This is a genomic window from Microbacterium enclense, from assembly GCF_004022425.1.
Lineage (GTDB): Bacteria > Actinomycetota > Actinomycetes > Actinomycetales > Microbacteriaceae > Microbacterium > Microbacterium enclense_A.
This window is the reverse complement of the sequence record NZ_RBZY01000011.1, coordinates 1-56114: the sequence shown is the minus strand read 5'-3', so window position 1 is coordinate 56114 and position 56114 is coordinate 1. Positions and strand designations below refer to the sequence as shown.

Annotated in this window: 53 protein-coding genes; 25 read left to right on the top strand and 28 right to left on the bottom strand. The window is 70.6% G+C overall.

Annotated elements, in window-relative coordinates; translation table 11 throughout:
• The first annotated feature begins 42 nt into the window (after positions 1–42).
• On the top strand, positions 43–1239 hold the full coding sequence (locus D8Y23_RS04545) for an MFS transporter (RefSeq protein ID WP_128216980.1): 1197 nt from the start codon (positions 43–45) through the stop codon (positions 1237–1239).
• A 104-nt stretch (positions 1240–1343) separates the two neighbouring features.
• On the opposite strand, the gene D8Y23_RS04540 is transcribed toward D8Y23_RS04545, so the two are convergent.
• Positions 1344–2210 (bottom strand): helix-turn-helix transcriptional regulator, encoded by an 867-nt coding sequence (locus tag D8Y23_RS04540; protein WP_128216979.1) that lies wholly within the window; start codon positions 2208–2210, stop codon positions 1344–1346.
• A gap of 239 nt (positions 2211–2449) precedes the next feature.
• Positions 2450–2824, bottom strand: coding sequence for a hypothetical protein (locus D8Y23_RS04535; protein WP_128216978.1), 375 nt, complete (start codon positions 2822–2824; stop codon positions 2450–2452).
• Positions 2825–2890: 66 nt separating this feature from the next.
• Here D8Y23_RS04535 and D8Y23_RS04530 point away from each other — a divergent pair, with 66 nt between their 5' ends.
• Positions 2891–3637, top strand: coding sequence for a DUF429 domain-containing protein (locus D8Y23_RS04530; protein WP_128216977.1), 747 nt, complete (start codon positions 2891–2893; stop codon positions 3635–3637).
• A gap of 35 nt (positions 3638–3672) precedes the next feature.
• On the opposite strand, the gene D8Y23_RS04525 is transcribed toward D8Y23_RS04530, so the two are convergent.
• Together D8Y23_RS04525 and D8Y23_RS04520 are read right to left on the bottom strand one after the other, a co-directional pair.
• Positions 3673–4425, bottom strand: coding sequence for an SDR family NAD(P)-dependent oxidoreductase (locus D8Y23_RS04525; protein WP_128216976.1), 753 nt, complete (start codon positions 4423–4425; stop codon positions 3673–3675).
• Positions 4426–4927: 502 nt separating this feature from the next.
• On the bottom strand, positions 4928–5560 hold the full coding sequence (locus tag D8Y23_RS04520; RefSeq protein ID WP_128216975.1) for a TetR/AcrR family transcriptional regulator: 633 nt from the start codon (positions 5558–5560) through the stop codon (positions 4928–4930).
• Positions 5561–5600: 40 nt separating this feature from the next.
• Here D8Y23_RS04520 and D8Y23_RS04515 point away from each other — a divergent pair, with 40 nt between their 5' ends.
• A complete protein-coding gene (locus D8Y23_RS04515; RefSeq protein ID WP_128216974.1) occupies positions 5601–6761 on the top strand; it encodes an epoxide hydrolase family protein in 1161 nt (386 codons plus the stop codon).
• A gap of 225 nt (positions 6762–6986) precedes the next feature.
• Here D8Y23_RS04515 and D8Y23_RS04510 read toward each other — a convergent pair whose 3' ends face one another.
• The gene (locus tag D8Y23_RS04510) at positions 6987–7367 is read right to left on the bottom strand and encodes an ATP-binding cassette domain-containing protein (RefSeq protein WP_275087500.1); all 381 of its coding nucleotides are present in this window, start codon (positions 7365–7367) and stop codon (positions 6987–6989) included.
• Between the two features lie 74 nt (positions 7368–7441).
• Here D8Y23_RS04510 and D8Y23_RS04505 point away from each other — a divergent pair, with 74 nt between their 5' ends.
• Positions 7442–7837: an ArsR/SmtB family transcription factor gene (locus D8Y23_RS04505; RefSeq protein ID WP_128216973.1), complete on the top strand. Its 396-nt coding sequence runs from the start codon at positions 7442–7444 to the stop codon at positions 7835–7837.
• A gap of 18 nt (positions 7838–7855) precedes the next feature.
• Positions 7856–8833, top strand: a complete 978-nt coding sequence (locus D8Y23_RS04500) for an SRPBCC family protein (RefSeq protein WP_128216972.1) — start codon at positions 7856–7858, stop codon at positions 8831–8833.
• Positions 8834–8887: 54 nt separating this feature from the next.
• Here the strand turns inward: D8Y23_RS04500 and fdhA are convergent, their stop codons facing one another.
• The 11 genes from fdhA to D8Y23_RS16720 form a co-directional block, all read right to left on the bottom strand.
• A complete protein-coding gene (gene fdhA, locus D8Y23_RS04495) occupies positions 8888–10105 on the bottom strand; it encodes a formaldehyde dehydrogenase, glutathione-independent (RefSeq protein WP_128216971.1) in 1218 nt (405 codons plus the stop codon).
• Positions 10106–10318: 213 nt separating this feature from the next.
• Positions 10319–10762, bottom strand: coding sequence for an iron chaperone (locus tag D8Y23_RS04490; RefSeq protein WP_396654336.1), 444 nt, complete (start codon positions 10760–10762; stop codon positions 10319–10321).
• A 146-nt stretch (positions 10763–10908) separates the two neighbouring features.
• The gene (gene sufU / locus D8Y23_RS04485; RefSeq protein WP_128216969.1) at positions 10909–11364 is read right to left on the bottom strand and encodes a Fe-S cluster assembly sulfur transfer protein SufU; all 456 of its coding nucleotides are present in this window, start codon (positions 11362–11364) and stop codon (positions 10909–10911) included.
• The gene (locus D8Y23_RS04480) at positions 11361–12602 is read right to left on the bottom strand and encodes an aminotransferase class V-fold PLP-dependent enzyme (protein WP_128216968.1); all 1242 of its coding nucleotides are present in this window, start codon (positions 12600–12602) and stop codon (positions 11361–11363) included. The genes sufU and D8Y23_RS04480 overlap by 4 nt, the downstream gene beginning before the upstream one ends.
• A 106-nt stretch (positions 12603–12708) precedes the next feature.
• Positions 12709–13380: a response regulator gene (locus tag D8Y23_RS04475; protein ID WP_128216967.1), complete on the bottom strand. Its 672-nt coding sequence runs from the start codon at positions 13378–13380 to the stop codon at positions 12709–12711.
• A complete protein-coding gene (locus tag D8Y23_RS04470; protein WP_128216995.1) occupies positions 13377–15899 on the bottom strand; it encodes a DUF4118 domain-containing protein in 2523 nt (840 codons plus the stop codon). Before D8Y23_RS04470 ends, D8Y23_RS04475 begins: the two co-directional genes overlap by 4 nt.
• Positions 15900–16087: 188 nt before the next feature.
• Positions 16088–16672 (bottom strand): potassium-transporting ATPase subunit KdpC, encoded by a 585-nt coding sequence (gene kdpC, locus D8Y23_RS04465; protein WP_128216966.1) that lies wholly within the window; start codon positions 16670–16672, stop codon positions 16088–16090.
• An 11-nt stretch (positions 16673–16683) separates the two neighbouring features.
• Positions 16684–18822, bottom strand: coding sequence for a potassium-transporting ATPase subunit KdpB (gene kdpB, locus D8Y23_RS04460; RefSeq protein ID WP_128216965.1), 2139 nt, complete (start codon positions 18820–18822; stop codon positions 16684–16686).
• Positions 18822–20507 (bottom strand): potassium-transporting ATPase subunit KdpA, encoded by a 1686-nt coding sequence (kdpA, locus tag D8Y23_RS04455; protein ID WP_128216964.1) that lies wholly within the window; start codon positions 20505–20507, stop codon positions 18822–18824. Before kdpA ends, kdpB begins: the two co-directional genes overlap by 1 nt.
• Positions 20507–20587 carry a potassium-transporting ATPase subunit F gene (locus D8Y23_RS04450; RefSeq protein WP_128216994.1) on the bottom strand — a complete coding sequence of 27 codons (81 nt, stop codon included), beginning with the start codon at positions 20585–20587 and terminating at the stop codon, positions 20507–20509. The genes kdpA and D8Y23_RS04450 overlap by 1 nt, the downstream gene beginning before the upstream one ends.
• A complete protein-coding gene (locus tag D8Y23_RS16720; RefSeq protein WP_164878139.1) occupies positions 20584–20805 on the bottom strand; it encodes a hypothetical protein in 222 nt (73 codons plus the stop codon). The genes D8Y23_RS04450 and D8Y23_RS16720 overlap by 4 nt, the downstream gene beginning before the upstream one ends.
• Positions 20806–21136: 331 nt before the next feature.
• Between D8Y23_RS16720 and D8Y23_RS04445 the strand changes: the two genes are divergently transcribed.
• The 5 genes from D8Y23_RS04445 to arfB all read left to right on the top strand — a co-directional run bounded on the left by D8Y23_RS04445 (position 21137) and on the right by arfB (position 24065).
• Positions 21137–21466: a PadR family transcriptional regulator gene (locus D8Y23_RS04445; protein ID WP_022878709.1), complete on the top strand. Its 330-nt coding sequence runs from the start codon at positions 21137–21139 to the stop codon at positions 21464–21466.
• A 1-nt stretch (position 21467) separates the two neighbouring features.
• A complete protein-coding gene (locus D8Y23_RS04440; protein ID WP_128216963.1) occupies positions 21468–21827 on the top strand; it encodes a DUF1048 domain-containing protein in 360 nt (119 codons plus the stop codon).
• Between the two features lie 91 nt (positions 21828–21918).
• Positions 21919–22707, top strand: coding sequence for an ABC transporter ATP-binding protein (locus D8Y23_RS04435; RefSeq protein WP_128216962.1), 789 nt, complete (start codon positions 21919–21921; stop codon positions 22705–22707).
• Positions 22704–23465 carry an ABC transporter permease gene (locus D8Y23_RS04430; protein ID WP_128216961.1) on the top strand — a complete coding sequence of 254 codons (762 nt, stop codon included), beginning with the start codon at positions 22704–22706 and terminating at the stop codon, positions 23463–23465. Before D8Y23_RS04435 ends, D8Y23_RS04430 begins: the two co-directional genes overlap by 4 nt.
• A 162-nt stretch (positions 23466–23627) precedes the next feature.
• On the top strand, positions 23628–24065 hold the full coding sequence (gene arfB, locus D8Y23_RS04425; RefSeq protein WP_128216960.1) for an alternative ribosome rescue aminoacyl-tRNA hydrolase ArfB: 438 nt from the start codon (positions 23628–23630) through the stop codon (positions 24063–24065).
• A gap of 26 nt (positions 24066–24091) precedes the next feature.
• Here arfB and D8Y23_RS04420 read toward each other — a convergent pair whose 3' ends face one another.
• Positions 24092–24457: a PLD nuclease N-terminal domain-containing protein gene (locus D8Y23_RS04420; protein ID WP_128216959.1), complete on the bottom strand. Its 366-nt coding sequence runs from the start codon at positions 24455–24457 to the stop codon at positions 24092–24094.
• Between the two features lie 159 nt (positions 24458–24616).
• Positions 24617–26704 (bottom strand): APC family permease, encoded by a 2088-nt coding sequence (locus D8Y23_RS04415; protein ID WP_128216958.1) that lies wholly within the window; start codon positions 26702–26704, stop codon positions 24617–24619.
• Positions 26705–26836: 132 nt separating this feature from the next.
• Between D8Y23_RS04415 and D8Y23_RS04410 the strand changes: the two genes are divergently transcribed.
• From D8Y23_RS04410 to D8Y23_RS04380, 7 genes are all read left to right on the top strand, one after another.
• Positions 26837–27886, top strand: a complete 1050-nt coding sequence (locus D8Y23_RS04410) for a VanZ family protein (protein ID WP_128216957.1) — start codon at positions 26837–26839, stop codon at positions 27884–27886.
• A gap of 321 nt (positions 27887–28207) precedes the next feature.
• Entirely contained in the window at positions 28208–29530 is a 1323-nt protein-coding gene (locus tag D8Y23_RS04405; protein WP_128216993.1) for an extracellular solute-binding protein, read from the top strand.
• Positions 29531–29675: 145 nt separating this feature from the next.
• Positions 29676–30530, top strand: coding sequence for a carbohydrate ABC transporter permease (locus D8Y23_RS04400; RefSeq protein WP_128216992.1), 855 nt, complete (start codon positions 29676–29678; stop codon positions 30528–30530).
• On the top strand, positions 30527–31363 hold the full coding sequence (locus D8Y23_RS04395) for a carbohydrate ABC transporter permease (RefSeq protein ID WP_128216956.1): 837 nt from the start codon (positions 30527–30529) through the stop codon (positions 31361–31363). Before D8Y23_RS04400 ends, D8Y23_RS04395 begins: the two co-directional genes overlap by 4 nt.
• A gap of 31 nt (positions 31364–31394) precedes the next feature.
• Complete coding sequence (locus D8Y23_RS04390; protein ID WP_128216955.1) at positions 31395–32777, top strand: NosD domain-containing protein; 1383 nt, start codon at positions 31395–31397, stop codon at positions 32775–32777.
• An 11-nt stretch (positions 32778–32788) separates the two neighbouring features.
• Positions 32789–33835 (top strand): LacI family DNA-binding transcriptional regulator, encoded by a 1047-nt coding sequence (locus D8Y23_RS04385; protein ID WP_128216954.1) that lies wholly within the window; start codon positions 32789–32791, stop codon positions 33833–33835.
• A gap of 45 nt (positions 33836–33880) precedes the next feature.
• Entirely contained in the window at positions 33881–35110 is a 1230-nt protein-coding gene (locus D8Y23_RS04380; protein ID WP_128216953.1) for a glycoside hydrolase family 32 protein, read from the top strand.
• A 160-nt stretch (positions 35111–35270) separates the two neighbouring features.
• Here the strand turns inward: D8Y23_RS04380 and ypfJ are convergent, their stop codons facing one another.
• From ypfJ to D8Y23_RS04360, 4 genes are read right to left on the bottom strand one after another with little or no spacing between them, the layout of a single operon-like run.
• Positions 35271–36146 (bottom strand): KPN_02809 family neutral zinc metallopeptidase, encoded by an 876-nt coding sequence (gene ypfJ / locus D8Y23_RS04375; protein WP_128216952.1) that lies wholly within the window; start codon positions 36144–36146, stop codon positions 35271–35273.
• A 55-nt stretch (positions 36147–36201) separates the two neighbouring features.
• The gene (locus tag D8Y23_RS04370; protein WP_128216951.1) at positions 36202–36705 is read right to left on the bottom strand and encodes a hypothetical protein; all 504 of its coding nucleotides are present in this window, start codon (positions 36703–36705) and stop codon (positions 36202–36204) included.
• Between the two features lie 45 nt (positions 36706–36750).
• A complete protein-coding gene (locus D8Y23_RS04365; protein WP_128216950.1) occupies positions 36751–37965 on the bottom strand; it encodes an amidohydrolase in 1215 nt (404 codons plus the stop codon).
• Between the two features lie 34 nt (positions 37966–37999).
• Positions 38000–39178 (bottom strand): AAA family ATPase, encoded by a 1179-nt coding sequence (locus tag D8Y23_RS04360; RefSeq protein WP_128216949.1) that lies wholly within the window; start codon positions 39176–39178, stop codon positions 38000–38002.
• A 280-nt stretch (positions 39179–39458) separates the two neighbouring features.
• Here D8Y23_RS04360 and D8Y23_RS04355 point away from each other — a divergent pair, with 280 nt between their 5' ends.
• Positions 39459–40652: an NAD(P)/FAD-dependent oxidoreductase gene (locus D8Y23_RS04355; protein WP_128216948.1), complete on the top strand. Its 1194-nt coding sequence runs from the start codon at positions 39459–39461 to the stop codon at positions 40650–40652.
• A gap of 274 nt (positions 40653–40926) precedes the next feature.
• Here the strand turns inward: D8Y23_RS04355 and D8Y23_RS04350 are convergent, their stop codons facing one another.
• Both D8Y23_RS04350 and D8Y23_RS04345 read right to left on the bottom strand, forming a co-directional pair.
• Positions 40927–41925: a LacI family DNA-binding transcriptional regulator gene (locus D8Y23_RS04350; RefSeq protein ID WP_128216947.1), complete on the bottom strand. Its 999-nt coding sequence runs from the start codon at positions 41923–41925 to the stop codon at positions 40927–40929.
• Between the two features lie 28 nt (positions 41926–41953).
• Complete coding sequence (locus D8Y23_RS04345; protein WP_128216946.1) at positions 41954–43633, bottom strand: glycoside hydrolase family 13 protein; 1680 nt, start codon at positions 43631–43633, stop codon at positions 41954–41956.
• Positions 43634–43860: 227 nt separating this feature from the next.
• On the opposite strand from D8Y23_RS04345, the gene D8Y23_RS04340 reads away from it, so the two are divergent.
• Positions 43861–44385: an adenine phosphoribosyltransferase gene (locus D8Y23_RS04340; protein WP_128216945.1), complete on the top strand. Its 525-nt coding sequence runs from the start codon at positions 43861–43863 to the stop codon at positions 44383–44385.
• A 194-nt stretch (positions 44386–44579) separates the two neighbouring features.
• Here D8Y23_RS04340 and hpxO read toward each other — a convergent pair whose 3' ends face one another.
• Genes hpxO through uraD form a run of 3 tightly spaced genes read right to left on the bottom strand, consistent with a single transcriptional unit; the run spans position 44580 to position 46672 of the window.
• The gene (gene hpxO, locus D8Y23_RS04335; protein ID WP_128216944.1) at positions 44580–45764 is read right to left on the bottom strand and encodes an FAD-dependent urate hydroxylase HpxO; all 1185 of its coding nucleotides are present in this window, start codon (positions 45762–45764) and stop codon (positions 44580–44582) included.
• A gap of 9 nt (positions 45765–45773) precedes the next feature.
• A complete protein-coding gene (uraH, locus tag D8Y23_RS04330; RefSeq protein WP_128216943.1) occupies positions 45774–46094 on the bottom strand; it encodes a hydroxyisourate hydrolase in 321 nt (106 codons plus the stop codon).
• The gene (gene uraD / locus D8Y23_RS04325; RefSeq protein WP_128216991.1) at positions 46091–46672 is read right to left on the bottom strand and encodes a 2-oxo-4-hydroxy-4-carboxy-5-ureidoimidazoline decarboxylase; all 582 of its coding nucleotides are present in this window, start codon (positions 46670–46672) and stop codon (positions 46091–46093) included. The genes uraH and uraD overlap by 4 nt, the downstream gene beginning before the upstream one ends.
• Positions 46673–46769: 97 nt before the next feature.
• Here uraD and allB point away from each other — a divergent pair, with 97 nt between their 5' ends.
• From allB to D8Y23_RS04300, 5 genes are all read left to right on the top strand, one after another.
• Positions 46770–48098, top strand: coding sequence for an allantoinase AllB (gene allB / locus D8Y23_RS04320; RefSeq protein WP_205796841.1), 1329 nt, complete (start codon positions 46770–46772; stop codon positions 48096–48098).
• On the top strand, positions 48095–49225 hold the full coding sequence (locus tag D8Y23_RS04315) for an acetamidase/formamidase family protein (RefSeq protein ID WP_128216942.1): 1131 nt from the start codon (positions 48095–48097) through the stop codon (positions 49223–49225). The genes allB and D8Y23_RS04315 overlap by 4 nt, the downstream gene beginning before the upstream one ends.
• A 306-nt stretch (positions 49226–49531) precedes the next feature.
• Positions 49532–51154, top strand: a complete 1623-nt coding sequence (locus D8Y23_RS04310; RefSeq protein WP_128216941.1) for an AtzH-like domain-containing protein — start codon at positions 49532–49534, stop codon at positions 51152–51154.
• A 337-nt stretch (positions 51155–51491) separates the two neighbouring features.
• Positions 51492–52721 carry a pyridoxal-phosphate-dependent aminotransferase family protein gene (locus D8Y23_RS04305; RefSeq protein WP_128216940.1) on the top strand — a complete coding sequence of 410 codons (1230 nt, stop codon included), beginning with the start codon at positions 51492–51494 and terminating at the stop codon, positions 52719–52721.
• On the top strand, positions 52718–53995 hold the full coding sequence (locus D8Y23_RS04300) for an allantoate amidohydrolase (protein WP_128216939.1): 1278 nt from the start codon (positions 52718–52720) through the stop codon (positions 53993–53995). The genes D8Y23_RS04305 and D8Y23_RS04300 overlap by 4 nt, the downstream gene beginning before the upstream one ends.
• A 15-nt stretch (positions 53996–54010) precedes the next feature.
• On the opposite strand, the gene D8Y23_RS04295 is transcribed toward D8Y23_RS04300, so the two are convergent.
• Entirely contained in the window at positions 54011–55495 is a 1485-nt protein-coding gene (locus tag D8Y23_RS04295; RefSeq protein WP_164878141.1) for a hypothetical protein, read from the bottom strand.
• A gap of 220 nt (positions 55496–55715) precedes the next feature.
• Here D8Y23_RS04295 and D8Y23_RS04290 point away from each other — a divergent pair.
• Positions 55716–56114 (top strand): hypothetical protein (locus tag D8Y23_RS04290; protein WP_164878140.1); only part of this gene is annotated, 399 nt, incomplete at its 3' end.

Here is a 56114-nt window from a genome sequence, read left to right as displayed (position 1 = left end):
ATCGGTCGGGCGCAGCCGGCCGCCGACCGCGAGCATCGGAGCATGACCACTACCGCCCCGGTTCCCGTGACCGCGCCGTCGACCATGAGGTACGGCGGCCTCATCGTCCTGATGCTGATGAGCTTCCTGCTCGTCACCGCCGAGTTCCTGCCGAACGGCGTGCTGACCGAGATGGCGACGAGCCTCGGCATCAGCCCCGGCCAGGCGGGCCAGACGGTCACCGTCACCGCGATCGCCGGGCTCCTCGTGGCCCCGACGATCGGCATCCTGGTGCCTCGCCTCGACCGTCGTCTGCTGCTGAGCGCGGCGGCGGTGGCGGCCGCGGTCTCGAGCATCGTCGTCGCGATCGCGCCGAGCCTCGGCGCGATCCTCGTGGCCCGGTTCCTTCTCGGCGCGGCGATCAGCACGTTCTGGTCGATGTCGATCCTCGCGGCGGGGGCGCTCGCGGCCCCCGGACGCATCGGTCGCGCGGTCATGTTCACCTCGGCGGGAGTATCGCTCGCGACGGTTGCGGGGGTGCCGATCGGCGTCGCCCTGAGCGAGGTGCTCGACTGGCGGGTCACGTTCCTCATCGTGGGTCTCACGACCGCGGTCGTCGGTCTCGCGGTGCGCATCACGCTGCCTCCCGTGCCGGCGGTCACGGTGTTGAGCCTGCGGATCCTCGGTGACACGCTGATGCGGCCCGGCACTCTCGTGGGGATGGTCGGCCACGTGCTCGTGGTGCTCGGCCACTTCCTCGCCTACACCTACGTGCGCCTGTCGCTCGAACGCCTGCCGGACATCGAGCCCGGAACCGTCGTGCTGCTCCTCGCCGCATTCGGCGTGGGCGGGGTCGTCGGCAACATCGTCATCGGCATCGTCGTCGACCGGGCCTTCGGGCGGCTCGCGGTCGCGGGCCCGGTGGTGATCGCCGCGGCGATCGCGGTGGTCCTGTTGCTCCCCGGGGCGTTCGCGGCCGTCGCCGTCGCCATCGTGATCTGGGGCTTCTTCTTCTCGTCGTGGTTGATCATCGTGAACACGTGGGTCGGCAAGCGCATGCCCGATCGCCTCGAGGCCGGCGGAAGCCTCGTGGTCACGGGCTTCCAGCTCGCGATCGCGATCGCCGCGGCCGTCGGTGGACTCCTCGTCGACACGGCCGGAGTCGAGGCGGCGGATGCCATCGGCATCCTGCTCCTCGTCATCGGCGCCGCGCTCTTCGGCGTATCGCTGCGGCGGCGGAGCGTTGCTCAGACACGGTGACACGTCCGGCCCCGGGGCCTCCCCGGGGCTGAGTGTCCACGACACGCGGATCCGGCTGCTCCCGGTCCGCGTGTCCTGAACACCGAACAGGGGGCGGGCGGCGCTTACGCCGTCACGGCCCGGGCGCGCCACGACGACGGCGCGACCCCGGTATGCCGGCGGAACGCGCGGCGGAAGCCCTCGTCGCTGGCGTAGCCGAGGGACCGCGAGATCTCGGACACCGGCATCTCGGCATCCAGGAGTCTTTTCGCCTCGCGGATGCGCACCTCGGTGACGTATCCGGCGGGGGAGCGTCCCAACGCGTCGCGGAAGCGTTCGGCGAACACGCTGCGCGACATCGCGGCGAGGGATGCCAGGTGGTCGATCGACCAGTCGCGGCCCGGCTCCGCCTCGACCGCTGCGGCGACGCGCGCGAGGAACGGATCGGCGATGGGCGCGGGCCACGCCCCCGTCGACGCCCACGCCCGCACCGCCGACAGCAGCACCGAGCGGATCATCAACCGGCACACGACCGTGTCGCCGGGGCGATCGCACGACAGCCCATCGGGGTGCGGACCGAGGTTGTCGGCCAGTGCGGCGGCGGCGGGTTCGAGGCGCGCGAATCCGGTGACGAGGACGATACCCGGCAGGGTCGCCACGACGTCGGAGGGCGTGATCTCGGCGCTGACGACGATGACTTCGGCGCCGGACTGCGACGACAGCACGAGCGGACGGCATCCGAGGGACACCGCCGCATCGCCCGCGAGGAGCGTGCGGCGGCCGCGGACGTGGCGTCCGTCGCCCGTCGGCGCGTCGACCTCGCAGCCCGCGCGGAGGCCGATGTCGCCCGTGATCTCGCCCGACAGCAGGTAGAGGAGGGTGGCCGAGTCCGTCGGCAGGACGATGTCGCCCCCGGCGGCGAGAGTGACGCGCCGCGTCGAGCCGGTGCGTACGTCGAGGGAGGCGAGGGCGCGCTCCAGGGCGTCGGTCATGCGGAGGCCAACCGCCGCGAGCGGCCGCGCATTCCGCCGCGCTTGGCCGCGCCGCGTTCCGGCCGCGCCGCGTTCCGCCCGCGCCGCGTTCCGCCCCGCCGCGTTCCGCCCGCGCCGCGTTGGGCCCGCGCCGCGTTCCGCCCCGCCCCGGGGTTCAGTGTCCAAGACACGCGGATGCCGAGCGACACCGTCCGCGTGTCTTGGACACTCGAGTCCGGGGAGGGCGGCGGAGACGGCCCTCAGTCCAGGAAGTTCGCGCCGCTGAAGAGGCCGATCGAGATCGAGAGCAGGAACGCCGCGACCCCCGCGATGAACCCGGCGGCGGCCAGTTCGCGTGCCATGCGCGCGTTGAGGCTCAGGAGGCCGGTGACGAACGACACCAGCGCGAGCACCCAGATGCCGATCTGGAACCACAGGAGCTGATCGAGTTCGGCGATCGCGCTGACCGACACCAGGAAGATGTGCCAGGCCACCACGATCGTGCCGGTGACGATCGCGATGATGGATGCCACCCGGAGGTCGCCGCGCGGGGTCGGCGGTGCGGGGGGTTCGTCCCGCGGCGGCACGTGCAGCCCCGGCTCGAGGGAGTCGGGGAGTTCGTCGTCGGCGGGCATGGGTCGATCCTCGCAGGTTCGCGGTGCGGGAGCCATGACGTCGGTGGCCCCGCGTAGCCTGCGGGGATGAGAACGATCGGCGTCGACCTCGCCGCGGGCGTGCCCGGAACCGCGCTCGCCGAGGTCGTCTGGTCGAACGGTGGCGCGCGGCTCGCGCGACTCGACCTCGGTGTGGACGACGCCGCGATCGTGGCCTCCACCGATGGCGACGCGTGGCTGGGACTCGACTGTCCGTTGGGGTGGCCCGACGCGTTCGTCGACTTCGTCCAGGCGCATCACGGCGGGGTCGAGCCGCGGCTCGGCGCCGTCGACGGCGGGGCTGACTGGCGTCGCGGGCTCGCCTACCGCCGCACCGACGTCGCGGTCCGCGCCCGCATCGGCCGCTGGCCGCTGAGCGTCTCGACCGACCGGCTCGGTGTGACCGCCCTCCGCGGCGCGGGGCTCCTTCGACGGCTGTCGGCCGCGGGCTTCCCGGTCGATCGGGCGGGGGAGGGGCGACTCTTCGAGGTGTACCCCGGCGGCGCGCTGCGGATCTGGGGCTTCGACACCACCAAGTACCGAGTGGATGCCACCCGCCGCGCGACTCTGCTCACCGCGCTGCAGCAGCGGGCGCCGTGGTTCGACGTCGGTCCGTTCGCGGCGCTCGCCGTGGCATCCGCCGACGCGTTCGACGCGGTGATCGCTGCGCTCGCGACGCGGGCTGCGGCGACGGGGCGGTTCGTCCGGCCCGGGGCCGAAGACCTCGAGGTGGCGCGACGGGAGGGGTGGGTCGTGTTGCCCGAGGGGGAGTTCGAGGAGCTCGCGCGGCCCTGAACCCTCGAGAGGGCCGGGCCGCGCGGCATCCGGAATCAGAGGGCGGTGTAGCCGCCGTCGACCAGGTGGTAGCTGCCGGTGACGAAGCTCGCGGCGTCGCTGGCGAGGAACGCGATGAGGTGCGCGACCTCGTCGGGCTTGCCGAGGCGGCCGATCGGGTGCTTGCCCACCAGGAACTCCTTGACGTCGTCGCCGACGGCGTCCAGCAGCGGCGTATCGATGAAGCCGGGGCCGACGGAGTTCACGCGGACGCCGTGCGCCGAGTACTCCAGCGCGGCGGTCTTGGTCATGCCGACGACCGCGTGCTTCGCGGCGACGTACGCGGGCGACGTCGCGAAGCCGACGCTGCCGAGGATCGACGCGATGTTGACGACCGAGCCGCCGCCGTTGGCGAGGATCGAGGGGATCTGGGCCTTCATGTTGCGGAACACCGCGTTGAGGTTGATCGCGATGACCTTGTCCCAGGCCTCGTCGGCGTACTCCGCGGTGGGGGCCGCGTCGCCGCCGATACCGGCGTTGTTCACGCCGATGCGCAGCGGCGCGAGCGAGTTGGCGAGTTCGACCGACGACGCGATCCAGGCGCTGTCGGTGGCGTCGCCGACCGACGCCTCCGCCGTGCCGCCGGCCGCGCGGATCTCCTCGACGACCTTGTGCGCATTGTCGGCGTTGAGGTCGTTCACGACAACGGCGGCGCCGTTCTGGGCCAGGAGCAGAGCGGTCGAGCGTCCGATTCCGCTGCCCGCTCCCGTCACGATCGCCGAGCGGTTCGCTACGTCGTACTGAGCCATGGGTGGCCTCTTCCCGGCCGGGCGCGGCGCCGGGAGATCTTCTCGGGCGGTCCGACCTGTCCTTCGAGCCTACGCCCGCCGGAGGGGATAGATGCGCGTGAATGGATATTGGGCGGGGTGCAACAACGCGGGTCGGGCGCGCGCGCATAACTTCAGCGATTCGCGCAACCTCAGCGGCATCCGGGGCCTGTGGGCTGAAGTTGTGCAGATCGCTGACGTTGCGCGCGGCCCGAGCCAGCGCGGGATCGCCCGATGCCGTTTCCCAGAGGCACACGGATCCCCGTTTGTCGGGAACTCGGTGGGATGACACCAAGTGTCACGCTCAGAGGCCTGGTCCGGCTGATTCGAGGCGACTTTGTCGTGACACTTTCCTAGCCAGTCAGGACCGCCACAATCGCTCACTCCTTCACGGGCAGTGGCGCATCCGCCAGCTGGCAAACCCAAGAGTCGTCGCGCTCGGTCGATCTGAAAACGCAGGCGTCGGGAACGCGGTCCGAGGAGGTCAGTGGGGGGCGAAGTCGCGGGGACCCGGCGCATCTCCGACGAGTGGAGCGAAGTCGGCGCGTAGCCCATCGATTGCAATGTTCAGCACCCGTGTCTTCACTGTTCGGGTGCGTCGGGGGCCGTCACCGCGGACCGATCCGGCGGCCTCGAGGATCTTGCCGATGTCGCCCGAGGTCACGCCCTCGCGCAGTACACCGCGCGCGTGCAACCGTCCCACGAGCTCGTCGCCCCGCCGGTTGAGCTCGGCCATGCGCTGCTGGCCGTCTTCTGGCGTCGAGTCCAGCGAGCCGAGGGCGAGGACGTCGGCGGCGCTTGCTGTCCGGACGAACGTTTCAAGCACGGACCAGGCGTCGTCGCCGTCGTCGAGCGATTCGTGAGCGCGGTCGAGTGCCGTCTCCCACATTGATGCACCCTCGTCGGACAAGCGTCGGAGCAGCTGGTCGCGGCTGCCGAAGCGACTGTAGATCGCCGACATGCCGACGCCGGCCGCATCCGCCAGCTGAGCCATCGAGCTGTGCCGGTCGGTGATGAGCCGCTCGCGGATTGCGGCGAGGATGCGGGCGTCGGCCTGCACCGCGTGTGGCCGGCGCTCGCGGGAACTCGGTCTTGCGTCGCTTACCTGACTGCCCATAGCTTGATGCTAATGGAACGGAGCATTCCGAAAGGATCGCATGGCCAATCTCAGCATTGAGGACTATCGGATCGACATCTCTGCGGAAGATGTTCGCGACCTGCAGGACCGGATCGACCGCACTCGCTGGCCCGTGCAGCTGCCTGGCGGTGAAGACTGGTCCAAAGGGCCCACCGTGGCCGCGGCTCAGGCGTGGGCGGCTGCCCTCCGCGACTTCGACTGGAGCGCATTCCAGGAGGAGTTCAACGCGGCGCCGCAGTTCGTGTCGACCATCGACGGCGCCCGCATCCATTTCATCCACGCCCGCTCCGACCGGTCCGACGCCATCCCGCTCCTCGCTCTTCACGGCTGGCCGGGGACGCCGGTCGAATACCTCGATCTGCTCCCCGGCCTGACGGCACCCGAGTCAGGCGACGAGCCGGCATTCCACGTGATCGCGCCCTCGCATCCCGGCGTTGGACTCTCGGGACCGACGGATGAACCGGGCTGGGGCGTCGATCGCACGGCGCGCGCGTACGCCACTCTCATGGCCGAGCTCGGCTACGACCGCTACCTCGTGCAGGGCGGCGATCACGGCGCCATCATCGGTCCTCACGTCGGCCGCGTCGACGCCGAATCCGTGATCGGCGTGCACGTGAACGCAGCGACGATCGGTTTCATGCCGATGGGCGAGGTGAGCGACGAAGACGCAGCGGCGCTCACGGATCTGGAGAGGGCACGACTGGCCTCGATCGGCCGCTTCATGTCAGAGGGGAACGGCTACAACGTCATTCAGGCGACCCGACCTCAGACGGTCGGGTACGGCCTCGATGATTCCCCGGCGGCGCTTCTGACCTGGATGCTCGACAAGATCCACGAGTGGACGCATTCGCCGGACGTTTTCGACGACCCGCGCTACCGCGAACGACACCTCGCCGATGTGCTCCTGTACTGGTTCACGCGGACGGGCACGTCGGCGGCGAACAATGTATACGCCGAGTACGGCTCGCTTTTCGCCGATCCCAAGTCGTTCGCGAACTCCGGAGTGCCGACTGCCGTGATCGCCTTCGCCGAAGACATCTCAATCCGCCGGTTCAGCGAGCCCGCGAACACGATCGTGCGGTGGACCGATTCCGACGAGGGCGGCCATTTCGCCGCGCTCGAGCAGCCCGAGGCCCTCCTCGCCGATCTCCGCGCTTTCGCACGCGAGGTCGCTCGCTGATCGCACCCGCGGCGTATCGCGCGCGATGATGATGAGGCAGTTTCGCCAGCCTCTTGAGCACTTATGGGCCAGGCGTCCCGCGATGGGCTGACCCGATCGCGTTCCCGACGGATAGGAGAGGCCGCCAGCGATAGCGGCATCACGAGAGCTGTCGGGAACGCGGCGAGACTGCACCAGGTGTCATGTTCTGGGACATGATCTGAGCGATCCTGGTCGTCATTGGCGTTACACTTTCCGGGCTCCCGCCGGGCGCAGGTCTGCGTCGCGGAGCCGCGTGTCGAGATTGCTGAGCGGTTCATCGAAAAGCATCACGCTCGGGCGGGGAGCCAGCGCACGGGCGAGCGCGACGCGCTGCTGCTGCCCACCGCTCAGTTGTGAGATTCGCTTGTCCCTGTGCTCCCACAGCCTCACACGCCGAAGCGCCGACTCGACCCCCGCCGCGATCTCCGCGCGCGATTGACCTATCCCCTGCAAGCCGAAGGCGACGTTTCGGAATACGTCCATGTGAAGCCAGAGTGCATAGTCCTGGAACACCATTCCGATGTCCCGACGCTCCGGACCGATGTCGACACCGCGCCGACCTTCCGCCGAGTCATCGAACAGCACCACTTGCAACGAGAACGCGTTCCCGACACCGTTCTCCTTGCGCCCGGGGCGCCCTGGCGCTAACGTAAAACCAAATGGTTAAACATTCCGCCCCCACCGACGTCGACATCGACCGCGTGTTCCACGCGCTCGCCGATGCGACGCGGCGTGACATCGTGCGGCGCACGCTCGTCGCCGAGCAGTCGGTGTCGGCGCTCGCGGCGGGATACGCGATGTCGTTCGCGGCGGTCTCGAAGCACATCGGCGTGCTCGTCGAGGCCGGACTCGTCCGCAAGCGCGCCGAGGGGAGGGAGCGTCTCGTGCACGCCGAGCCCGAGGCCATCGCGCGGGTGCAGCGCCTCCTCCGCTCGTACGAAGACCTCTGGCGCGGACGCATCGACCGCCTCGACGCGCTCCTCGCCGAAGACGAAGTCGTGGATGCCATGGCATCCGGCATCCATTCCTCGACCACACCCACGACCGAGACCTGAAAGACGAAGGAGTCCCTCATGCCCGTCATCTCCATCGACAGCGATGTCGAATCGCTCACCATGACGCTCGTCGCCGACTTCCCGGTGCCGCCCGAGCGGCTGTGGGCGGTGTTCACCGATCCGCGCCAGCTCGAGCGGTTCTGGGGCCCTCCCGGGTACCCCGCCACCTTCGACGTGTTCGACTTCACGCCCGGCGGGTGGGCCAAGTACCACATGACCTCGCCGCAGGGTGAGCGCTACGGAGGGGCCTGGCAGTTCGTCTCGATCGACCCGCCGCGCGGGTTCGAGGTCATCGACGCGTTCGCCGACGAGAACAGCGAACCGATCGACGGCATGCCGTCCATGCGCATGGAGTTCTCCTTCGACTCGACGCCCGAGGGCTCGCGCCTGACGAACACGACCTTCTTCGATTCGGCCGAGGCGCTCGACCAGGTCGTCGCGATGGGTGCCATCGAGGGGTCGCGCCTCGCGATGAACCAGCTCGATGCCGTGCTGCAGGACCTGCGTTCGTACGCCCAGGGCAAGGGCACGCAGCTGGAGCTGCTCGACGACCAGCACGTGCGCATCACGCGCCTCATCGACGGCCCGCTCGACCTCGTGTGGCGCGCGCACACCGACCCCGACCTGATGCGGAAGTGGCTGCTCGGGCCCGACGGCTGGCAGATGACCGAGTGCGAGATCGGTGACACCGTCGGCGCGACCTACCGCACCGCATGGGCGCCCGAACCTGGAACCGAGGGCGAGGCGTTCGGCTTCGACGGCGAGGTGCTCCTCATCGACGCGCCGCGCCGCATCGTGCAGACCGAGCGCATGACCGGGACCGATCTGCCGTCCACCACGAACGACCTGTCGCTCTACGAGGAGGACGGCGTCACGCTGTTGACGCTTCTCATCGAGTATCCGGACGCCGAGACCCGCGACATGGTTCTCGCCACGGGCATGATCGACGGCATGGAGGCCAGCTACGCCCGCATGGAGGGCACGCTCGTCCGCTGATGCCACGCGCCGGTGAGGCGCGGACCGGGAAACACCGGCCCGCGCCTCCGAGGCTCATGCCGCGATGTAGCCGTTCGGGTTGAGAACGTACTTGCGAGGCGCGCCCCTGTCGAAGTCGGCGTAGCCCTGCGGAGCCTCGTCGAGGCCGATGGGCGTGGCATTGACGGCCTTGGCGATCTGTACCTTGTCGTGCAGGATCGCCATCATCAGCTGCCGGTTGTACTTCATCACGGGGCACTGTCCCGTCGTGAACGACAGCGACTTGGCCCAGCCGAGTCCCAGGCGCAGCGACAGCGAGCCGACCTTGGCGGCCTCGTCGACACCGCCCGGGTCGCCGGTCACGTACAGACCCGGGATGCCGACGGCGCCACCCGCCGCGGTCACGTCGAACAGCGAGTTCAGCACCGTCGCGGGTGCCTCGCGCTCGGAGTCCGACCCGTGGCCGCGTGCCTCGAAGCCGACCGCGTCGACGGCGGCATCCACTTCGGGCGTCCCCAGGATCTGCTCGATCTGGTCGCGCGGATCGCCCTGGGACACATCGACGCTCTCGAACCCGAGCGAGCGCACCTGCGCGAGACGCTCGGGGTTGAGATCGCCCACCAGGACCGCCGCGGCGCCCAGCAGTTGCGCGCCCACGGCTGCGGCGATGCCGACGGGCCCGGCTCCCGCGATGTAGACCGTCGATCCCGGCCGGACGCCCGCGGTGTACGCGCCGTGGAAGCCGGTGGGGAAGATGTCGGACAGCATCGTCAGGTCGAGGATCTTCTCCAGGGCCTGTTCGCGGTCGGGGAAGACCAACAGGTTCCAGTCCGCGTACGGCACGAGCACGTACTCGGCCTGTCCGCCGACCCAGCCGCCCATGTCGACGTACCCGTAGGCGCTACCCGGTCGATCGGGATTGACGTTCAGGCAGATGCCGGTCTTCCCCTCCTTGCAGTTGCGACAACGTCCGCAGGCGATGTTGAACGGCACCGAGACGATGTCGCCGACCTTGACGAACTCGACATCGGGGCCGACTTCGACGACCTCTCCGGTGATCTCGTGTCCGAGGACCAGGCCGGCCGGAGCGGTGGTGCGGCCGCGGACCATGTGCTGGTCGGATCCGCAGATGTTGGTCGCGACGGTCCTCAGAATGGCCCCGTGCGGGACCTTGCGGCCGACGTTGGCGGGGTTGACCCCGGGTCCGTCTTTGAGTTCGAACTCCGGATAGTCGGTCTCGATGACCTCGACGACCCCCGGTTCTTTGTAGGCAACAGCTCTGTTCCCAGACATCTTCGTCCTCTCCGGCCGGTCGCCCGACCTGGTGTGTCGTGCTGGCAGGATCCGCAGACCCGTCCCGCCGGGCGGACGTGATCGGTGCCACGGCGCCGTGGGGGATACCCCCACCCAAACCCGGCGCTCTGGTCGAGTCAATGCGTGTCGAGAGTTGAGAAGCGTTCTCCCCGCGGCGGGCGGGTCAGGGCAGCGGGCGTCGCATCCGTCGTCTCAGGCGGCCGGGGCCGCCCGCCGCACGAGCTCGCGGATCTTCTGCTCGACCTCGGGAGTGACCTCGAGGACCGCGAACGACACCGGCCACATGGGCCCGTCGTCGAGCTGCGCCGTCTCATCGAAGCTCACGGTCCCGTAGCGGGTCTTGAACTTGGATGCCGGCTGGTAGAACACCACGACCTTGCCGTCCTTCGCGTACGCGGGGAAGCCGTAGAACGTCTTCGGTGTGAGGTGCGGAGCCTCCTCCATGACGATGACGTGAACGCGCTCGCCGATCGCCCGGTCGGTGCCCTCGAGCTTCTCGATCGCCTCGAGGCAGGCCTCGTTCTCCTTCGCCAGCTTCGCCGCGCCCTTCAGACCCTTCATGGCCTTCAGTTCTTCGGCGCGCTGCGTCATCGCCGCGCGTTCTTCGTCGCTGAATCCTGCTCCGCCCGCCGACATGGCATCCATCCCTTCGCTCGCCTGCCCGCAGGATAGCGCCGCGCGCGTGCGCTCGCTCAGCGATGCGCGCAGGATCAGGCGGATGGGCAGTGGATGCCACTGAGATTGCGGGCATCGCCGAGGTTGCGCACCGCGCGTCGGCGGGGTCAGGCCTGGCGCAGGCCCTCCTCGAGCGCGACCCAGGCGAGCATCGCGCACTTCACCCGCGCGGTGTACTTCGAGACGCCGGAGAGCGCGGCGGCGTCGCCGAACGTCTCCTCGTCGAGGGGGATCTGGCCGCGCGAGCGCAGAGCCTCGCGGAACTTGGCGATGAGAGTCTCGGCGTCGGCGGTCGGCATCCCGTCGTCTCCGCCGTCCTCGTCGAGGAGGGCGACGAGCATCGACGCGGACGCCTGCGAGATGGAGCAGCCCGCGCCCTCCCAGCTGACGGATGCCACGCGGCCGCCGTCCACGTCGACCCGCAGCGTGATCTCGTCGCCGCAGACGGGGTTCCGCTGATGCACGGTGGCGCTGTGCGCGCCGGGGTCGGCCAGGCCGAAGCCGCGGCGGTTCTTCGCGTGGTCGAGGATCAGCTCCTGGTACAGGGATTCCAGCCCGCTCATGCGGTCACCCCGAAGAAGCCGCGGACGCCGGAGACTGCGTCGAGGAACGTGTCGACCTCGTCCTCGGTCGTGTGGATCGCGGCGCTGGCGCGCACGGAAGCGGTCAGGCCGAAGCGGCGATGGAGCGGCTGTGCACAGTGGTGCCCGACGCGCACGGCGACGCCGCGGCTGTCGAGGAACTGCCCCACGTCGTGAGCGTGGACCCCCTCGACATCGAACGCCTGCAGGGCGACGCGGTCGGCGGCATCCGTGTCTCCGAGCAGACGGATGCCGTCGATCGAGCGCAGTCCCTCGCGCAGGCGTCGCTCGAGCGCGGCCTCGTGCGCGTGCGCGGCGTCGCGGTCGAGTGCGCCGAACCAGCGGACCGCCGCCGCGAGGGCGATCGCCTGCGACACCGGTTGCGTGCCGGCCTCGAAACGCTGCGGTGGGGGGAGGAACTCGGCCTTCTCCAGTGTGACGGTCGTGATCATCGAGCCGCCGGTGGTGAAGGGCGGGAGTGCGTCGAGCACCTCGTCGCGGCCCCACAGTCCGCCGATCGCGTACGGGCCGAAGATCTTGTGACCCGAGAACACGGCCAGATCGACCCCGGATGCCGGGAGGTCCAGGCGCAGGTGGGGCGCCGACTGGCACGCGTCGAGCACGGTCAGCGCGCCGACGCTGCGCGCGAGGGCGACGAGCTCGGCGACGGGGTTCACGATGCCGAGGACGTTCGAGACGTGCGGGAACGCGACGACCTTGGTGCGCTCGCCGATCAGGCCTTCCGCCGCGGCCATGTCGAGCGTGCCGTCGTCGTGCACCGGGATGTGGCGGAGGCGCGCGCCCGTGCGGGCGGCGAGTTCCTGCCACGGGATCAGGTTCGCGTGATGCTCGGCTTCGGTGACCACGATCTCGTCGCCCTCGCGCAAGCGCCCCGCGTAGCCGAGCGAACCGGCGACGAGGTTGAGGCCGGCGGTGGCTCCGGAGGTCCAGACGAGCTGCTCGGGCGTCCCGCCGACGAAGTCCGCCACGGCGGCGCGGGCGTCCTCGAACAACTCGGTCGCCTCGGCGGCGAGGAAGTGCGCGCCCCGGTGCACCGCGGCATTGGCGGTCTCGAGGAAGTCGCGCTCGGCATCCAGAACCTGGCGGGGTTTCTGGCTCGTCGCGGCGGAGTCGAGGTAGACGAGGGGCCGGCCGTCGATCTCGGTGCCGAGGATCGGGAACTCGGCCCGCACCGCGGCCACGTCGAAGGGGAGTGTCACGTTTCTAGGCTACGCGGCGGCGGGTGGGGGCGGGCTGGGTCCTGGGGGCGCCACCGCCGGGGCGCGGGGCCGCTCCCCCCTCGTGCCGACGCCGGGGGAGTGCGACCTACAGCACCAGGCGGTAGCCCATGCCCTGCTCGGTCAGCAGGTGCGCGGGCGCGGACGGCTCGGCCTCGAGCTTCTTCCGCAGCTGCGACATGTACAGGCGCAGGTACCCGCTGTCGGCGACCTGCTCGCTGGCCCAGATCTCCTTCAGCAGCGTCTGCCGCGTCACGAGCGAGCCGGGGTTGCGGGCGAGGAACTCCAGCATCCGCCACTCCGTCGGGGTCAGGTGCACGCGGGCGCCGGCGCGGGTGACGGCCTTCGCGGCGAGGTCGACCTCGACATCGCCGAACCGCACGATCGACTCACCGGATGCCGGAACCGACCGCCGCGCGTGCACGCGGAGACGCGCGAGCAGTTCGTCGATCTGGAACGGCTTGGTGACGTAGTCGTCGGCGCCGACGTCCAGCGCCTCGACCTTGTCGGCGGAGCCGGTGCGCCCCGACACGACGATGATCGGCGCCGTCGTCCACCCGCGCAGGGCCTGGATCACCTGCACGCCGTCGAGGTGCGGCATCCCGAGGTCGAGAAGCACGATGTCGGGGTGGGCTTGCGCGGCGAGCGTGATCGCCGCGGCGCCGTCGGCCGCGGCGACGACGTCGTATCCGTGCGCGGCGAGCGTGATCCGCAGCGCCCGCACGAGCTGCGGATCGTCGTCGGCGATGAGGACCTTCATCGGGTCTCCGTTCGGGGGAGGGATGCCACGGCGTGCACGTTCTCCACCGGGAGCGCGATCACCATCGTGAGCCCGCCGCCCGGGGTGTCCTCGGGGGTGAGGGTGCCGCCCATTCCTTCGGCGAATCCGCGCGAGAGCGCCAGGCCCAGGCCGAGGCCGACCGTGTTGTCGGTGTCGCCGAGGCGCTGGAACGGAGCGAACATGTCGGTGCGGCGCTCGGGGGCGACCCCCGGCCCGTGGTCGATCACGCGGATCTCGGCGACCCCGCCGAGCCTGCTCGTCGCCACCCGCGCCCGGCCCCCGTGGGGGGTGAAGCGCACCGCGTTGCTCAGCACGTTCACGAGCACGCGCTGCAGCAGCACCGGGTCGGCGCGGAGCGTGGGCAAGTCGGGGTCGAGCGCGAGCTCGACGTCGTCCGGGCCGAGGCCGAGCTCGTCGAGTGCCGCGAGCACGACACCCGCCGCATCCACCGGAGCCAGCGACACCGCGAGCACTCCGGCCTGCACGCGGCTGACGTCCAGCAGGTCGGTGACGAGCACCGACAGCGTCGCGAGGCTCTCGTCCGCGGTCTCCAGGAGCTCGCGGCGATCGTCGGCGGAGAGGTGGTCGCCGGCGGCGCGCAAACCGCCGAGCGCGGCGACCGCGGCGGCGAGCGGCCGGCGCAGATCGTGGCTCACCGCCGACAGCAGGGCGCTGCGCACCTGATCCGTCGCGGCGAGGACTCCGGCCTCGGCGGCGGTCTCGGCCAGGTCGGTGCGTTCGAGCGCGGCCGCGAGCTGCGCGACGACGACGTCGAGGAGGCGCCGTTCGGTGGCATCCAGGTCTCTGCCGTGGAGCTCGAGGCGGGCGCGCCCGTCGCCGACGGGGATCTCGGTGGCGCGGCCGTCGCGCACGGGCTCCCCGTCGGTCGCGAGGACGGACCCGGTGGATGCCACGAGCCGGACTCCCGCGAGCCCGAACGCCTCGCGGGCGCGGGTGACGAGCGCCGGTACCGCGCTCTCGCCGCGCAGGACGCTGCCGGCGACGGTGGCGAGCAGCTCGGATTCCGCGGCGGCGCGGCGCGCGGCGCGGGCGCGACGGGCGGCCTGGTCGACGACGACGCTCACGAGCATCGCGATGATGACGTACAGCACGAGGGACAGCGCGTGGTCCGGGTCGGCGATGGTGACGGTGTACAGCGGGTCGATGAAGAGGAAGTCGAGGGTGAGTCCGGACAGGACCGCCGCGAAGACCGCGGGCCAGATGCCTCCGATGAGGGAGACGACCACGACCAGCAGCTGGTAGGCGAGGACATCGGTCGTGATGGAGTCCTCGGTGCCGGTGGCGATGAGCAGCCACGAGAGCAGGGGTCCGCCCGCGAGGGCGGTGAGGAATCCGAGGACGCGCCGTTTCGCGCTGAGCGCCGGGCCGGCGAGGCGGGGGAGCGCGAACCTTCCGCCGGCGCGGGCGTGGTTGACGATGTGGACGTCGATGTCGCCGGAGAGGCGGATGACGGTCGCGCCGATGCCCGGGCCGGTCAGGGCCGCACCCAGTCGACCGCGCCGGCTGACGCCGATGACAAGCTGCGACGCGTTCACCGAGCGGGCGAAGTCGACGAGAGCGGCCGCGACGTCGTCGCCCACGACCTGGTGATACGTGCCGCCGAGCGACTCGACGAGCGCGCGCTGCACCGCCAGGGCGCCGGGCTCCTCGGCGCGCAGACCGTCCTGCGTCGACACGTGCACGGCGAGCAGCTCGCCGCCGGCCGAACGCGCGGCGATGCGGGCACCGCGCCGGAGCAGCGTCTCGCCCTCCGCGCCGCCGGTGAGCGCGACGACGACCCGCTCTCGGGCCTGCCACGAGCCCTCGATGCCCTGCTCCACGCGGTAGCGCTGCAGCGCCGAGTCGACCTCGTCGGCGAGCCACAGCAGCGCGAGTTCGCGGAGCGCGGTGAGGTTGCCGAGCCGGAAGTAGTTCGACAGGGCCGCGTCGATCCGCTCGGCGGGGTACACGAAACCGGATGCCAGTCGGTCGCGCAGCGACTGCGGTGCAAGGTCGACGACCTCGATCTGGTCGGCCGCGCGGACGACGGCATCCGGAACCGTCTCGCGCTGCCCCACGCCGGTGATCTTCTCGACGACGTCGCCGAGCGAGGCGACGTGCTGCACGTTGACCGTCGTGATGACGTCGATGCCCGCGTCGAGCAGGACCTCGACGTCCTGCCAGCGCTTCTCGTTCAAGGAGCCCGGCGCGTTGGTGTGCGCGAGCTCGTCGACCAGCGCGATCTGGGGATGACGTGAGAGCACGGCATCCAGGTCCATCTCGTCGAGGTCGACGCCCCGGTGCGCAAGGGCGCGGCGCGGCACGACCTCGAGCCCCTCGGCCTGTGCGGCGGTGGCGGCGCGCCCGTGCGTCTCGACGATCGCGATGACGACGTCGCGGCCCTCGTCGCGGAGACGGCGCCCCTCCTCGAGCATCTCGTACGTCTTGCCGACGCCCGGCGCGGCCCCCAGCAGCACGCGCAGGTACCCGCGCTTCACGCGGCGCTCCGGTGCTGCGGGGGTTTGAGTGTCCAAGACACGCCGTTGCTGCGGGCGGCCAACGGCGTGTCTTGGACACTCGACGTGGGTGCGGCGCCAAGCGCCGCCGCGAACGCGCCGCACCGCCGCCGCCCGGGGAGGGCGACGGCGGGGGCGGGAAGCGTGCGCATGTCAGCGATTCTCGCGCGTCATCGGGCGTCCAGCGCGCGGTTGAGCTCGAGGACGTTCACGCGCGGGTCGCCGAGGAACCCGAGGTCGCGCGGCAGCGTGTGCTCGGCGACGAGAGCCTCGACGTCGGAGACTGGGATGCCACGGGCCTCGGCGACCCGCGCGACCTGGCGTTCCGCGTTCGCGACGGAGATGTCGGGGTCCAGGCCCGAACCCGACGCGGTGACCGCGTCGGCCGGGATCGCCCCCGCGCCGTTCAGCTCCTCGAACGCCGCGCGGCCCTCCTCGATCGAGGCGATGAGATCCGCGTTCTCCGGGCCGAGGTTCGACCCGGTCGAGGCGGCGGCGTCCCAGCCGGCGGCGGACGGACGCGACTGGAAGTACTGCGGCAGCGCCTGGCCGTCGGCATCCTGGAACGACTGCGCGATCAGCGAGGAGCCGACCACGGTGCCGTCCGCGGAACGCACGAGCGAACCGTTCGCCTGGGACGGGAGGGCGAGCTGACCGATCCCGGTGATCAGCAGCATGTAGCCGACGCCGAGGAGCACGGTGAAGACGAGCATCGCGCGGACGGCGACGCCGGCGGTACGCAGGGTGGTACGCATGGCAGGGCCTTTCAGAATCCCGGGAGCAGGCTCACGACGAGGTCGATGAGCTTGATGCCGATGAAGGGGACGAGGATGCCGCCGAGCCCGTACACGAGCAGGTTGCGGCTGAGGATGCTCGAGGCGCTGGCCGCGCGGTATTTCACACCGCGGAGCGCGAGGGGGATGAGCACGATGATGACGATCGCGTTGAAGATGATCGCGCTGAGCACCGCGGATGCCGGCGACGACAACTGCATGACGTTCAGCACAGCGAGTCCTGGGAAGACGCCCATGAACATCGCCGGGATGATCGCGAAGTACTTCGCGATGTCGTTCGCGAGCGAGAACGTCGTCAGCGCGCCGCGCGTGATGAGCAGCTGCTTCCCGATGCGCACGATGTCGATGAGCTTCGTCGGATCGCTGTCGAGGTCGACCATGTTGCCGGCCTCCTTCGCGGCCGACGTGCCCGTGTTCATCGCGACGCCGACGTCGGCCTGCGCGAGCGCGGGGGCGTCGTTCGTGCCGTCGCCGGTCATGGCGACGAGGTTGCCGCCCTCCTGCTCGCGGCGGATGAGGGCGAGCTTGTCCTCGGGTGTCGCCTCGGCGAGGTAGTCGTCGACGCCGGCCTCGGCGGCGATCGCCTTGGCCGTGAGCGGGTTGTCGCCCGTGATCATCACGGTGCGGATGCCCATGGCCCGCAGCTCGCCGAACCTCTCGCGGAGACCGTCCTTCACGACGTCCTTGAGGTGGATGACGCCGAGCACGCGCCCCTCGCCCGCGGGCGTGAGGGTCGCGACGACCAGCGGGGTGCCGCCGGACTGGGCGATGGCATCCGTCTCCTCCTGCAGCTGCGCGCGCAGCGTCTCGGGAACGGGCGATCCGGATGCCGCGAGCCAGGCCACCACGGCCGACGCGGCGCCCTTGCGGACCTGCGTGCCGCCTTCGAGGTCGAGGCCGCTCATGCGGGTCTGCGCCGTGAACGGGACGGGTTCCGCGCCCCGGGGCATCTCGGCGACGACGCCCTGGGCGGCGGCGAGCTCGACGACCGAGACCCCCTCGGGGGTGGGGTCGGCCTGCGACGACATCGAGGCGTACTCCGCTAGGAGGGGGCCACCGACGCCGTCCAGGGGGACGAACGCCGACGCGCGACGGTTGCCGTAGGTGATCGTTCCGGTCTTGTCGAGCAGGAGCGTCGTGACGTCGCCCGCGGCCTCGACCGCGCGGCCCGACATCGCCAGGACGTTCCGCTGCACGAGCCGGTCCATGCCCGCGATGCCGATGGCGCTGAGGAGCGCACCGATCGTCGTGGGGATGAGGCAGACGAGCAGCGCGACGAGCACCGGGATCGACACGGGGGTCGCGGCGTACGACGCGATCGGGTTGAGGACCAGCACCACGATCACGAACACGATCGACAGGCTCGCCAGCAGGATGTTCAGCGCGATCTCGTTCGGCGTGCGCTGGCGCGACGCGCCCTCGACGAGCGCGATCATGCGGTCGACGAACGTCTCGCCCGGCTTCGACGTGATCGTGACGACGATGCGGTCGCTGAGCACGCGCGTGCCGCCCGTCACCGCGCTGCGGTCACCGCCGGACTCGCGCACGACCGGCGCGGACTCGCCCGTGATCGCCGACTCGTCGACGGTCGCGATGCCCGCGACGATGTCGCCGTCGCCCGGGATCAGCTGACCCGCCTCCACGAGCACGACGTCGCCCACCTTCAGGTCGCCCGACGGCACGTCCTCGGTGGCGGCCCCGGTTGCCAGGGGGTCCGCGGCGGAGTACGAGACGACGCGACGCGCGGTCGTGGTCGTCCGCGTCTTGCGTAGTGTCGCGGCCTGCGCCTTGCCGCGACCCTCGGCGACCGACTCGGCGATGTTGGCGAAGAACACCGTGAGCCACAGCCAGATCGCGATGCCCCACGTGAACCCGAACGGCAGAGACGCGTCGCCGCCGCCGAGGAACGGTTCGGTGATCGCGATGAGGGTGGTGAGGGCCGCCCCCACCCACACGAGGAACATCACGGGGTTGCGCCACTGCGACGCGGGGTTGAGCTTCTTCGCAGCTCCCGGGAGGGCGGCGACGATCTGCGCGGCGCTGAACGCGCGGCGCGGAGCGGCCGGGGCCGGGGCCTCGGCGGGTGCCGGGGCGTGGGTGAGCGTGGACATCAGCGGGTAAGTCCTTCGGCCAGGGGTCCCAGGGTGAGGACCGGGAAGTAGGTGAGGGCGGTGACGATGACCGCCACGCCCGCGAGGAGGCCCGCGAACTGCGGGCGGTGTGTCGGCAGGGTGCCGGCGGTGGCGGGCACGGCATCCTGGGCCGCGAGCGAACCCGCCAGGGCCAGCACGAACACGATCGGCAGGAAGCGCCCGAGAAGCATCGCGACCGCGAGGGCCGTGTTGAGCCACGGGGTGTTCGCGGTGAGTCCCGCGAACGCCGAGCCGTTGTTGTTCGCCGCCGATGTGAAGGCGTAGAGCACCTCGCTGAGGCCGTGCACACCGGGATTGAGGATCGAGGTCGACTCGACATCGGAACGGATGCCGGGGATTGCGAAGCTCAGCGCGGTGCCGGCCAGCACGAGCGTGGGCGTGACGAGGATGTACAGGCTCGCGAGCTTGATCTCGCGCGGCCCGATCTTCTTGCCGAGATACTCCGGCGTCCGGCCGATCAGCAGGCCGCCGACGAACACCGCGATCACCGCGAGGATCAGCATGCCGTACAGGCCCGAGCCGACGCCGCCGGGCGCGACCTCGCCGAGCATCATGTTGATCATCGGCACCATGCCGCCGAGCGCCGTGTAGCTGTCGTGCATCGAGTTGACCGAGCCGGTCGAGGTGAGCGTGGTCGCGCCGGCGTACAGCGTCGAACCGAAGATGCCGAAGCGCACCTCCTTGCCTTCGAGGGCTCCCCCCGCGAGCGCGGGTGCCGTGCCGCCGCCGGCCAGCTCCGCCCAGGTCAGCAGCGCGGTGGAGGCGAGGAAGATGGATGCCATCACCCCGAGGATCGCGTAACCCTGACGGTCGTCCCCGACGATGCGGCCGAACGCGCGGGGCATCGAGAACGGGATCACCAGGAGCAGGAAGATCTCCAGCAGGTTCGTCCACGGCGCGGGGTTCTCGAACGGGTGGGCCGCGTTCACGTTGAAGATGCCGCCGCCGTTGGTACCCAGGAGCTTGATCGCCTCCTGGGATGCCACCGGCCCGCCGGGGATCGACTGGGTCGCGCCCGCGAGGGTCGTGGCATCCGTGAATCCGTTGAGGTTCTGGATGACGCCGCCGGCCAGCAGCACGAGAGCTGCGAGCACCGAGATCGGCAGCAGCAGGCGGTAGGTGCCGCGGACGAGGTCGACCCAGAAGTTGCCGATCACACCGCTGCGGCGGTAGGCGAAGCCCCGCACGAGCGCGACCGCCACGGCGATGCCGACGGCCGCGGAGACGAAGTTCTGGACCGTCAGGGCGGCGAACTGCGCGGTGTAGCCGAGCGTCGTCTCACCGCCGTACGACTGCCAGTTGGTGTTCGTGACGAACGACACGGCCGTGTTGAACGAAAGTGCTTCACCGGGCGCGTCGAGCCCCAGCGAGTACGGCAGCAGCGGCTGCAGGCGCAGGAGCGCGTAGACCACGACGACGCCGACAGCCGAGAAGAGCAGCACCGACCGCAGGTACGCCTGCCAGGTCTGGGCGCCGCGCGGGTCGACGCCGATGAGGCGGTACGTGCCACGTTCGACGGCGAGATCGCGCTCGCCGGTGTAGACGCGGGCGATGTAGTCGCCGAGCGGGCGGTAGGCCAGGCCCAGGGCGACGAGGAGCGTGAGGCTGGTCAGGACGATGGACCAGGTGGTTCCGGCATCCATCAGAACTTCTCCGGACGGACGAGCGCGATCACGAGGTAGACCACGGCGGCGATGGCGAGGACGGCGGCGAGGATGCTCATGCGGAGTCGCCCCCTCGCTCGGGTGCGGGCGCCTGCGCGCTGCGCGAGGACCGCTCGGGCGCCGGGGCGGGGGATGCGGTGGGCGGCTGGGCGCCGCGGCCGGGGGTGCGCGCGGAGGGAGCGCCGGGCTGCGGGCCCAGCTTCTCGACCCCCTGCGCGATGAGGGCGACCAGCGCGAAGAGCGCCAGGATCGCGACGAGGTAGACGACATCGAGCACGATGACTCCAGATTCGGGAGCTTCCGCGCGACTGCTGTGGCGCGGGCGCCGCAGGGCGGCACGTGTGTCGATGCAACTCCTGTGCGCCGCGGCATCTCGCGATCCTCACGGTTTCCCTACGGCCCACCCGCGGACGCATACGGGGTGCTTACGCGGCGTCGCGGCGCGTTCGCCGTCCCGCGCCCCGAAGGTTCAGTGTCCAAGACACGCGGTTCGTGCCGCCCGGCATCCGCGTGTCTTGGACACTCGACTACCGCGCAGCTACTCACCCTTGCTAGGTACCGGTACTCAGTGTTACTTTGTAGCAGTAGTCAACGTTGAGGAGTACCGCATGGGGAGACACGACACCGAGATGCTCAAGGGGGTGCTCGAGGGCGTCGTCCTGGCTGTCCTCGCGCGGCGCCCGGCGTACGGGTACGAGATCACCGCCGACCTCCGCGAGCGGGGGTTCACCGACCTCGCCGAGGGCACGGTCTACGCGATCCTCGTCCGCATCGAGCAGCGGGATCTCGTCGACGTCGAGAAGGTGGCATCCGAGAAGGGGCCGCCGCGCAAGGTCTTCACCCTCAACGACACGGGGCGAGAGCAGCTCGCCGAATTCTGGACCACCTGGGGTCTGCTCGCCGATCGGCTCGAGCAGCTCCGCGACGAAGGGAACTGACATGGCCTGGTGCGAGAAGATCATCGGCGACCTGGGCGCCAAGAAGCAGTGGCGGGAGTACCGGCGCCGCCTCGACGCCCTCCCCGCCCCCTATCGGCAAGCGGGCCGCGCGCTCGAACGCTACGTGCTCAACCTCGGGCCGACGGAGGACAGCGACGCGCTGATCCGCATGGTGACCGACCTCGCCGACCTGCTCGAGCAGGCCGCCGCGGCCCAGACGCCCATCCGTGACCTGACCGGCGCCGAACCGTCCGTGTTCGCCGAGGAGTTCATGGCGAACTACGGCGACGGCAGCTGGATCGGGCGGGAGCGTGCACGCCTCTCCCGCGCGATCGACGAGGCGGCGCAGTCGCAGGGCTGATCGCCCTCTCCCGCACGCGTCCTCCGGAACCGGCTGGCCGGAGGCGATGGCCTCGTGCGCCCTCCGGCCGGAACACGACGAGAGGAACACCATGCCCATCACCGATACCGGTCCCGCCATCCGCGTGCGGGGCCTCACCAAGTCCTACGGCGACGTCCGCGTCCTCGACGGCGTCGACCTCGACGTCGAACGCGGCACGATCGTCGCGCTCCTCGGCTCCAACGGCGCCGGGAAGACGACGGCCGTCCGCATCCTGTCGACCCTGCTCCGCGCCGACGGCGGGACGGCGGTCGTCCACGGAGCCGACGTCGCGACCCAGGCCGCCCGCGTGCGCGGCTCCATCAGCCTCACGGGGCAGTTCGCCGCCGTTGACGAGGTCCTCACCGGACGCGAGAACCTCACGCTCGTCGCCCGTCTGCGTCATCTTCCGGACCCCGGCCGGGTGGCCGACGCGCTGCTCGAGCGCTTTTCGCTGACGGATGCCGCGCGCCGAGCGGCATCCACGTATTCCGGCGGCATGCGCCGGCGTCTTGACATCGCGATGAGCCTCGTGGGCGACCCGGCGGTGGTCTTCCTCGACGAGCCGACGACCGGGCTCGATCCGCAGGCCCGCCTGGAGGTGTGGGGTGCCGTGCGCTCGCTGGCCGCGTCGGGCACGACGGTGCTGCTCACGACGCAGTACCTCGATGAGGCGGAGCACCTCGCGGACCGCATCGCGATCCTGCACGGCGGCCGCATCATCGCCGAGGGGACGCTCGCGGAACTCCGCGCGCAGTTCCCGCCGACGACAGTGGAGTACGTCGAGAAGCAGCCCACCCTCGAGGAGATCTTCCTCGCCATCGTCGGCTCCGCCGGCCCGCTCGCCACGGAGGAATCATGACCGCGTACGCCCTGTCCGACACCGTCGTCCTCACCGGACGTTCGCTCCGGCACATCCTCCGAAGCCCCGACACGATCGTGACGACCGCGATCATGCCGGTCGCGATCATGCTGCTGTTCGTCTTCGTCCTGGGCGGCGCGGTCGACACCGGCGGCACCGCGTACGTGGACTTCCTGCTGCCCGGCATCCTGCTGATCACCGTGGCATCCGGAATCGCGTACGCCGCGTACCGCGTCTTCCTCGATGTGCGCGGCGGGATCGTCGACCGGCTGCGGTCGATGCCGATCGCGCCGGCCGGCGTCCTGTGGGGACACGTCCTGACGTCGCTGCTGGCGAACGCGGTGTCGCTCGCAGTGGTGATCGGCGTGGCGCTGCTCGTCGGCTTCCGGTCGGGCGCCTCGGTCGGTGCGTGGCTGGGGGTGGTCGGCATCCTGATGGCGTACACGCTCGCCCTCACGTGGGTGGCGGTGATCGCCGGACTCGCGGCGAAGACCATCGACGGCGCCAGCGCGTTCAGCTACCCGCTGATCTTCCTGCCGTTCGTGAGCTCGGCGTTCGCGCCCACCGACACCATGCCGGGGCCCGTGCGCTGGTTCGCCGAGAACCAGCCCGTGACCTCGCTCGTGGATGCCATCCGCGCTCTGCTCACGCAGCAGCCCGTCGGCGCGAGCGTGTGGATCGCTCTGGCGTGGTGCGCCGGCATCCTCGCGGTCGCGTGGGTGGTCGCGGTGGCTCTGTTCCGGCGCTCCGCGCGCTGAGCCCGGTCTCGGTCCGCCCGCCGTTGCGCTGGGGCGAGCGGTGCCCTGACCCCGGTTCGGTGTCCAAGACACGCGGTTCACCCCGCCCGGCGTCGGCGTGTCTTGGACACTCAACGGGTACGGACGGGGCGACCGGATGCCGCGACCGCGCATGATGGAGCCATGCCCTCTGCCGACGGACCCGACGTGCGCGTCAGCGCGGGACTCGTGATTCCGGCGTCGGAGCTGTCGTGGCGATTCTCGCGTTCGTCGGGACCGGGCGGACAGGGCGTGAACACCACTGACTCCCGTGTGGAGCTGATGTGGGATGCCGCAGGCTCCGCGGTGCTGTCACGCGTGCAGCGCGAGCGTCTTCTCGAGCGACTGGGTGATCGCCTGGTCGGCGGGGTGCTGGCGATCGCGGCGTCGGAGCATCGTGCGCAGCTGCGTAACCGCGACGCCGCGCGCGCTCGACTCGCCGCGCTCGTGGCCGAGGCCGTGCGCGCACCCGCGCCCCCGCGTCGGGCGACTCGGCCGACCCGGGGTTCTCAGGAGCGTCGCCTGCAGGCCAAGCAGCGCCGCACCGACGTGAAGAGGATGCGTCGGCGCCCCACCGATTGAGGTCGAGCGATTGAGATGCCGCGGCCTCAGGCGGGCGCGTCGCCCTCGGCGCGGCGGCGGCGCACCTGCTCCTCGAGGTCGGCGAGATACACCTCGCGCTCGAGGTCGGCGATCTGCTGCTCGGTCGTCCGTGCGTCGAAGGCGCGCGGCACCGGGGCGGGCTCGGCATCCCTTTGCCAGCGCCGCGGGTCGCCGAACGACATCGGCTCTCCGCGCCGCTCCCACTCGCGGCCGATCGCGAACCACAGGATCGATCCGACCAGCGGCAGCAGCACGATGAAGAACACCCACGCGAACTTCGGCAGGTGTTTGACCTGGTCTTCGCGGCGGGTGATGGCGTCGATCAACGCGACCACCATGACGGCGAGGGTGAGCACGGCGAGGATCGGCATGGCATCCACCCTGTCGCATGGCTTCGCGCCCGGCAAGGTTCCATCGGCACGGCGGGCACGAGGGGTGCCGAGACTGCACGCGCGTGACGAACCCACCGCAGCATGCCGCGGTCTTGTCGGTCCGATGCGGTCTCGCGCTCGACGCGCCCCGACCCGGACTCAGGATGCCGCGTCGTGCGGCCCCTTGCCCCGGTGGGCGGGCACCTCGGCCACCGGTTGGCCACCGCGTTGCTGACCCGGGAGCGGGCGCGAGCGGCGTCCGTAGATGAGCTCGGACGAGTCGAGCAGCCACGGCACCAGGGTGATCGAGACGCCGTGCACCAGCATGAGCTGCTGGGCGAGGCGGCGCGAGCGGCGGTTGTGCAGGATCGATTCCCACCAGTGCCCCACGATGAACTGCGGCAGGTACACCGTCACCACCGCCGAGCCGTGCTTCTCGCGGTACGTCTTGATGAACGTCGTGACCGGCGAGGTGTACGTGCGGTACGGCGACTCGATGATGACGAGCGGGATGGGCATGTCGTGCGCGGCCCACTCCTTCTGCAGGCGCGTCGCATCCTCTTCCGAGATCGCGACGTGCACCGCGAGCGTCTTGTCGTGCTTGGCCGCGAGGGCGTAGTCGATGGCCTTCATCACCGGCTTCTGCAGCCGGTTCACCAGGATGATCGCGACATCGCCGGACGAGCCGAAGTGCACCGTGTCGTCCATGCGGATCTCGTGCTCGACGTCGCGGTAGTAGCGGTTCACGCCGAGCATGAGCGTCGCCATGATCGGGATCGCGATGAACACCAGCCACGCGCCGTGGGTGAACTTCGTGATGGTGACGATGACCAGCACCAGCACCGTGAGCGAGGCGCCGAGGGAGTTGATCCAGAGGCCCGTGACCGCCGAGCGGTGTTCGTACCGGGCGCTCTGCTGGTGCGCAGCCTCAGGAGGCAGCGAGCGCAGCCCCGCCAGGGCGCGCCGCCAGTGCTTGACCATTCCGATCTGACCGAGCGAGAACGACACGAACACGCCGATGATGTACAGCTGGATCAGCGTCGTGAGGTTCGCCTGGTAGACGATCAGCACGCCGATGGCGATGATGCCGAGGATGACCATGCCGTTCGAGTACACCAGGCGGTCGCCGCGCGTGTTCAGCGCCTTGGGGGCGTAGCCGTCGCGGGCGAGCACTGCGCCGAGGAGAGGGAAGCCGTTGAAGGCGGTGTTGGCCGCGAGCAGCAGCACGCACGCGGTCGCGGCCTGGATGACGAAGAACGGGATGCTGCCCATGCCGAAGGTCGCGGCCGCCACCTGCGCCATGAGGCTCGGCTGCGGGGTCGAGCAGTCGAAGCCGATGAGGTGACAGGGATTCTCGGCGTAGTGCACCTGGTACAGGAGGGCGAGCGCGGTGAGCCCGACGAACAGCACGATGGCGATGCCGCCCATGAGGGTGAGCGTGGTCTGAGCGTTGCGGATCTTCGGCTTCCGGAACGCCGGCACACCGTTGGAGACGGCCTCGACGCCGGTGAGGGCAGAGCACCCGCTCGAGAACGCGCGGAGGACGAGCAGGATCATGGCGGCTTGCGTGAGCGACTCGGCCTGGACGTCGTACTCCGCACTGGATGCCAGGGGCACATCTCCGAACAGCGCACGGCCGAGGCCCACGGCGATCATGAGGCCGACCGACCCGATGAACAGGTACGTGGGGATCGCGAAGACCGACGACGCCTCGCGCACACCGCGGAGGTTGACAATGACGATCAGGATGACGAATCCGACGGCGATCTCGACGCGGAACGGGTTCAGGTCGGGGAGCGCCGAGATGATGTTGTCCACACCGGATGCCACGGACACGGCGACGGTGAGGACGTAATCGACCAGGAGCGCCGCGGCGACCACGACACCGGGCACTTCGCCGAGGTTCTTGCTCGCGACCTCGTAGTCGCCACCGCCCGACGGGTACGCCTTGATGAGCTGCCGGTAGCTCAGCACCACCACGATCAGCAGAACCACGACCGCCACGGCGACCCAGGGGCTGAGCGTCAGCAGAGCCGTTCCACCGATGAGCAGGATCATCAGCAACTCCTGCGGGGCGTAGGCCACGGAGGAGAGGGCGTCGGAGGCGAAGATGGGGAGCGCCATCTTCTTGGGGAGGAGCTGCTCGTCGAGCTTTTCCGACGTGAGGGGCTCGCCGATCAGGATGCGCTTGGCCATCGGCGTCTGTTCGCCGGGCTCGCGACTTTCGTCAGTCACGGCGCGCGACATTACGCCCCCTGTCGTCCATGCGCAATCTGACGCACGGGCCGTTCACCGGGTGGTCGCTCGTCGGCGAGATCCCGGGGTGGGCGCACCGACGAGAACACCGTGACCCCGCCTACTGTTCCCTAGGCTCTCGGGGTGCACAACATCTTCGGTTCCGGCCTGCTCGCCGTGCTCCTCGGCGGCGTCGTCGCCGTCCTGGCGTTCGTGCCGTTCGTCGCGCTCAGCTATCGCCGACGCGGAGGTCTGTCCTTCGGTCGTTCCATCCTGTGGGCGGGGGCGGCGGTGTACTTCTGGGCCATCTGGACGTACACGCTCGTCCCCCTCCCCGACACCGACGATTACCGGTGCGCGGGCCGGAACCTCCGCCCGTTCGAGTTCGTCGACGAGATCCGCGCGGCCGTCGCGGTGTCCGGCCGCTACCTCACCGATCCCGCCGTCCTCCAGGTGGCGCTGAACGTCTTGCTCTTCGTGCCGCTCGGCTTCTTCCTGCGGGTGCTCGGAGGTCGTGGCATCCTGGTCGCCGGTCTCGTCGGACTCGCGATCAGCGGGATCATCGAGACGACGCAGCTGACGGGCGTATGGGGCGTCTTCCCGTGCGCGTACCGCGTGTTCGATGTCGACGACCTCATCACCAACACCGCGGGTGCGCTCCTCGGCTCGCTCGTCGCCTTCGTCGTGCCGAGGAAGCACCGGGGAGCGGCGAAGTCTCCGGATGCCGAGATCCCCCGTCCCGTCACGCGCGGGCGACGGGTGCTCGGCATCCTGTGCGACGTGCTCGGCATCGGCCTGCTGAGCTCCGGCGTCGCGGTGGCACTGCAGGCGGTGTTGATCCTCCTCTTCGACGACCCCGGTCGGACGGGCGCCCTCGCCTCGGCGGTAGGGACGGGCGTCGGGGCCGGGGTGTGGCTCGCGGTGATCCTCGGCACCGGCCGCTCGATCGGCGACCTCGCGACCCGGGTGCGGTACACGAACGGCGCGCTGCCGACCTGGCTCGCACGGACGCTGCGATTCCTCACGGGCGCGGGCGCGTACTCGGTGCTCTCGAACGTTGCGCCGCCCTGGTCGCTGCTGTCGGTGGTGCTGGTTGTCGCGACGATCGTGCTGCTCTTCACGTGGAAGGACGGCCGCGGCCTCACCGGCTGGATCGGCCGCCGCCGCCTGGTCGACGACCGCGAGGGCTGGTGAGCCCGACCGTCGACGCCGCTTCTCCGCGCTGACGCGGGTGTGAGCGCGAGCCGGTCCGGCGAGCGGCGCGACGTGAGGGCGTCGGCCGAAAGTCGAACGTCGCCGCGCTTACCCTTTGCGCCAAATGGATTTGGCATCCACTCTCACGTCGACAGTAGGACGGGCTCGCGAGGCGGACAAGCGCCAAACTCTTTGGCCCCTTCGCGCACTTGACGCGTGCGCTCGCGGGTCGCTACCGTCATGCCAAGACGATTTGCCAAAACGTATTGGCGAAGACTCCCACCCGCACTTTCCCGAATCACTCACGAAGGAGTCGAAGTGATGAAGCTTCGCACGCAACAGCAGACCGGACTCGTCCGGCGCGCGATCGGACCGCTCGCCGTCGTGGCGGCCGCGGCTGTCGTCCTCACCGGATGCGGTGCCGGCGGCGGCACCGGTGCGGCCGAGGAGGATTCCACCCTCACCGTCGTCGTGGAGGGCGGCGGCAAGGCCGAGCTCCAGCCGATCGCCGACCTCTACAAGAACGAGAAGGGCACCGACGTCACGCTCGTCGAGCTGCCCTACGACGGCCTGTACGACCGCATCCAGTCCGAACTCCAGGCCGGTACGCCGTCGTTCGACGTCGCCGCGCTGGATGCCATCTGGCTCCCGGCCTTCGCTCCGGGTCTCGCCTCCCTCGACGACCTGTTCACGGACGACGTCAAGAGCGACCTCTTCGACGGTCTCGTGGGGGAGTCGCAGGTCGACGGGAAGCACATCGGGATGCCGGTGTGGACGAACTCGGAGATCCTCTTCTATCGCACGGATCTGTTCGAAGACGCGACGAACAAGGCCGACTTCCAGGCGAAGTACGGCTACCCCCTCGCCGCGCCCACCACCTGGGAGCAGTACCGCGACGTCGCCGAGTTCTTCACGCGCGACACCGACGGCGACGGAGCCGTCGACCTATACGGCACCGATGTGAAGGGCGCGGTCGAGACCGAGTGGCTCGCGACCGTGTCCCAGGCAGGGGAGGCGCAGATGGTCCTTGATCCCGCGAACGGCGAAGTCACCATCGACGACGCGGAGCATCAAGCGGCCCTCGACTTCTACGTCAGCCTGCTGCCGTACGCTCCGTCCGGTGCAGCTCAGCTCGACTGGGCGGGAGCGCAGAACCTCTTCTACCAAGGCAAGCTCGCGATGATGCGCTTCTGGGGTCACGCGTACCGCCAGACCCCGGCGGACTCGCCGATCGCGGACGCCATCGGCGTCGCCCCGATGATCGGCGGACCGGGGGGAGTGGCCGGGGTGCCCGGCGCCTGGTACCTGTCGGTGCCCGCGAGCGGAACGAAGCAGGATGCCGCGAAGGATTTCATCGCGTTCGCGTACGAGCACAACGACCTCGCCGCCGACACGTCGCTCGGACTCGTCGCCCGCAAGAGCGCGTTCGAGTCGAAGGCCGACGTCGCTGGATTCGAGAACTACGCCGCCCTGGTGACGACCCTCGAAGCCCCCGGCTCCGCCCCTCGCCCCGCGACGCCGGAGTGGCAGGAGATCGTCGACTCGGTGCTCGTGCCGATGCTGCAGAAGGCCGTCGAGCCGGGAGCGGACACCGCCCAGCTCCTCTCCGACGCCAAGACCCAGATCCAGTCGATCGTCAACTGACGATCCCGTCCGAAAGCATTCCGTGGAGACCATCGCTCCTCCCGCCCGCGACGGGGTGGCTCCGGCCGCCCCGTCGCGGGACGTGCCGCCCCTGAGTCGGCGCCGCAGCAAGGACGCCGGCGACCGGCGCTTCGCCCTGGCCCTCATGGCCCCGGCAGCGTTGTTCCTCGCCGTGTTCGTGCTGTGGCCCCTCGTGCGCTTCGTCTACGACAGCTTCTTCGAGATCTCGCCGTTCGCGGGAGCCGGGCGCACGTTCGTCGGATTCGCCAACTACGCCGCGGCTTTCGGCTCCGAGACGTTCCAGTCGGCGTCGGTGCGCACGGTGGTCTACACGGTCGTGGTGGTGGCCGCGGAGTTCATCCTGGGCCTCGCCGTCGCGCTGCTGTTCACGGCGCTGGGGCGTCGGTCGGCGGTCTTCCGCACGATCTTCATGTACCCGCTGATGATCGCCCCCGTCGTCGCCGGGCTCCTCTGGCGCTTCCTCCTCATTGACAACTTCGGCATCGTCAACGAGCTGCTCGCGCGCGGCGGCATCCTTTCGGACCCGAGCCAGATCGCGTGGTTGAGCGATCCGCGGATCGCATTGTTCTCGGTCGCGGTCCCCGACATCTGGCTGACGACGTCGTTCATCACGCTCGTCCTCTTCGCGGGGCTGCAGAACATCCCGGGCGACGTGATCGAGGCGGCGCGTATCGACGGGGCGCGGTACCCCCGCATCCTGTTCAGCATCATCCTCCCGCTGCTGCGGCCGGTGATCGCCGTGGCCCTGATCGTGCGTGGTATCGACGCGGCACGGGCGTTCGACATCATCCTCATCCAGACCGACGGTGGGCCGCAGAACAGCACCACCACCCTCAGCCTGCTGATCTACCGCACGATGACGCGCTTCGGCGACCCGGGCCTGGCGAGCGCGATGGGCACGGTCTACCTCGTGGCCATGCTCGCCGTCGCGATTGCGGCCGTCCTGCTCATCTGGCGTCCCGGAGGTACCGCGCGATGAACCCCCTCGAAACCGTCGGCCGCAGCCGCGTGGTGCTGTGGGCACTGCTCGCCGTCGCCGTCGCCCTGTACGGCTTCCCCTTTCTCTACCTCCTTCTCACGTCTTTCAAGACCCCGCTGGATGCCATCGCGGTCCCGCCCACGGTCCTCCCCGGCGTCTGGACGCTCGAGAACTACGTCTCGGCGCTGTCCCGCGCGGGAGTGCCGGCCGCGCTGATCAACAGCGTCGTGACCGCGGTGATCTCGACGGCGCTTTCGCTCGTGCTCGCCGTGCCCGCGGCGTACGCGATCACCCGCTTCCGCACGCCGAGCGGTCGCGTGTTCATCCTGGCCGCGCTCGTGACGCGCATGGTGCCGACGATCGCCGTCGGTGCGCCGCTCATCGAGGTGATGCGGTCGCTGGGTCTCACCGATACGTCCTTCGGTCTCGCGCTGGCACACACGACGATCTCGCTGCCGCTGTCGATCTGGCTGATGGCGAGCTTCTTCGAGGCGGTGCCCGACGAGCTCGGCGAGGCCGCCGAGGTCGACGGCTGCTCCCGCCTGCAGGCGATGGTGCGCGTCGTCCTGCCGGTGGTGTCGGGCGGGTTGGCGGTCACCGCGATCTTCGCGTTCCTCGCGTCGTGGAACGAGTTCCTCTTCGCGCTGCTGCTCACCTCGGTCCGCGCGCAGACCACCCCCGTCGTGATCGCGAGCTTCCAGACCCAGTTCGGCCTCGACTGGGGCGGCATGACCGCCCTCGCGACGGTCTACTCGGTGCCCGTCATCCTGCTCACGCTCTTCCTCCAGCGGCACATCGTCGCCGGTCTCACTCTGGGCGCCGTCAAGGGCTGACATGGCGTCCGCAGAAATGGAGAACCCTCCGATGCCTCCGCACAACAACCGCTACGACGTGACCGAGTGGTCCTTCGGCGACGCCGCCCACGACATCGGGGCCGTCATCAACGACATCTTGCGCGATGTGAAGGAACGTCAGCGAGACACCGACGTCGCGGACGGCGGTCGTCCCGGAGCCGTCATCCAGATCCCGCCCGGCGACTACCGGCTGCGTACGCAGGTCGTGATCGACGTCAGCTTCCTGCGCATCGAAGGCGCTGGCCACGGCTTCACGTCGTCGAGCATCCGATTCAACGTCCCCGACACCGAGTGGCCGGGGCTGCGCGAGCTGTGGCCCGGGGGCAGCCGGGTCATGGTCGACCTCGATGACGTCCGCCCCGGCGACGAGGCATCCGGAGCCGCGTTCCTCGTGGCGCGCACGGGAAGCCCGCGCATCAGCTCGGTGGAGTTCAGCGGCTTCTGCATCGACGGTCTGCACTTCACCGCCCCCGGACCCGACCACAACGTCGAGAACTCGTACGTCAACAGCAAGACCGGGATCTTCGTCCAGGATGCCAACGACTCCTTCCGCGTGAACGGCATGGGGTTCGTCTACCTCGAGAACGCCCTCACGATCTACAACGCCGACGCGCTCTCGGTCCACGACAACTTCATCGCGGAATGCGGCAGCTGCGTCGAGCTGCGCGGCTGGGGACAGGCGTCGAAGATCACCGACAACCTCATCGGCGCGGGGTTCGCGGGCCACTCGATCTACGCCGAGAATCACGGTGGTCTGCTGATCACCGCGAACAACGTCTTCCCGCGCGGAGCCAGCAGCGTCTCGCTGCACGCGGTGACACGGTCGAGCGTGACGAACAACCGGCTGCACTCCTTCTACCCAGGCATGGTCGTGCTCGCCGCCGGCAGCTCCGAGAACCTCGTGGCATCCAATCACCTCCTGCGCGATCACGAGCCGTGGACCCCATTCCTCGGCGTCGAGGGGCGTTACGACGACGCCTTCGGGCTCGTCCACATCGACGGCCACGGCAACTCGATCATCGGCAACCACTTCTCCGAGGTGGTCGCGGCGTCGCGGGTGCGCCCCGTCGGCGCGGCGCCGGTGATCGTGCGCGTCGCCGGGGGGAGCGGCAACCGGGTGTCCGACAACCACGTCGTGGCCTCCGACGTCGACCCGGGCTCACAGGATTCGGCGTTCGAGGCGCAGGTCGAGGCGCTCCTGTCGACCGCCGAGGCGCGGCCGCTCGCGGTGGTCACGGTGCGCGTGGATCCGGCATCCGGCGGCAACACGATCCTCGACTCCGGCACCGAGGACGAGGTGGATGCCGACCTCGAGGCGAACGCGGTCCGTTTCACTCCGGCCGTCCGGCCGTCGCACCGCACCGCGCCGGGGCAGAAGATGGTACGAACGTGAGGGGGGTGACCATGAGCGAGACGCGGTCGACCGAGAAGACGGCGGGGATCCGTGACGTCGCCGCGCGCGCAGGTGTGTCGCAGACGACCGTGTCGCACGTTCTGAACTCGACTCCGCACACCCGGGTCAGCGACGAGACGGCCGCTCGGGTCCGCGCGGCGGCGGAAGAGCTCGGCTACCGTCCGAACCGCCTGGCGCGGGGCCTGCGGACCCAGGCGTCGGAGATGATCGGGCTTCTCACCGAAGAGATTGCGACCACTCCGCACGCCGGTCGCATCATCCTCGGCGCGCAGGAGGAGGCGAGCCGTCACAACCTCACCCTCGCGATCATCAACTCCGAATTGAACCCCGATCCCGAGGTCCCGCCGGTGCAGGTGCAGGCGTTCCTCGACCGGCAGGTCGACGGCATCATCTACGCGACCGTCTACCACGACGAGATCGTCGCGCCCGAGAACCTCACCGCCCGCCCAGCGGTGCTCATCGGCGCGCGCGACAGCGATGGCATCCTGCCCGCCGTCCTCCCCGACGAGCGCGCGGGAGCGATCGCGGTCGTCGAGATGCTCGTCGCCCGCGGACACCGACGCATCGCGTTCGCGGCCAGCGCCGAAGACGTTCCCGCGACGCGTGGGCGCCTCCGGGGCTACCTCGAGGCGATGGCCGCGGCCGGCCTGACGACCGAGGGGCTCGTCGCCGAGGGGAGCTCGGACGCGCGGGGCGGGTACTCCGCCACCAACGCGCTCCTGGATGCCGCCCCCACGGCGCTCTTCTGCTACAACGACCGCATGGCGATGGGCGCCTACCGGGCCGCCGGCGAACGAGGTCTCTCGATTCCGGACGACCTGTCGGTGGTCGGTTTCGACGACCAGGCGCCGATCCCCGAGAGCCTGTTCCCCCCGCTCACCACCGTCGCCCTCCCGCACTACGAGATGGGGGCGTGGGCGGTGGACGCGTTGTACGCGGTCGTCAGCGGATCGGGAGAGGGCCTGGCATCCGTCCCCCCGACTCTTCTGGCGTGCCCGCTCGTCGAGCGCGAGTCCGTGGCCGCTCCCCGCGCCTGACCTTTCGTCATCCTCCCCTCGGGGACCTTCCTTCGGAGACCCTCCATGCGCCCTGCGCTGCACTTCACCGCCCGCACGGGCTGGATCAACGACCCCCACGGCCTCACCTGGCGGGATGGCGAGTACCACGCCTTCTTCCAGTACGTCCCCGGCCGGGTCGCGTGGGCCCCGAGTTGCCACTGGGGCCACGCCAGCGGGCCCGACCTGCTCTCGCTGACGGAGCGTGCAGTCGCCCTCGCCCCCGGTGACGGCGACGACGGGATCTGGACCGGATGCCTCATCGTCGACGGGGAGGACGTGCGCATCTTCTACACGGCGATCACCGAGCCCGACTTCGGCATCGGGCGCGTCCGGGTCGCCACGCCCGAGGCCGACCTCGACGGAGCATGGGTGAAGGGGGATGTCGTCGTCACGGCCCCGGCCGAGCTCGACCTCATTGCGTTCCGCGACCCGTTCATCCGCCGTGACGGCGAGGGGTGGCGCATGTTCGTCGGCGCCGCGGGCCGCGACGGGACGGCGATGGCGCTGTCGTGGACGTCTCCTGACCTCCGCGCGTGGGAGTACACCGGCGTGTCGCTCGAACGCTCGACCGCGGTGACGGAACCCGTGTGGATGGGGGCGCTGTGGGAATGCCCTCAGTTCGTGACTCTCGACGGCCGCGACGTGATGATCTCGTCGGTGTGGGACGCCGACGTCCTGCACTACGCGGGTTACGCCGTCGGTGACTTCGACGGCGACGGCTTCGACGCCGAGGCCTGGGGACGCCTGACCTACGGCGACGGACTGTACGCCCCGTCCCTGTTCTTCGACGCCGAGGGCGCCGCGTGCCTCCAGTTCTGGATCCGCGGGGTCGGCGACCACGATGCGGGCTGGGAGGGCGCGCACAGCGTGCCGTACCGCCTCGGCTGTGCGGGTTCCGTGCTCACCGCGACACCGCATCCCGACGTCGCCCGGCACCGCGGCCCGCGCGCCCTCGACGGGCGGGTCGCGGGCCTCGCGGCCGACATCGAGTGGTCGGCGGCGAGCGGGCGCCTGACCGTCCGGTCGGGCGGGGCGGAGGCCGTCGTGGTGGACAAGGGCGACACGGATGCCGTGGTGCGCGTGGGCGCGCAGGAGTGGACGGTGCCCGTCGGGGCGGCGGTTCGGATCATCCTCGACGGTCCGGTCCTGGAACTGTCGTCGCAGGCGGTGTTCAGCGCCGTCCTCGCCCCCGCCGGCGACGACCTCCACGTCGAGACGACCGCGGGCACCGCGGTCGTGTACCCGTTGAGCTGAGCCGTCGGCGCGGTGCCGTTGGCGTGCCGTCGTGCGGAGTTCGTCGGTGACACGCCGGGAAGGTGGCATCCGGGGTCGGCGTGTCGGGTGAGAACTCCGCGGGACGGCACGCTGTCCCGGGGGCCGTGGAGACTCCGCGGGGCAGGAGGGCAGCCGCGGCCTACAGGCTCCCGGCCGCGACCGAGAACGTGTCGCAGGCGTCCACCCCGCCCGCGCGCCCGGCTTCGAACCACCGCTGGCGCTGTTCGCTCGAGCCGTGCGTCCAGCTCTCGGGGTTGACGGCGCCGCCGGACTCGGCCTGGATGTGGTCGTCGCCGACGGTGGCCGCGGCATCCAGGGCATCCGCGATCTGCTGGGCGGTGGGCGGCTCGAGGTAGGGCGTGCCGTTCTCGTCGACCTGATCGCCGGCGTCGGCGACCCACGCGCCGGCGAAGCAGTCCGCCTGCAGCTCGATCCGGACGCCGTTGCTCGCGGGGCCGGTGCCGTTGTTCGGGTGCTGCTCCATGACGCCGATGAGGTTCTGCACGTGGTGGCCGTACTCGTGCGCCAGGACGTACAGCTGCGCCAGGGGTCCGGCCGTGGTGTCGAACTGCTCCCGAAGAAGGGCGAAGAACGTCGGGTCGACGTACACCGTCTCCTCGGGCGGACAGTAGAACGGTCCCGTCGCGTTCGAGGCCGTGCCGCACCGGGTCGAGGTCGAGCCGTCGACGATGATCAGCTGCGGCTCGCGGTAGCCCTCCACGGCGTTGCCCCAGAACTGGTCGAGGTTGAGCGACGCGGCCGCGAGACGGCAGTCGTCGTTGCGGTTGGCATCCTGCCCGGTCTCGCAGCTGGCGATGCGCTCGCCGCCGGTCTGCGGCGCCGCCCCGCTGCCGCCCCCGCCGAGGAGCCCGGTCAGATCGGTGCCGGTGAAGAGGGAGATGAGCAGGACGGCGATGCCGCCGAGTCCGATCGCGCCGCCGCCGACAGCGGCCACCGTGCCACCCCGGCGCTTCGCTGAATTGCCGCCGACGCGGGCGTTGTCGTTGAACGTCACGTCCGAGAAGGTAGCGCTCGGCCCGCGGCGGCAGAGGGGGGTTGAAACGCGGGCGTCATCCCGTCGCGCCCATCGTGCGCGTCGAGATGTCGAACGTCGCGAAGGGGAACGGGTACAGCAGCGAATAGCTGCTCCAGTCGTCGACGCGGACGGTGGCGAACGCCACGTACCCCACCACGAAGGTCACGAGGGTGAGAACGACGATGCCCATCCGGGCGTTGTTCAGGATGCGCAGCGCTCGCTCGATGGTGTCGGCGCGTCGGAGGATCCGCGTCAACGACAGCACCACGATCAGGGCGATCGCGACGTACACGAGCGGGTTCGCACTCATGGTGATCGAGCCGCACATCGGCGGGGCGTCCGTCGGCCGCCCCTCGGCGTCGAGGAACCCACCGCTGCCGGTGACGCCGCCCGAGCAACTGCCCGACGAGCCGCGGAGGAACCCGGCCAGCAGCGTCGCCGCCACGACGGCCCAGATCAGAAGCGACCGAATGCCGACGACGATCTCGGCGCCCGGAAGCAGCGTGTTCTCGTGCGTTTCGTTCTGCGTGATGGTCATGGATGGCCCCCCGAGGTTCCTTCCACCCTCACACGGCGCGGCGGATCAGTCCAGGAACTCCCGCGCCGCGACGACGAGGTTGTCGACGCCGCGGTCGATCGTCGGCTGCATCACGGGGGCGTAGAACGGCGAGTGGTTGGTAGGGATGTCGCGCTCGACCGTACCGCCGGCCACGGCATCCGCGAAGGTCTGCGGGTCCACGCCGCCCCAGAACCAGAAGACGAGCGGGGCGCCGGATTGGCGCGCGAACCACGACACGTCCTCGCTCCCGGTGAACATGCCGGGGTCCACGACGCTCGCCTCGCCGAACGCCCGACGGAAGGCCGTGGTCAGGCGGGAGGTGGCATCCGGGTCGTTGATGGTGGGCGGCAGGGTGTGGTCGGTCGTGATGGTGGGGGTCTTCTCGGCTCCGGATGCCTCGGCCTCGGCGCGGATGATCCGCTCGACCTTGCTCATGACCCGGGCGCGGGCCTCGTCGTCGGGGTAGCGCAGGCTCAGCTCGAGCTTCGCCTCGGCGGGGATGATGTTGTTCTTCAGGCCCGCGTGGATCGAGCCGACCGTCACGACGGCGACGTCGCGCGGGTCGACCTCGCGCGAGACGACGCCCTGCAGCCGCATGACGGTGGCGGCGGCCATGACGACGGGGTCGATCGTGGAGTGCGGGCGCGAGCCGTGTCCGCCGCGGCCATGGAGGACGACGGTGAGCCCGTCGGATGCCGCCATCTGGGTGCCGGGACGCACGCCGATCGTTCCGGCGGGGAGCGGTGTCACGTGCTGCCCGAGCACGATGTCGGGTCGCGGATACCGGTCGAGCACGCCGTCGGCGATCATCGCCTGCGACCCCGCGCCGTACTCCTCGGCGGGCTGGAACACCGCGACGATCGTGCCCGACCACTCCGACGTGGTGGCGACGAGCCGCTCGAGCGCGCCGATCAGCGCGGTGACGTGCATGTCGTGGCCGCACGCGTGCATGACGGGCACGGCGTTGCCGGCGGGATCGGTGCCCCGGGCGGTGCTCGCGTAGGCGAGGCCCGTCTGCTCCTCGACGGGCAGCCCGTCCATATCCGCCCGCAGCCACACGACCGGACCGGGGCCGTTGTCGATCCGCGTGACGACTCCGGTGCGCCCGACGCCCTCCTCGACCTCGAGTCCCAGGTCGGCGAGGTGCCGCGCGATGATGCCCGCGGTCCGCGTCTCCTGGAACGACAGCTCGGGGTGCGCGTGAAGGTCGGTGTACAGGCTCTCGAGGTCGACACTCATGCGTTCGAGCCTATGCGCCGGGCCGGTGCTCTCCTCAGCTATCTGTGTCGGGCTGCCGAAGAATGAACCGGTCCATGTTGGGAACGGTGAAGCTCACGTATCCTCGTCGCTCGGCGTAGATGATCCCTTTCTCTATAAGGGACTGCCGTGCCGGACTCACGGAGGCGGCCGCAACTCCGAGATGGTCGGCAACAGCGGCCGTACTCGCGGTGCTGCCTCCGACATCGACGATCGCCCGCAAGTACTGACGCTCAGCCGGTGTCGTGCGGTCCCACCGTGCGGGGAAGAACCCCTGGTCGAGGTCTGCGTTCCCTTCCGCGATGCCGGCCACGGCCACGTCGAGGTCGATGTTGCGGTCCGGTGTGATGTCCCACACCGCCTTGCCATACGTCTGGAGGAAGAACGGATACCCCTGCGACTCACGCACGATCTCCTCGAGGGCATCACGGGTGAAGCGTGCGCCGAGTTCTCTAGCCGGCTTCTCCAGCGCCTCGATCGCGGAATCGTGCGTCAGCGCGCCCACCTCGTGCAGAGCGAACCGTTCCGAATAGGAGCGCGCCTCGGCCATCGTCCGACGCAGTGTGGGGAGACCGGCTCCGATGACATAGAACGGCCAGTCCGACTGTGTCGCCTTGTGTTGCACGGCGAGAAGTGCTGTCAAGAGGTCGGCGTCCAGGTCCTGCATCTCATCGACGAAGATCGCGAGCGCGCTCTGGTTCTTCTGCAAGGGACCGGCGAGGTCGGCCACCAGTTCCTCGAGGTCCACTTCGATCAACCCGGAGTTGGCTCGATGGTCGGACGGTGCGACGCCGAGGTTCAGGGAAACGCCTGCGATTGTCAACGCGAAGGAAGACACCGTGGACACGGCGGTCTTGACGTCCTCCACTGCCGAGCGGAAGCGTGCCATCCGCCGCCCTGCCATCGCCACACCTCGACCCAAAGATTGTCGTGCGGCGATGGGCCCTGCGCTGCCTGGCCGGGCCTCGAACTGGATCGTGACCCAGCCGGCGCGTTCGACGTTGCGATGAAGCTCGTTGAGAAGCACCGTCTTGCCCACACCGCGCAACCCGTAGATGATGAGGCCGCCGTCATTTCGCTTCACACGGCTCTTTGCCACCATGAGGTCGACGAGATCGATCTCCGGTTGGCGACCCACGAGTTCGGGTGGGCGGACACCGGCTCCTGGGCGGAACGGGTTCAGTTCGTGCAGCATGGCGGCATTCTACTGATTTCTACCGCATATCTAGAGAATTCCTTAGAAAACTTCACCCCCTGCTCCGCCCAGGGCGGGCCGAGAGCGGGGGCTTCGCAGGACCCCGAGTGTACGGTGCCGTTCGCTGCAATTCCGTGTCCAGAACACGCGGATGCGAGCGCGTGGCATCCGCGTGTCCTGGGCACTCGATGAGCGAGCGGGGGCGCGCAGCCCGCTACCGGATGCCGGGACCCCTGTCCAGCCGTCCCGGGCGGGCCGCGGCGGCGGCGAGGCTGACGGCATGGCCACGACACACTTCGACTACCTCATCGTCGGCGGCGGGATGGTCGCCGACACCGCCGCGCGCGGCATCCGCGAGCTCGACGCCGACGGGTCGATCGTCATCCTGAGCGACGACGTCGACGAGCCCTACACGCGCCCTGCCCTCAGCAAGAAGCTGTGGACCGACGACGAGTTCACGTGGGAGAAGGTGCCGCTCGGCACCGCCGGCGACACCGCCGCCGACATCCGGCTGCGCACGCGCGCGACGGCGATCCGCCCCGAGTCGCACGAAGTGGATGCCGACGGCCACTCGTTCACGTACGGCAAGCTGCTCCTCGCCACCGGCGGGCACCCCGTGCCCCTCCCGATCGAGGACCGTTCGGGCGGTGAGCGGGCCCTGACCTTCCGGACCGCCGCGGACTACCGGCGGCTGCGCGCCCTGTCCGAAGAGGTCGAGCGCATCGCGGTCGTGGGCGGCGGGTACATCGGCTCCGAGCTCGCCGCCGCGCTCGTGCAGAACGGCGTCGACACGGTCCTGGTCCACACCGGCGCGGTGCTCGGCGACGCCGTGTTCCCTGCTTCGCTCGCGGAACGGTTCGAGAAGCTGTTCCGAGACGCCGGGGTCGAGATCGTCGCGGGATCGAAGGTCGAGGGAGGAGAGGCGGATGCCGATGGCATCCGGCTCATGCTCGAGGGCGGCGACGAGGTGCGTGCGGACGCCGTGGTGAGCGGGCTCGGCATCGAGGTCGCGACCGACCTCGCCGAGGCCGCGGAACTCACCGTGGACGACGGGGTCGTGGTCGACGCGCAGCTGCGGACGTCGGTCGACGACGTGTGGGCCGCCGGCGACGTCGCGAGCTACCCCGACCGGCTGCTTGGCCGCCGCCGCGTCGAGCACGTCGACAACGCCAACGAGATGGGGCGGGCTGTCGGACGGAACCTCGCCGGCGCCGGGGAGCCGTACACGCACACGCCGTACTACTACTCGGCGGTGTTCGGCATCCGGTACGAGGCCGTCGGAACGCTCGACTCGTCGCTCGAGACGGTGGAGGACTGGATCGATCCCGACCGCGGAGTCGTCTTCTATCTCGACGGCGACCGGGTCGTGGGGGTGCTGCTGTGGAACGTCGAGGACGCCCGCGACGCGGCCCGCGCGGTGCTGGCGGAGGCCGACACCCTGACGCGTGACGACCTGGTCGGCCGCATCCGCTGACGTCCGCCGCGGCACAACTCCTGCAGCGCGGGACCACCGATGCTCCGCCGTCGCCTCTCGCGTGCGGTCTGCAGGAGTTGTGCGGACAGCCCGCGCGATGCGGGCGCGACGCGGGTGCGGGCGCGGCGGCGGGAGGCGGGTGCGGGCGACGGCGGGAGGCGGGTGCCTACCGGAGGCGCAGAACTCCGGCGATTCGGCATTCCTCCGCCGGTTCGGGCGGTCGGGCGCGCGATGTGCAGGAGTTGGACCGGATGCCGAGGCGACCCGCCCGGCCTCAGCCCGGCGCCACCGCCGTCGATCCGCGCTCGAGCAGCGCGAATGGCAACGTGCCGCGGCGCGTGGCGGGCTCGGCGCCGTCGAGTTCGGCGAGCACGGCCTCGGCGGCCCGCTCGCCCTGGCCCCGCGCGAACTGATCGATCGTGGTCAGGCCGAACCATCGGCCGAGGTCGTTGCCGTCCACACCGATGATCGAGACGTCCGCGGGTACGCGCAGCCCGGCCTCCCGCGCGGCCAGTACGGCGCCGATCGCCATCTCATCCGACGCCGCGAACACGGCGGTCGGACGTTCCGCGCCGGGGAGCAGACGCCGCGCCGCCGCAGACCCGCCGTCGATCGTGAAATCGGCGGCCTCGAACAGGGCCGTCGCGCCCGCGGCATCCATCTCCTCGGCGAAACCCCGACGGCGCAGAGCCGGAACCGACGACACGGTGTCGGTCGTCGCATCGGCCCCGATGTGCGCGATGCGACGGTGGCCGAGGTCCAGCAGGTGCCGCGTCGCGAGCCGTCCCACGGCGAGATCGTCGACCGTCAACGTCGTCAGCAGCGGGGTCGGACCGGCGATCGCCACGATCGGGACCCCGAGCCCTCGCAGCAGCGTCGACTCCGCGGCATCCAATTCCAGGGCGATCGTGATGACGCCGTCGATCCTGCGGCGGCGGAGGTGGTCGTCGAAGACGCGGCGGCGTTCCGCGCGCTCGCCGCTGACGCTGTACAGCGTGATGTCGTAGCCGCGCCGCACGAGCGCGTCGGAGATGCCGGCGAGCACGGTACTGAAGAACCAACGGTCGAGGAACGGCACGACCACACCGATCGCCCGCGTGCGTCCGGTCGCGAGCGCCGAGGCGGGAGCCGAGACGACGTAGCCGAGCTCATCCGCGGCGGCCTGTACGCGTTCCCGGGTCGCTGGTGAGACGGGTCCGCGCCCGCTGAGCGCCCGCGAGACCGTGGCCGTCGACACGCCCGCCCGTCGGGCGACCTCGTCGATGCCGACCACGGTCTCGCGGATCCTGGATGCCGGCGGCTCAGGCCGCGGCGATCCAGACGGTCGTGTCGGTGGGGAGCGCGTCGCCCTCGAGCGGACCGCTCGCGACGAGGATCTCGACGGCGGGCAGCGCGACGCTCTCGGAACCGAGGTTCGCGACCACGGTGATCGAGCCGTTGCGGAACGCCACGACGTCGTCGCCGTACCCGTCGAGCCACTCCAGCGACCCCGAGCCGAGGCCCCGCGCGCGACGCTCGGCGAGCAGCGAGCGGTAGAGCGACAGAGTGGATGCCGGATCCTCCCGCTGCACGTCACGCGCGAGCTCCGCCCACTCGGCGGGCTGCGGCAGCCAGGCGGCGCCGGTCTCGTTGAAGCCGTAGGCGGGAGCATCGGCGGTCCACGGGATCGGGACACGGCAGCCGTCACGACCGTAGCGCTCGCCTTCGGTGCGGAACCACGTCGGGTCCTGGCGGGCGTCGTCGGGCAGGTCGATGACCTCGGGGAGTCCCAGCTCTTCGCCCTGGTACAGGTACGACGAGCCGGGGAGTGCCAGCATGAGCGAGGTCGCGGCGCGAGCGCGGTGGAGCCCCTTGACGGGGTCGGGCTTGCCCGGGGACTTCGGGCCGATGCCCGCGCCCTGCGGGTTATCCGCCGTGAGCGCCAGGCGCGAGGCGTGGCGCACGACGTCGTGGTTCGACAGCACCCACGTGCTCGGCGCGCCGACGGCGCCGTACTCGTCGAGCGACTCCTCGATCACGGCGCGGAGTGCCTCGGCATCCCATTTCGTCTCGAGGTAGTGGAAGTTGAAGGCCTGGTGCATCTCGTCGGACCGGACCCACAGCGCCGTCTGAGCGACGGTGGGGAGCCACGCCTCGGCGCACAGCGCGCGGTCGCCGTCGTACGCGGCGAGCACCTCGTGCCATTCGCGCCAGACGTCGTGCACGCCCGGCTGTCCCCAGTACGGCACCTCGTCGGCGTCGCCGCCCATCGAGCCGCCCTCGGGGTCGGGCGTGTAGTCGGGAAGCCCCGCGGCCTTGATGAGACCGTGCGCGACGTCGACGCGGAACCCGTCGACCCCGCGGTCGAGCCAGAACCGCAGGATGCTCTCGAACTCGGCGCGCACCTCGGGGTTGGTCCAGTCGAAGTCGGGCTGCGACTCGTCGAAGATGTGCAGGTACCACTGGCCGGGGGTCCCGTCGGCCTCGGTCACCCGCTTCCACATGCCGCCGCCGAACACGCTCTCCCAGTTGTTCGGGGGCAGCTCGCCGTTGTCGCCCCTGCCGTCGCGGAAGATGTACCGCGCGCGCTCCGGGCTGCCGGGGGCGGCCTTCAGCGCCTCCTGGAACCACACGTGCTGATCGCTGGAGTGGTTCGGCACGAGGTCGACGATCACCCGGATGCCACGGTCATGGGCTCCCGCGAGCATCGCGTCGAAGTCGGCGAGCGAGCCGAAGATCGGGTCGACGTCGCGGTAGTCGGCGACGTCGTACCCCGCGTCCTTCTGCGGCGATCGCTGGAAGGGGCTGAGCCAGATGGCATCCACCCCCAGGTCTGCGAGGTCGTCGAGGTGCGCGGTGACACCGGGGAGGTCGCCCAGCCCGTCGCCCGAGGCATCGGCGAAGGAGCGGGGGTAGATCTGGTAGATGACGGCGGTCCGCCACCACTCGGAGCCGGGAGCGGACTCGAGTTCGGGGCGCGCGTCCTGCTGCGTGAAAGTCATGCGCTCCACGTTAGTGCAAGCGCTTGCAGCGGGTCGAGGGGGCTGCCTTTGGCAGGTGTCCAAGACACGCCGTATCGGACCCCGCGCGTGCGGCGTGTCTTGGACGTTCGCCGTGGTGGGCGGGCCCCCGAAGGATTTCGATGTCCAAGGCACGCGGACGGTGTCGCGTGGCATCCGCGTGTCCTGGACACTCGGCGCGGTCGGTGCCCCGCGTCTAGGCTGGGACCGTGCCCGACGCCTCCGCTCTCGCCCGCGCCGAATCGCTGATCGGCAGCATCCCCGACTATCCCGAGCCCGGGGTGACGTTCCGCGACATCACGCCTCTGCTGGTGGATGCCACGGCCCTCCGCGCCACGATCGACGCGCTGCTCGAGCCCTTCGCCGGCCGGTACGACGTGGTCGCGGGCATCGAGGCGCGCGGCTTCCTCCTCGCCGGCGCCGCGGCCGTCGCGGCGGGCGTGGGGCTCGTGCCCATCCGCAAGGCGGGCAAGCTGCCGCGGCCCGCGGCATCCGTCTCCTACGCGCTCGAATACGGCACCGCCGAGATCGAGATGCACGACGACATCCCCGACGGCACGCGGGTGCTGCTGCTCGACGACGTCCTCGCCACCGGCGGCACGCTCGAGGCCGGCCGCGCGCTCGTCGCCCGCCTCGGCGGCGAGGTCACTGGCACCGCGGTACTGCTCGAGATCGACGCGCTCGGCGGCCGCGAGGTGCTCGGCGGCGACGTCCACACCGTCTTCCACGCCTGACCCCGCCCGCGCCCGACGCGGCGCGCCCGACCCGTGGGCGTCCGGCCCGCGCCCGGGACCGCGTCGTGTCGGTACCGCACCTCAGTCGAGTGTCCGAGACACGCGGACCGTAGGTTGTGGCATCCGCGTGTTCTGGACACTGAACCGGTGACGGAGCACCGCCGCCGCACAACCTCGACCCGACGCCCCGGACGTCAGCGCAGCACGGACGCGCCGAGCTCCACCGGGCTGCCCTCGATGTTGCCGACGATGCCGCGGATGACGCCGGTGCCGTCCTCCCGTCGCAGGCCGTCGTACCAGGCCTGTGTGGCCTCGACGTCGAACGCGTGCGTCTCGTGTGCGCGCTTGCGGGCGCGGAGCACGAGGTCGCCCGCGCGCTCGGTGCGGATGCGCTCGTACCGCTTCAGCGAGTCCTCGACGCCCAGCGTGGTCGTGGCGAACACGATGCCGAGGGCGAAGCTGTCCTCCAGCGCCGAGCACGCGCCCTGGCCGATGTCGGGGGCGGTGTTGTGCGCGGCATCCCCGAGGATCGCCACGCGCCCCCGCACCCAGGTGTCGAACGGGTCGATGTCCCAGATCTCGACACGGTTGAGTGAGGCGTCGGGGTCGATGGCATCCAGCAGGGCCCGAACGCCCGGCGCGCCCCACGAGCCGAAAGCCGCTTCGAGCGCCGCCGTGCGGTCTTCGAGCACGCCCGAGGGTCCCGGAACGTCGACGAAGAAGTAGAAGCGGTCGCCCGCGACGGGCATCACGGCGCAGCGCTTGCCCTCGCCGACGTAGGTCGTCCACTGGTGCGGCGGTCCGATGCGCGGATCGGCGGAAACCAGGCCGTTGTAGTTCACGTATCCCGAGTACCGCCGTTCGGGATGGATGCCAGCCGGCTCTGTGACGTAGTCCCGCACGAGCGAGCGCGCCCCGTCGGCGCCGATGAGCAGGTCGGCGGTGTCGCTCGTCCCGTCCGCGAACGTCGCGGTCACGGTGGTGCCGTCGTCGGAGACCCCGACGAGCTGTCTGCCGAGGTGGATGCGGTCGAGGCCGACGGCATCCATCATCAGCGCCTGCAGATCGGCGCGCGCGACGGGGTAGGGCCGCTGCCCGGTCTGCGAGGTGACGGATGCCAGGGAGAAGCGGCACATCTCCTCCCCGGTGTGGCCGTCGTAGTAGGCCATGTCGTCCATCTGGCCGCCGAGGCCGGCGACCTCGGCGCCGAGTCCGAGCCAGTTGAGCACCTTCACGCCGTTGGACCAGAGCGACAGCGCGGCACCGACCGGGCGGTTCTCGCGCATGCGGTCGTAGACGACGACCTCGTGGCCGAGCTTCTGCAGAGCGAGGGCTGCGGAGGTGCCGCCGACGCCCGCGCCGATGACGATGACCTTCATGGCTCCTCCTCAGCTGCCGCGGTAGGTCGAGTACGCGAACGGGCTCAACAGCAGCGGCACGTGCAGGTGCTCCTCGCCGGAGACGGTGAACGCCACCGTCGCGACGGGGTGGAACGACGCGACGCCGCGCGAGCGGAAGTAGGCGCCGGTGCCGAACGTCAGCGCGTAGTCGCCGTCCGCGAGGCGGTCGGGGCCGATCGCCAGGCGCCCGTCGGCGTCGGTGGATGCCGAGCCGATCGTCGCGCCGTCGAGGTGGGCCAGCGTCACCGTGACCCCGGCCGCGGGCGTTCCGGTCGCGGCATCCAGGACGTGGGTGGTGAGGTGGGTCATTCGGCGGGCTCCGGTTCTGCGGGGGCGTCGTCGGCGAGGGTGGTCCGCAGGCGCAGCAGGGCGATCTCGGCGAGCTGCCGCGTCGCCTCGAGGGTCTCGGCGTCGGGGTCGTTGCCGAGGCGCCGCTCGAGTTCGGCGCGGATCTCGCCCGGCGTGCGGCCGGCCGCACGGATGAGGAACACACGGCCGAACCGCTCCTCGTACGCGGCGTTGCCGGCGGTGATCGCGGCGACGTCGTCATCGGCGGCGGTGCTCATCGCGGCCTGTTCGCGCCGGGATGCCGCGGCCTCGGCGTCCTCGCCCGACACTCTCGCGCCGATGCGGGGGTGGGCGTGCAGGGCTTGCTCGAGGTCGGCGGGCGACCAGGTGGCGGCGAGGTTCCCGGCGTAGGCGGCGAGGGCGTCGACGTCGGCGTAGGGGCGGCCGGCGACGACGGCGTTGACCCACCCCGGGATGTCGGCCCNTGCGACCCCGGGGCCACATCCATCGCCCCACCTTGGGCGCCACCGCGGGGCGTGGTCGGTACAGCGGCCGTTCTTGGTGGCCCCGGGTCGTGGCGTGCGACCCCGGGGCCACATCCATCGCCCCACCGTGGCCACCGGCCCACCGCACCTGTTCCCACAAATGTTGATGGCGGTTACATCGGCGAAACGCACGGCCCCTAGCGTGATCGGCATGAGCACCAGGATCGCGGCCCGCCGCACGTTCGTCGACGGGCGCTTCCTTCCCGCCACCGTCGTGATCGACGAGGGTCGCATCGCGGCCGTGACCGTGTTCGATCCCATGGCCGACACGGTCCTCCCCGCCGACGCCGTACTGCTGCCGGGCCTCGTCGACTCGCACGTGCACCTCGATGAGCCTGGCCGCACCGAGTGGGAGGGCTTCGCTACCGGCACCGCGGCCGCCGCGGCCGGGGGAGTCACGACCGTCGTCGACATGCCGCTGAACAGTTCGCCGGTCACGACGACCCCCGAAGCCCTGGATGCCAAGCGCGCCGCCGCCGTCGGAAAGCTCGCCGTCGACGTGGCGTACTGGGGAGGTGCGGTTCCCGAGAACCTCGGGTCGCTCCGCGCGCTGGCGGATGCCGGGGTGGTCGGGGTCAAGTGCTTCCTCTCGCCGAGCGGCATCGACGAGTTCGGACACCTGGATGCCGAGCAGCTCGAGGCGTGCCTCGCCGAGCTCGCCGAGTTCGACGGGCTGCTGATCGTGCACGCCGAGGATCCGGCGCACCTGCACGCCGACGGTGCCCTCGGTCCGCGCTACGCCGACTTCGAGGCCAGCCGCCCGCCGGTCAGCGAGCGCGCGGCCATCCGCCGGGTCATCGAGGCGGCCCGCCGCACCGGCGCCCGCGCGCACATCGTGCACGTGTCCGACGGCGAGGCGCTGGAGGACGTCCGTGCCGCGAAGGCCGCGGGCGTGCGCCTGACCGTCGAGACGTGCCCGCACTACCTCACGTTGGACGCCGCCGAGGTGCCCGACGGAGCCGCGGCGTTCAAGTGCTGCCCGCCGATCCGGGGCGCTGCGAACCGCGACCTGCTGTGGGCGGGGGTTGTCGACGGCACCATCGACGCCATCGTCAGCGACCACTCACCCGCGACGGTGGAGCTGAAGTCCAACCCCGACTTCGGCCTGGCCTGGGGCGGGATCGCGGGACTCCAGACCGGCCTGTCGTCGGTGCATACCGCGGCCCGGGGGCGTGGCATCCCGCTCGAAGATCTTCTGCCGCTCGTGACCACCGGACCCGCGCGCATCGCCGGGCTCGCGGGCCTTGGCGTGATTGCTCCCGGCGCTCCGGCGCACCTGGTGGCGTTCGCGCCCGACGAGGAGTTCGTCGTGGATGCCACGGCCCTCGAGTACCGCAACCCGGTCTCGCCGTGGCACGGGCAGACGCTCACCGGCGTCGTGCGCGAGACGTGGCTGCGCGGCGAGTCGGTGTTCCGTCGCGGCGAGCCCGTGACGCTCCGCGCGGGGCGCGAGCTCGTGACCATGGTGGTCGAGGCGTGAGCGCCGTCCCGATCCTGCAGCCGGGCGTCGGCGTGATCCCGGGCGACCACTACGTCCGCGCGACGCCCGAGACGGTGCTGTGGGGGCGGCTTCCGTGCGCGGCCGATCCGGCGGTGCTCGAGATCGCGTCGGGCGAGACCGTGACGTTCGACACCGTGAGCCACGAGGGCATCCTCGACGACCAGGGCAAGGACCCGGCGGCGTACTTCGCGTCTCACGGTGTTCCGGCGCAGCACGTGCTCGACGACGCGATCGAGATCGCGGCATCCGTCGCCCGCGATGTGATGGCGGACGGTCCGCACGTCGTCGTCGGGCCCGTGCACGTGCGGGGCGCGCACCCCGGTGACCTGCTGAAGATCACGGTCGAGGCGCTCGCCCCGCGCGTGGCGTACGGCGTGATCTCGAACCGTCACGGCAAGGGTGCGCTCGTGGGCGAACTGCCCCGCGGAGAGCGCAACGTCAGCGTGTTCGCGTCCGTCAGCGAGCGGGACGGCGTACTGCACGGGACCCTGCCGGTCGTGGACGGCGGCGAGCCGGTGGTGGCATTCCCGCTCGCCCCGTTCCTCGGGACGATGGGCGTCGCGGTCGCCGGGCACGAGCGCCCGCACTCCGTCCCGCCCGGCACCCACGGCGGCAACATCGACATCAACCTGCTCGTCGAGGGGACGACGCTGTTCCTCCCGGTTCAGGTCGAGGGGGCGCTCGCGTACGTCGGCGACCCGCACTTCGCGCAGGGCGACGGGGAAGTCGCGCTCACCGCGCTCGAGGCCTCGCTCCGGGCGACGCTGCGCTTCGAGGTGATCCCCGCGGATGCCGCCCGCGCGGCGTTCGGCGACGTCACCGGCCCGCTCGTCCGCACACCCGAGTACCTCGTGCCGACCGGCATGGACCCCGACCTGGATGCCGCGATGCGCGCGTGCGTCCGCGCGTCGCTGTCGCTGCTCGGGGGCCGCTGGGACATGGACGAGCACCTCGCCTACGCATACCTCAGCGCCGCGACCGACTTCGACATCTCGCAGGTCGTCGACATCGTGTCCGGCGTGCACGCCCGCATCCGCGAGGCGGACTTCGCCGGGGTGCCTGCGGTGGAGCCGGTGGCTCTGGGCGGCGACGGGGGTGCCGCATGAGCGCCGCCGTGGCCGCCGGTTCAGTGTCCAAGACACGCCGGTCGCGGGCCGTGGCATCCGTGTGTCTTGGACACTCAACGTGCGCGACGGACGCCTCCGCAACCCCCGAGGGAGACGCCGCATGACTCCCGCGCTCGCCGCCGGCCTCGCCCGCGCAGAGCCCGCCGACGCTGTGGGTGTCGTGCCCGGCATTGCGCCGCGGCGCTCCGCCCCCCGTTCAGTGTCCAAGACACGCGGATGGGTCGCGCGAGCATCCGCGTGTCTTGGACACTCAACCTTCGACGAGGCACCGAGGAAGGCAGATCGATGACGGATGCCACGATCCCGGGCGACCTGCGCGAGGCGTTCGACGCGTACGAGCGGGCGATCGTCGCCAACGACCTCGATGCACTCGACGCGTTCTTCGCCCCCGGCGGCGACACGTTGCGCGGGGACACCGCGGGACTGCTCGTCGGGCACGAAGCGATCAGCGGCTTCCGGGCCCTCCGCGGCGGCGTTCCCCCGCGCGAGATCGCCCAGGTGCACTACCGTCCGCTCGCCCGCGGCGGCGAGGCCGTGGAATCCGGGGATGTCGCGCAGGAGAGCACCGACGGCGATGTCGCCCTGCTCGTCTCGGTCTCGGCGTTCCGCGGCGGTGGGCGGGGGCTGCAGACGCAGGTGTGGCAGCGGATCGATGGGCGTTGGTTCATCACCGCCGCGCACGTGACCCCGCGGACGCCCGCGCTCGATCGCACGATCTGGCGGAGCGTCGGCGACCCGTTCCTCCAGGGCGCGTGGGAGGGGCCGCTCGAGGGGCTCACGGTCGCCGTGAAGGACCTGTTCGCGATCGCGGGGTTCCGTATCGGCGCGGGCAACCCGACGTTCCTCGAGGAGGCGCGTCCCGAGAAGGCCACCGCCCCGGCCGTCGCCGACCTGCTCCGCGCGGGAGCGTCGCTGCGCGGCATCGCCCGCACCGACGAGTTCGCCTACTCGATCGCGGGCGACAACGTGCACTACGGAACTCCACCGAACAGAGCCGTCGTCGGGGCCCTGCCCGGCGGCTCCTCGAGCGGACCGGCATCCGCCGTCGCCCTCGGACATGCCGACATCGGTCTCGCGACCGACACGGCCGGGTCCATCCGCGTTCCCGCGTCGTACCAAGGACTCTGGGGCCTTCGCACGACGCACGACCTCGTGCCGCGGCAGGGAATGCTGCCGCTCGCGCAGTCGTTCGACACGATCGGCTGGCTCACCCGCGACGGCGAGACCCTCCAGCGCGTCGCCGACTGGTGCCTGAGCTACGACGGCTCCGCGTCGACCGAGAACGTCTACGGAGCCTCGGGCGACGACCTCCCCTGGCGCTTCCTCGTGCCGGAGGAGATCCTCGCGTGCGTCGAACCCGACACCCGCACGGCCTTCTCCCGGCTACTTGCCGCGCTCGCGGCATCCGACGATCCGCCGCCGTTCCGTGCCGTGAGTTCGGGAGACCTGGATGCCACCTTCACTGCGTTCCGCACCGTCCAGGGCGCCGAGGCCTGGCGCAACGACGGGGAGTGGCTGCGCGCGCATCCCGGGGCAGTGGGTCCGGCCGTCGCGGAGCGTTTCCGCCTCGCGGCGCAGATCACCGCCGCCGAGGAGGCCGCCGCGCGCCGAGACCTCGAGCCGATCGCCGCGCACCTGGCCGAGCTCGTCGACGGCGCCGTGCTGATCTTCCCGACCGTCCCCGGCCCCGCGCCCCTGCGCACGGCGGACGTGGATGCCGTCCGCGCGGCGACCCTGCGCATGACCGCCCCCGCGGCGGCGGCGGGGCTCCCCGCGATCTCGGTGCCGCTGCTGACGGTGGCCGGCGCCCCCGTCGGCGTCTGCCTGGTGTCGCGCGCCGGCACCGACATTGCGCTCGTCCGTCTGGCGCGCCGCCTCGCGGCACTGATGGCGGGGGCGGCCGGATGACTCGCCCGGCACAACTCCTGCAAATCCGACACAGCTCGGCATCCACCGCCCGTTCCGCCCGGACTGCAGGACTTGTCCGCGGCCGCGGCACCGCGCCCGGCAGCCCGGCACAGCTCCTGCAAATCCGACCGGTCGAAGTCTTCGAGCTGCCTCCTGCTCGGATTGCCGGAGTTATGCGGCCCCGAGCTGTGGCCCGCGCGGCACAACTCCTGCAAATCCGCCGCCCCTCGGCATCCACGGCCCCCAGCTCCAGAACTGCCGGAGTTGTGCCGCCCCGTCCCGCGCGCTGCCCAGCAGCACCCCGCCCGAAGACTCACCCCCGCACCACGGAGCCAAGATGACCCACCTCCCCGGCCCGATCGACCCGCCCGCGCGCCTGCTGATGGGCCCCGGCCCCATCTCGGCGTACCCGAGCGTCCTGCGCGCGATGGGCGCCCCGCTCGTCGGGCAGTACGACCCGTTCATGACCGCGACCATGACCGAGACGCAGGAGCTGTACCGCCAGGTCTGGGGCACCGACAACGACGCGACCGTGCTCGTCGACGGCACCAGCCGCGCCGGCATCGAGGCGGCGATCCTCTCCCTGGTGCGCCCGGGACAGCGGGTGCTGGTCCCGATCTTCGGCCGCTTCGGCCACCTGCTGAAGGAGATCGCCGAGCGTGCGCTCGCCGAGGTCCACACGATCGAGGTGCCGTGGGGAGAGGTCTTCCCGGTCTCGATGATCCGCGAGGCGATCGAGCGGGTGAAGCCGCACCTCGTCGCGTGCGTGCAGGGCGACACGTCGACCACCATGCTGCAGCCGCTCGACGAGATCGGCGAGATCTGCCGCGCCCACGGCGCCCTGTTCTACACCGACGCCACCGCATCGCTCGGCGGGAACCCCTTCGAGATGGATGCCTGGGGCCTGGATGCCGCCACCGCGGGCCTGCAGAAATGCCTCGGGGGACCCTCCGGCTCGGCGCCGATCAGCCTGTCCGACCGCGCCGTCGAGATCGTGCGGTCGCGCGCCCGGGTCGAGGCGGGGATCCGGGAAGAGGGGGATGCCATGGCATCCGACTTCATCCGCTCCAACTACTTCGACCTCGCGATGATCCTCGACTACTGGGGCCCGCGGCGCCTGAACCACCACACCGAGGCGACCACGATGCTCTACGGCGCGCGGGAGTGCGCGCGCGTGCTGCTCCTCGAGGGCCGGGATGCCGTGATCGCGCGGCACCAGCTCCACGGCGACGCGATGCTCGCGGGCGTGCAGGGCCTCGGTCTCACGGTCTTCGGCGACGTCGCGCACAAGATGACGAACGTCGTCGCGGTCGAGATCCCGGAGGGGGTCGTGGGTGACGCGGTGCGCGCCGAGCTGCTGAACGACTTCGGGATCGAGATCGGCACGTCGTTCGGTCCGCTGCACGGACGCGTCTGGCGCATCGGCACGATGGGCTACAACGCCCGGAAGGATGCCGTGCTCACGACCCTCGCCGCCCTCGAGACGGTGCTCCGCCGTCACGGCGCTTCGGTCGCCGCGGGTGGCGGCGTCGAGGCCGCGCAAGGCGTGTACGGGGCCGCGGGATGAAGACCCGGCTCCAGGTGGCGCCCGAGCGCATCGCCTCGGCCGCGCGCCGCGTGATGGGGCGCTGCGAGGAGCTCGCCCGCGTCACCGCGATGACCGGCGGCATCGAGCGCGTCTACCTCTCGCCCGAGCACGCCCGCGTCAACCGCCTCGCCGCCGAGTGGATGCGCGAGCCCGGCATGACCACGCGTCAGGACGCGGCCGGCAACCAGGTCGGTCGCCTCGCCCCCGCCGGCGCCCGCGACGCCCCCGCCCTCCTGATGGGGTCGCACCTCGACACGGTCCCGGATGCCGGTCGCTTCGACGGCATCGTCGGCGTGCTGATGGCGCTCGAGGTGGTGCGGCTGGTCCGGCGCGTGGACGACGAGGGCGTGGCATCCAGCCCGTTCCCGTTCGCGCTCGAGGTGATCGCGTTCTCGGACGAGGAGGGCACGCGCTTCGGCAAGGCGCTCCTCGGGTCGTCCGCCGTGGCCGGGCAGTGGGATCCCGCCTGGTGGGACCTGACGGATGCCGACGGCTCGACGCTGCGTGAAGCCTTCCGCGAGTTCGGTCTCGACCCGGGCCGCGTCGGCGAGGCCGCGCGGAAGCCCGAGGAGTTGGTGGGGTACCTGGAGGCGCACATCGAGCAGGGCCCCGAGCTCGATCGGGCGGGGCTGTCGCTCGCGGCGGTGTCGTCGATCGCGTCGGCCCGGCGGTTCCAGCTCGTCGTCGAGGGTGAGGCGCGGCACGCGGGCGGCACGCCGTACGACATGCGCCGCGACGCGCTGCTCGGCGCGAGCGAGGCGGCGCTCGCCGTCGAGCGGATCTGCCGCGCCGAGCACCACATCGTCGGCACGGTCGGGCAGCTCGAGGCGTTCCCGGGGGCTGTGAACGTCGTGCCCGGTGAGGCGGTGTTCTCGCTCGATCTGCGCGGCGAGTTCGACGAGACCCGCGACCACACCTGGTCCGCAATCTCCGCGGAACTGGATGCCATCATGGGCCGCCGCGGCCTGCGCTGGCGGTCGCGTGAGGTGCACTCCGCGCCGGCGGTGTTCTGCGATCCGCTGCTGCAGGACGCGGTGCGGGCGGGGATCGGCGGTGAGGCCCCGACCCTGTTCAGTCGCGCCGGACATGACGCGATGGCGATCGGGGCCATCACCGGGGTGGGGATGTTGTTCCTCCGTAACCCCGACGGAATCAGTCACCACCCCGACGAGGCCGTCTCCGCCGCCGACGTCGCGGCGGGGATCCGGGCACTCGCCGAGGCGGTGCTGGGGGTTGGGGCGGAGCGGGGGTGACGAGCGCCCCGGCGCTCAGCAGGATTGGGGCTTGGTGAGGTCGATCTGATCGCTTCCGTCCGTGTAGGTCCACCCGGTCGATGTCGCTCCCACGTTTGTGGCGGTCTGATTGCCCTCCCAGTGATAGAGCGTGCCGTTCTTGAGGAAGTAGCCAGCGTTGAGGGGCGTAGAGCCATCCGGGACCGACGCTGTGATCGTGGACTGGCCGTAGCGATAGATGTAGCTCTTCTCGTTATTCAGCCTGACCGCGATCTGGTCGACACCATTGGTGTAGGTCCATCCGGTGGATGTTGCCGTCACGTTCGTCGCGGTCTGGTTGCCCTCCCAGTGATAGAGCGTGCCGTTCTTCAGGAAGTACCCAGCATCAAGTGGCGTAGAGCCATCCGGGACCGATGCCGTGATCGTGGACTGGCCGTAGCGATAGATGTAGCTCTTCTCGTTATTCAGCCTGACCGCGATCTGGTCGACACCATTGGTGTAGGTCCATCCGGTGGATGTTGCCGTCACGTTCGTCGCGGTCTGGTTGCCCTCCCAGTGATAGAGCGTGCCGTTCTTCAGGAAGTACCCAGCATCAAGTGGCGTAGAGCCATCCGGGACCGATGCCGTGATCGTGGACTGGCCGTAGCGATAGATGTAGCTCTTCCCATCGCTCAACCTGGCTGCAATCTGGTCGACACCATTGGTGTAGGTCCATCCTGTGGATGTTGCGGCCACATTCGTAGCGATCTGGTTGCCCTCCCAGTGGTAAAGCGTCCCGTTCTTCAAGAAGTAGCCCGAGTTCAGAGGTGTTGATCCATTGGGAACGGCGGGTGTGATGGTGGCGCCTCCCTGTCGGAAGATGTAGTTCTGCCCTGTGGACGTGGTTACGGCGATGTGGTTCGTTCCATTGGTGTAGACCCAGCCGGGCGAGTAGGACAGGACGTCGCTAGAGTAATTGTGGTTGCCCTGCCAGTCATAGAGCGTCGTTCCGTAGAGGAACCACCCGGCGTTCAATGGGATAGAACCGGCGGGGACAGAAGCCGTGGACGTCTGCCCCGGGGTCCGGTAGACGTACGCCGCGCTATTCGACGTGGCGCTGATCGCAGCTGTCGCCGTCTCGGAACCGGAGGTTCCCGTCAGTGTTGCCGGGCCGCCCGCGGCAGGCACGACGATCGCCGGCAGGTTCACTCGCCCGTCGGGCCCGCTGACTTCAGTGTTCGTGGTCGAACCGCCCGAGAACGTGTACCCGCCGCTCAGCGACACGGTGACACTCTCACCGGCTTTCGGAACGCCGCCCTCCGTCACGGTCACATACGCGCCGGTGATGGTCCCGCACGCGGTGCCGTTGTAGGTGGACTGGTTGAAGGCGAGGGCAGTGACGCCCGAGGCCGAGGCCATGGGCGCGATGGATGCCGCGGCGATCACCGGCACGGACCACGCTGCACCGGTGAGGATTGTGCGGCGAGACGGGGTGGAGACGCGGGGCGACGAAGCTGCTGAGGTTTCGGGGTCGCGAGACATAGGGATGCCTTTCGGGTTCGGGTGTCGTCAGCATCCCGAGGGCTCCGCGTCGCGGCCAAGCGCGAGTTGTCCCTGACGGTCAGGGTGATGACAAGACCGCGCCGTCCCGGGCCCACCATGCGCGCAAGCGATTCACCGGGTGAATCCGCAGCCCTCCCGCGTAGAGGGCGGGGTGGGCAGCCCCGACGCTGGAATCTCGACTCGTCCAGATGGGAGCACCATGGCGCGCAGCCTCCGGGCCGAAGGGGCCGCGGTCATCGACTGGTTCGCCGAGCGCTCCCTCGCGGCGACCCCCGATCCGCGCGTGCCGACCATTCTCATCGCTGACGAAGCGGAGGTCGCGGCCCTCACCATCCGGCGGGTGTGGCACACCGGTCTGGCGATCGAACCGCGCGACGAGCTGAGCGCCGGCTCGTTTCTCGTGCTCCAAGCCGAGGGTTCGGCGGCGTTCCGAATGACGGGCACGAACACCGAACTGGAAGCGGGCGATGCCCTCGCGTATCCCCCCGCCGACCTGTCCCGCGCAAAGACGAGCCACCCCACCGCCCGCATCGAGATCCTTTCCGCCAACAGCCTCCTCGACCACCCCGCCCCCCTCCCCGGCGCCGACGACAGTCCG

Coding starts and splice junctions, on each gene's coding strand:
- D8Y23_RS04545 (WP_128216980.1), top strand. CDS start 43: ATGACCACTACCGCCCCGGTTCCCGTGACCGCGCCGTCGACCATGAGG.
- D8Y23_RS04540 (WP_128216979.1), bottom strand. CDS start 2,210: ATGACCGACGCCCTGGAGCGCGCCCTCGCCTCCCTCGACGTACGCACC.
- D8Y23_RS04535 (WP_128216978.1), bottom strand. CDS start 2,824: ATGCCCGCCGACGACGAACTCCCCGACTCCCTCGAGCCGGGGCTGCAC.
- D8Y23_RS04530 (WP_128216977.1), top strand. CDS start 2,891: ATGAGAACGATCGGCGTCGACCTCGCCGCGGGCGTGCCCGGAACCGCG.
- D8Y23_RS04525 (WP_128216976.1), bottom strand. CDS start 4,425: ATGGCTCAGTACGACGTAGCGAACCGCTCGGCGATCGTGACGGGAGCG.
- D8Y23_RS04520 (WP_128216975.1), bottom strand. CDS start 5,560: ATGGGCAGTCAGGTAAGCGACGCAAGACCGAGTTCCCGCGAGCGCCGG.
- D8Y23_RS04515 (WP_128216974.1), top strand. CDS start 5,601: ATGGCCAATCTCAGCATTGAGGACTATCGGATCGACATCTCTGCGGAA.
- D8Y23_RS04505 (WP_128216973.1), top strand. CDS start 7,442: ATGGTTAAACATTCCGCCCCCACCGACGTCGACATCGACCGCGTGTTC.
- D8Y23_RS04500 (WP_128216972.1), top strand. CDS start 7,856: ATGCCCGTCATCTCCATCGACAGCGATGTCGAATCGCTCACCATGACG.
- fdhA (WP_128216971.1), bottom strand. CDS start 10,105: ATGTCTGGGAACAGAGCTGTTGCCTACAAAGAACCGGGGGTCGTCGAG.
- D8Y23_RS04490 (WP_396654336.1), bottom strand. CDS start 10,762: ATGTCGGCGGGCGGAGCAGGATTCAGCGACGAAGAACGCGCGGCGATG.
- sufU (WP_128216969.1), bottom strand. CDS start 11,364: ATGAGCGGGCTGGAATCCCTGTACCAGGAGCTGATCCTCGACCACGCG.
- D8Y23_RS04475 (WP_128216967.1), bottom strand. CDS start 13,380: ATGAAGGTCCTCATCGCCGACGACGATCCGCAGCTCGTGCGGGCGCTG.
- kdpC (WP_128216966.1), bottom strand. CDS start 16,672: ATGCGTACCACCCTGCGTACCGCCGGCGTCGCCGTCCGCGCGATGCTC.
- kdpB (WP_128216965.1), bottom strand. CDS start 18,822: ATGTCCACGCTCACCCACGCCCCGGCACCCGCCGAGGCCCCGGCCCCG.
- kdpA (WP_128216964.1), bottom strand. CDS start 20,507: ATGGATGCCGGAACCACCTGGTCCATCGTCCTGACCAGCCTCACGCTC.
- D8Y23_RS04450 (WP_128216994.1), bottom strand. CDS start 20,587: ATGAGCATCCTCGCCGCCGTCCTCGCCATCGCCGCCGTGGTCTACCTC.
- D8Y23_RS04445 (WP_022878709.1), top strand. CDS start 21,137: ATGGGGAGACACGACACCGAGATGCTCAAGGGGGTGCTCGAGGGCGTC.
- D8Y23_RS04440 (WP_128216963.1), top strand. CDS start 21,468: ATGGCCTGGTGCGAGAAGATCATCGGCGACCTGGGCGCCAAGAAGCAG.
- D8Y23_RS04435 (WP_128216962.1), top strand. CDS start 21,919: ATGCCCATCACCGATACCGGTCCCGCCATCCGCGTGCGGGGCCTCACC.
- D8Y23_RS04430 (WP_128216961.1), top strand. CDS start 22,704: ATGACCGCGTACGCCCTGTCCGACACCGTCGTCCTCACCGGACGTTCG.
- arfB (WP_128216960.1), top strand. CDS start 23,628: ATGCCCTCTGCCGACGGACCCGACGTGCGCGTCAGCGCGGGACTCGTG.
- D8Y23_RS04420 (WP_128216959.1), bottom strand. CDS start 24,457: ATGCCGATCCTCGCCGTGCTCACCCTCGCCGTCATGGTGGTCGCGTTG.
- D8Y23_RS04415 (WP_128216958.1), bottom strand. CDS start 26,704: ATGTCGCGCGCCGTGACTGACGAAAGTCGCGAGCCCGGCGAACAGACG.
- D8Y23_RS04405 (WP_128216993.1), top strand. CDS start 28,208: ATGAAGCTTCGCACGCAACAGCAGACCGGACTCGTCCGGCGCGCGATC.
- D8Y23_RS04400 (WP_128216992.1), top strand. CDS start 29,676: ATGGCCCCGGCAGCGTTGTTCCTCGCCGTGTTCGTGCTGTGGCCCCTC.
- D8Y23_RS04395 (WP_128216956.1), top strand. CDS start 30,527: ATGAACCCCCTCGAAACCGTCGGCCGCAGCCGCGTGGTGCTGTGGGCA.
- D8Y23_RS04390 (WP_128216955.1), top strand. CDS start 31,395: ATGCCTCCGCACAACAACCGCTACGACGTGACCGAGTGGTCCTTCGGC.
- D8Y23_RS04385 (WP_128216954.1), top strand. CDS start 32,789: ATGAGCGAGACGCGGTCGACCGAGAAGACGGCGGGGATCCGTGACGTC.
- D8Y23_RS04380 (WP_128216953.1), top strand. CDS start 33,881: ATGCGCCCTGCGCTGCACTTCACCGCCCGCACGGGCTGGATCAACGAC.
- D8Y23_RS04370 (WP_128216951.1), bottom strand. CDS start 36,705: ATGACCATCACGCAGAACGAAACGCACGAGAACACGCTGCTTCCGGGC.
- D8Y23_RS04365 (WP_128216950.1), bottom strand. CDS start 37,965: ATGAGTGTCGACCTCGAGAGCCTGTACACCGACCTTCACGCGCACCCC.
- D8Y23_RS04360 (WP_128216949.1), bottom strand. CDS start 39,178: ATGCTGCACGAACTGAACCCGTTCCGCCCAGGAGCCGGTGTCCGCCCA.
- D8Y23_RS04355 (WP_128216948.1), top strand. CDS start 39,459: ATGGCCACGACACACTTCGACTACCTCATCGTCGGCGGCGGGATGGTC.
- D8Y23_RS04345 (WP_128216946.1), bottom strand. CDS start 43,633: ATGACTTTCACGCAGCAGGACGCGCGCCCCGAACTCGAGTCCGCTCCC.
- hpxO (WP_128216944.1), bottom strand. CDS start 45,764: ATGAAGGTCATCGTCATCGGCGCGGGCGTCGGCGGCACCTCCGCAGCC.
- uraH (WP_128216943.1), bottom strand. CDS start 46,094: ATGACCCACCTCACCACCCACGTCCTGGATGCCGCGACCGGAACGCCC.
- allB (WP_205796841.1), top strand. CDS start 46,770: ATGAGCACCAGGATCGCGGCCCGCCGCACGTTCGTCGACGGGCGCTTC.
- D8Y23_RS04310 (WP_128216941.1), top strand. CDS start 49,532: ATGACGGATGCCACGATCCCGGGCGACCTGCGCGAGGCGTTCGACGCG.
- D8Y23_RS04305 (WP_128216940.1), top strand. CDS start 51,492: ATGACCCACCTCCCCGGCCCGATCGACCCGCCCGCGCGCCTGCTGATG.
- D8Y23_RS04300 (WP_128216939.1), top strand. CDS start 52,718: ATGAAGACCCGGCTCCAGGTGGCGCCCGAGCGCATCGCCTCGGCCGCG.
- D8Y23_RS04295 (WP_164878141.1), bottom strand. CDS start 55,495: ATGTCTCGCGACCCCGAAACCTCAGCAGCTTCGTCGCCCCGCGTCTCC.